We start from the raw sequence: 54834 nt of genomic DNA, 5'->3' as shown, positions 1-54834 counted from the left end.
CTTCACGATCTCGAAGATCTGCTCGACGAGCTGCGGCGCGAGGCCCATCGAGGGCTCGTCGAGCAGGATCGTCTCGGGCCGCGACATCAGCGCCCGGCCCATCGCCACCATCTGCTGCTCGCCGCCCGAGGTATAGCCGGCCTGAGACCGCCGCCGCTCCTTCAGCCGCGGGAAGTAATTGTAGACCATCTCGAGATCGCGCATCACCGCGGCGCGCCCGTCGCTGCGGGTATAGGCGCCGGTGAGCAGGTTCTCCTCGACGGTGAGATGCTCGAAGCAGTGGCGCCCCTCCATCACCTGGATCACGCCCTTCTTCACCAGATCGGCGGGGGACATGTCCTGCACCCGCTCGCCGCGGTAGAGGATCGAGCCCTTGGTGACCTCGCCGCGCTCGGAATGGAGCAGGTTCGAGATCGCCTTCAGCGTCGTCGTCTTGCCCGCGCCATTGCCGCCCAGAAGCGCGGTGATGCCGCCCTTCGGCACCGAAAGGCTGACGCCCTTCAGCACGAGAATGACGTGATTGTAGATCACCTCGATATTGTTGACCTCGAGCAGCGTCTCGGTCTGGCCAGCGTCGAGCATGGCGTCCTCCGTAGGGGTGGGCGTGGGGATCCCCGGCCCGAAGGCCGGGGAGATCGGATCAGTTGCAGCGTTCGGTGATGCCGGCTTCCTTGGCATAGGCCGCGGAATCCTCGGCGATCAGCGGATCGAGCACGTCCTTGTCGGGCATGATCCAGTCCGAAGCCGGGCTCCATTTCTTCGCCGCGGCATCCCATTGCAGGATCATCGCCGCACCGGAGCCACCGTGATCGGCACAGGTCGCGTGGATCTCCTGCGCGAAGTTCGGCAGGCCAAGCTCGCCCAGACGCGCCTCGGTCAGATTGAGGTTCTCGAAGCCGTTGCGCACCTCGTCGGGCGTCACCGCCGCATGGCCGGCCATCGCCTGCGCCTCGCGGATCGCCTCGGCGATGATCATCGCCGCATACATGCCGCGCGAGTAAAGCACCGAGCCCATCTGATCGCCCGCGCCCGCCGCCTTGCCGGCGTCGATCACGTATTTCTTCATGTCGGCATAGATCGGGTAATCCGAACCGACGCCGTGGAAGGTGATCGCCTTGTAGCCGTTCGCGCCATCGCCCGCGGGGCCGACGTCATTCTCCGAGCCCGACCACCAGATGCCGACGAAATGATCCATCGGGAAACGGATGTTCACCGCCTCCTGGATCGCGACCTGGTTCATCACGCCCCAGCCATACATCAGCACGTAATCGGGCTTGTCGCGGCGGATCTGCAGCCATTGCGACTTCTGCTCCTGCCCGGGCGGATCGACCGGCAGCAGGCTCAGCGTGAAGCCATGCTTCTTCGCCAGCTCCTCGAGCGTGCGGATCGGCTCCTTGCCATAGGCGGAGTTGTGATAGACCAGGGCGATCTTCTTGCCGTTCAGATCGCCGCCGTTCTGGTCGAGCATGTATTTGATCGCGACCGAGGCGCCGTCCCAGTAGTTCGCCGGGTAGTTGAAGACCCATTCGAACACCTTGCCATTCGCCGCCGAGGTGCGGCCATAGCCCGGGGTGTAGAGGACGTGGTGATCCGCCGACACTTTCGGGATCAGCTGATAGGTGATGCCGGTCGAAAGCGGGTTATAGGCGAGCGCCGCCTGCCCCTTGGTGCTCTCGTAGCATTCGACGCCCTTCTCGGTGTTATAGGCGGTCTCGCATTGCGGCACGGCGATCTTCTCGCCACCGATGCCGCCATCGCGCTCGTTCAGCAGCGTGAAGTAATCCTGGAACCCGTCCGAATAGGGGATGCCGTTCGCGGCATAGGAGCCGGTGCGGTAGCTCAGATCCGGCACCGTCAGATCGGCGAGCGCCGGGGCGGCGGAGGCGACGAGCGCCGCGACCGCAAGGAATGCAAAGGTCTTCTTCATACGTATTTCCTCCCAGAACGTATTTCGATCGCGGTGCCGGCCCCTCAATGCGGGAAGGGCCAGAGCCGCAGCTTTTCCTTGGTGATCCGCCAGATCTGCGCGAGGCCATGCGGCTCGACGATCAGGAAGACGATGATGAGCGCGCCGACGATCATCAGCTCGATATGCGCGGCGACATCGGTGGGCCAGTTCAGCCCGCCCACCAGCAGGTTCTTGAGCAGCACCGGCAGCAGCACGAGGAAGGCCGCCCCCGCGAAGGAGCCAAAGATCGAACCGAGCCCGCCGATGATGACCATGAAGAGCACGAGGAAGCTCTTGTTGATGCCGAAGGCCTCACCCACTTCCGCCGCGCCGAGATAGACGGAGAAAAGCAGCGCCCCGGCGATGCCGATGAAGAAGGAGCTGACCGCAAAGGCCGTGACCTTGGCCGTGAGCGGGTTCACCCCGATGATCTCGGCGGCGATGTCCATGTCGCGGATCGCCATCCATTTGCGCCCCACGGTGCCCCGCGTCAGGTTGCGCGCCAGCAGCGCGACGATCGTCAGCATGATCAGGCAGAACATGTATTTCGCAGTGGCCGAGGTCTGCGCGCCGGTGACGAAGACGCCGAAGATCGTGCGCTCGGGCGCGGTGATCTGACCCGAGGCCGAGTAGTTGTAGAACCACGGCACCTTGTTGAAGATCCAGACGAGGAAGAACTGCGCGGCAAGCGTCGCCACCGCCAGATAGAACCCCTTGATCCGCAACGAGGGCAGACCGAAGAGCACGCCGACCACCGCGGTGATCCCGCCCGCAAGCAGGACGTGGATGAAGATCGAGACCTCGGGGAAGGCGGTCATCAGCTTGTAGACGGCATAGGCGCCCACCGCCATGAACCCGCCGGTGCCGAGGCTGACCTGCCCGGCATAGCCCACGAGGATGTTCAGCCCGATCGCCGCGATCGCGTAGATCAGGAAGGGCACGAAGACCGCGCTCGCCCAGTAATCGTCGATGAAAAGCGGGATCACCCCATAGGCGATCGCCAGGATCGCATAAAAGCCCAGCCGGTCGACCCGGATCGGGAAGGTCTGGCTGTCCTCCCGGTAGCTCGTCTTGAAATCGCCTGCCTCGCGGTAGAACATCAGCCCTTCCCCCCAAAGATGCGGGGGAAGGTGCTGCCTGCCCCCCTCAGCAGCCGCGCCGGATCCGCAGCCAGGACATCAGCCCGGCGCCCGCTCCGGCGGCCGCGAGCAACATGTTGATCGTGCGCATCGCGTCCGGCTCGTCCGGCGGTGCGGCGAGCGCGATCCAGCCGAAGGCGAGCGCGGCGCCCAGCCCGATGGTGAAGATGGTGGCACAGGTCTTTTTCGTCATCGCAAAGAGGCCTCCCAACCCCCTGCGCGACCCCGAGAACGGGTCGCGCCAGCAACCCTTCCCTCCGACCGGGGCCTCCCAACCCCTGCGCGGTCAGATCTGCGACAGGATGTCGCAGCCCCGCCTTTCGATCAACCCGAATTCGTCGCTGCATCTGCATCGCTCACACCCGCTCGATGATGCGTTCGCCGAAGAGACCTTGCGGACGGAACACGAGGAAGAGGAGCGCGAGCACATAGGCGAACCAGTTCTCGGTCGCGCCGCCGATCATCGGGCCGACGTAGAACTCGAAGAGCTTCTCGCCCATGCCGATGATGAGACCGCCGACGATCGCCCCGGGGATCGAGGTGAAGCCGCCGAGCATCAGCACCGGCAATGCCTTGAGCGCGATCAGCGAAAGCGAGAACTGCACCCCCGATTTCGAGCCCCACATGATCCCGGCGACGAGCGCGACGAAGCCCGCGATCGACCAGACGAGGATCCAGATGAAGCGCAGCGAGATCCCGACCGAAAGCGCCGCCTGATGGTCGTCGGCGACGGCGCGCAGCGCGCGGCCCTGTTTCGAATACTGGCTGAAGAGGGTGAGCGCGGCGACCAGCGCCACGGCGACGATGGCGGCGACGATGTCGAGATTGTCGATGAAGAAACCATAGCCGAGCATACGATCGGTCACGCTTTCGATCGTGTCGTTGATCCCCTGCGGCAGGCCGACGTCGAGCTTCTTGATATCGGCGCCCCACATCACGTCGCCGAGCCCCTCGAGGAAATAGGCCAGACCGATCGTCGCCATGAAGAGGATGATCGGCGCCTGGTTCACCAGATGCTTGAGCACCAGCTTCTCGATCACGATCGCAAGCAGCACCATCACCCCCATCGTCAGCACGATGGCGACGAGTGCGGGCAACTCCCAACCGAAGGTCTCGAGATGGCCGCCGGTGACGGCGTTGATGAGATGGGCGAAGGGCACCTGCCCCTTCTGGATGCCGACGAGGGTGAGCGCGGCGAAAAGCGCAAGCACGCCCTGGGCATAGTTGAACACGCCCGAGGACTTGTAGATCAGCACGAAGCCCAGCGCGACGAGCGCATACATGACCCCGGTCATCAGGCCGTTCAGACCGGCCTCCATCGCGTAAAGCAGAGTGTCAGGCATGGCGCGGCCCCCCGAAATTGCGTTGCTCAGTCATGGGCCACCCCCAGATAGGCGTCGATCACGTCCTGATTGTTGCGGACCTCCTCGGGCGGGCCGTCGCCGATCTTGCGGCCGTAATCCATCACTACCACGCGGTCGGACAGATCCATCACCACGCCCATGTCGTGTTCGATCAGCACAATGGTGGTGCCGAATTCGTCGTTCACGTCGAGGATGAAGCGGCACATGTCCTCTTTCTCCTCGACGTTCATGCCGGCCATCGGCTCGTCGAGAAGCAGGATCTTCGGCTCCGCGGCCAGCGCCCGGGCGAGTTCGACGCGCTTCTTCAGACCATAGGGCAGACGCCCGACAGGCGTTTTCCGAATATCCTGAATTTCGAGAAAGTCGATGATCTTCTCGACCTTCTCGCGATGCGCATCCTCTTCGGCCGCGGCACCGCCCCACCACATCGCCTGGCTCAGCAGCCCCGATTTCATCAGCGTGAGCCGCCCGGTCATGATGTTGTCGAGCACCGACATGCCGTCGAAAAGCGCGATGTTCTGGAAGGTGCGCGCGATGCCGAGGCGGGCGACCTGATAGGGTTTCATCGGCCCGCGCTGATAGCCCTTGAACCACACGCCCCCTTCGGTCGGCGTGTAGAAGCCCGAGATCACGTTCAGCATCGAGCTTTTGCCCGCGCCGTTCGGCCCGATGATCGCGCGGATCTCGCCGTCGCGGATATCGAAGGAGATATCCTTGATCGCGGTGACGCCGCCGAATTTCAGGGTGATGTTGCGCAGCTCCATCAGCACGCCGCCGATCTTGCGGCCGTCCGCGGTGGTGTAGCCTTCGGTCATGTCCTTCATTCCGCAGCCTCCCGGTGCAGATGCGCCTCGGGCGCGACGGTGGCATCCTCGAGCCGCAGCGTGGCCTTGATCGCGCCCTTGCGGCCGTCCTCGTAGGTCACCTCGGTCTCGGTGTAGATCTCGCTCCGCCCGTCATAGAGCGCGGCAATCAGATCGGCGTATTTCGTCTCGACGACATTGCGGCGCACCTTGCGGGTGCGGGTCATCTCGCCGTCGTCGGCGTCGAGTTCCTTGTGCAGGATCAGGAAGCGGTGGATCTGGCAGCCCGAAAGCATCGGATCTTGCGCCACCGAGGCATTCACCGCGTCGATATGGCTGCGGATCATCTCGTAGACCTTCGGATGACCGGCGAGTTCCTGATAGCTCGCATAGGCGATGTTGTTGCGCTCCGCCCAGTTGCCGACCGCGGTGAGGTCGATGTTGATGAAGGCGGTGCAGCGATCCCGGCCCGCGCCAAAGACCACGGCTTCAAGGATGTTGGGGTAGAACTTCAGCTTGTTTTCGACGTATTTGGGCGCAAAAAGCCGGCCATCGGCCATCTTGCCCACGTCCTTGGCGCGGTCGATGATCCGCAGGTGCCCCGAGCCTTCCTCGAAGAAACCCGCATCCCCCGTGGCCACCCAGCCCTCGCCATCCTTGGTCGAGGCGGTGCTCTCCGGGTTCTTGAAATACTCGACGAAAGTGCCGGGCGAGCGATAGAACACCTCGCCATTCTCGGCGATCTTCACCTCGACGCCGGGGGAGGGCACGCCGACCGTGTCGGAGCGGACCTCGCCATCGGGCTGCTGGGTGATGAAGACCGAGGCCTCCGTCTGGCCGTAAAGCTGCTTCAGGTTGATGCCCAAAGAGCGATAGAAATCGAAGATCTCCGGCCCGATCGCCTCGCCCGCGGTATAGCCCACGCGGATGCGGGAAAAGCCGAGCGTGTTCTTCAGCGGCCCGAAGATGAAAAGCCCGCCGAGCGCATAGCGCAGCCGCGCGATCGCCCCCACCGGCTTGCCGTCAAGCACCCGCGGCCCGACGCGCCGCGCGAGCGCCATGTAATGATCGAAGAGCCATTTCTTCACGCGCCCCGCATCTTCCATGCGGATCATCACCTGCGTCAGCTGCCCCTCGAACACCCGCGGCGGCGCAAAGAAATAGGTCGGCCCGATCTCGCGCAGATCGCTCATCATCGTCGCGGCGTTTTCCGGGCAGTTCACGGTGAAACCCGCCCAATAGGCCTGCCCGACCGAGAAGATGAAATCGCCGACCCAGGCCATCGGCAGATAGGCGAGCACTTCCTCGTGCCGCGTGAGTCCGTCAAAGGCGCAGGAGTTCTTCGCCGTCTCGATGATGTTGCGGTTCGAAAGCACCACGCCCTTCGGCTTGCCGGTGGTGCCCGAGGTGTAAAGCATCACGCAGGTGCTGTCGTAGGTCAGCTCGGCGATGCGGGCGTCGAGCTCGTGTTCATAGCGGTAATGCCCCGCCTTGCCCTCGGCCACGACATCGGCGAGCGCATTCATCCGGGAATGGTCATATTTCCGCATGCCGCGCTTGTCGGTGTACATCACATGCTGGATGTGGTGGATCCGGTCCTCGACCTCGACGACCTTGTCGACCTGCTCCTGATCGCCGCAAACGACGAAGCGCGCGCCGCAATGGTCGAGCACATAGGCCATCTCCTCGGCGACGGCATCCTGGTAAAGCGGCACCGGCACCGCGCCGCACATCTGCACCGCGACCATCGCCCAATAGTGCATCGGACGGTTGCGGCCGATGATCGCGACGTGATCGCCGCGTTCGATGCCGAGGCTCAGGAAGCCCATCGCCATCGCGCGGATCTCGGCCTCGGCCTCCGCCCAGGTCCAGCTTTGCCAGATCCCGAATTCCTTTTCCCGATAGGCCGGGAACCCGCCAAAACGCGCCACGTTCCGCGCAAGCAGCGCGGGAATCGAATGCGCGGACGGCTCTGCCGCAATCGCGTCAGCCATGTATCCTCCCTCGCGCCCTTCCCCGGCGCCCTCGCCGCGGGGCTCCTCTTCCGCCGCGACAGGGGTCACCCTCGCGGTCAAAGTTTTCCTGACTTTTTCTCAATCCTTACGAATTCTTTCCGCGGCATCTGCGTGCTTTGCGGGCGCCCCCGCGAATGCTAGCGATGGGGCGGGAGGACCGGATGAATTCAGAGGAAACGCATGCGCGGCTCACGCAGGCCGGGCTCAACCTGATCGGGCAGGCGCTGTCGATCTTCGACAGCGATCTGCGGCTCGCGGTCTCGAACCGGCAATATCAGATCATGTTCGACCTGCCCGATGCGCTCACCCGCCCGGGCACCTCCTTCGACGACACGATCCGCTATCTCGTCACCCGCGGCGAATATGGCGAGGTCACCGATATCGAGGCCGCCGTGCGCTTCCGCGTCGAGCAGGCCCGCGCCTTCGAGCCGCATTACATGGAGCGGCTGCGCGCCAACGGCCGCACCGTCGCCGTCGAGGGCGCGCCGCTCGCGCAGGGCGGCTGGATCACCGTCTACACCGACATCACCTCGATCAAGGAGCAGGAGGCGCTGCTCCGCGCCCGTTCGGAGGAGCTGTCGAGCCAGGTTCTCGACCATGCCGAGCGGCTGGCCGCGGCGAACCGGGCGCTGGCCGCGACCAATGCCGCGCTTGAGGAAACGCAATACGAGCTGATCCGCACCGAGGCGCGCACGCGGCAGGTGACCGAGATGATGCCCGCCCATATCGCGCATATGGACGAGGCTTTCGTCTACACTTTCTCGAACCGCAAGGTGACGGCGGTGATGCCCGGCTCGCTCGAGGATCCGGTCGGGCGACGCGCGGAAGACGTTCTCGGCGCGGAAACCTTCGCGCGGATCCAGCCGGGGTTCGAGCGCGCCCTCGCCGGCGAGGCGAATGTGATCGAGATCACCCATGCCCCCTCCGGCCGGCGCATCCGCATCGCGCTCACCCCCGACCGCGAGGGCACGGGCCCGGTGCGCGGCGTCTATATCCTCTCGACCGACGTCACGCATGAAACGCAGACGCGCGCCGCGCTCGCGCAATCGGCGAAACGCGAACTGGCGGCGCAGCTGACCTCGGGCCTCGCGCATGATTTCGCCAATCTGCTCACCATCATCCTCGGGTTGCAGGGGCGGCTTGCGCGGCTCGAGGGGCTGCCGCGCGAGGCCCGCGAAATCGCGCGTTCGACGCTGTCGGCGGCGCGGCGCGGGGGCACGCTGCTCGACCGGATCGCCGCGATCTCGGGCAAGCGCGAGCTGCGCCCGCAGGCGGTGAACCTGCCCGCGCTGATTGCCGATCTCGCGCAGATGGCGGCGCCGACGCTCGGCGAGGCCGTCTTCGTGCTGAACGAGGTGGAGGATCTGGCGCAGCCGATCCTGCTCGACCCCGGGCCGTTGCAGGACAGCCTGCTGAACCTCCTGCTCAACGCGCGCGACGCGATGGGCAAGGCCGGCGGGCTGATCGAGATCACCGCCCATCCGGTGCGCGACACCTGGATCGAGATCTCGGTGCGCGACAGCGGCCCGGGCTTTTCGGCCGAGGCGCTCTCGCATGCGCTCGATCCGTTTTTCACCACGAAGGGCAGCGGCGGCTCGGGGCTTGGCCTCAGCATGGTCTACGATCAGACGAAGCTCGCCGGCGGCACCGTTCGGATCGAGAACCGCCCCGGGGGCGGCGCCTGCGTCACCCTGCGCCTGCCGCTGCGCCCGGCGAACGATGCGCTCACCCCGATGCTCGTGCTGCTCGTCGAGGATGACGACGACATCCGCGCCAATGTGCGCGAGATGCTGCGCGAGATCGGGCATACCGTGATCGAGGCCGCCACCGTCGCCGAGGCGGAGGCGCTCGCCGCATTGCCCGAGATCGGCATGGTGCTTTCCGACATCCAGCTTCCCGGCGGAGCGACGGGCGTCGACCTTGCCCGCCGTCTTGGCGGGCGGCTGCCGATCGCGCTGATGACCTCGCTGCCGCCGGGGGCCGGGCTGCGCGCCGAGGCGCCCTGCCCCGTTCTGCAAAAACCCTTCGTCGCGGCCGAGCTTGCCGCCATGATCGCCGGAGTCCGCCAATGAACGCCCCCGCCCCCCATGTCGCCATTCTCGACGACGAACCCGAGATCCGCCGCATGCTCTGCGACACGCTCGAGGAGGCGGGCTTTCGCACCACCTGCTACGCGCGCGCGACGGAATTCGAGGCCGGGCTGAAACGCGCCCAGCCCGATGTCTGCCTCGTCGATCTCGGCCTGCCCGACCGCGACGGGCTGGCATTGGTGCATCGGCTGGCCCTCGAATCCGGCGCCACGATCATCATCATCTCCGGCCGCGCCCAGGTGCAGGACCGGATCACCGGGCTCGAACTGGGCGCCGACGATTACATCATCAAGCCCTTCGATCCGAGCGAGGTGGTCGCCCGCATCCGCGCCCGCTTGCGCAAGCCGCGCGCCGATGCAGCGCCTGCCGCGCAGATCGCCCATTTCGCGGGCTGGCGCGCGCAGTTCGATCGTTATCTCCTCGTCGATGCCGAGGGGGTGGAGACCACCTTCTCCCATGCCGAGGGGGAGGTGCTGCGGCTCTTCCTCGAAAGCCCGAACCGGCTGATCTCGCGCGCGCAGATGCAGGAGGCGCTCGGCGGTGCGGCGGGCGAAAGTTTCGACCGCGCGATGGATGTGCGGATCTCGCGGCTGCGCACGAAACTTGGCGAAGATCCGAAAAATCCCCGCCTGATCAAGACGATCTACGGCGCGGGCTACATCTTCCTCGGCGAGGTGCGCTGGGAATGATTTCGCTGGCGCTCGGCCGCGGCATCTGATTCCTTCGCGCAAAACGACGGAAGGCACTGCCATGCTGACCCTGCTTCTGCACCGCGAGCGGAAACGCTCCTTCTATCGCGTCGAGGTCAGCTATAACCTCTTCGCGGAATATACCGTGATGCGTGAATGGGGCGCGCAGGGTCGCGCCCATGGCCAGCGCGTGAACTGGTTTTCGAACTTGCGCGAAGCGGTGCAGGCGGCGGATCATTGGCGCGGACGCGCGCTCACGCGCGGCTATCATCTGACCGAAAAGCACGCCGCGCGGGGCTGAGGGGGCGACATGGCACAGATCCACTGGTGCGGCACGGGGCTGAGCTCGGGGCCGGGGCTGCGGCGGCTGATCGACGCCGGCCGTGCCGTCACGATCTGGACGATCGAGCGCGCGCAGGCCGAGGCGATCCTCGCCGGCCGCCACGCGCATGTCGCCGATTACAGCGCCGAGGCGCTCGATGCGACGCTGCGCCCGGGCGATGTCGTGGTCTCGATGCTGCCGCCCGACCTGCACGCCACGGTCGCCCGCATCGCGCTGCGGCGGGGCGCGCATTTCGCCTGTTCCTCCTATCTCTCGCCCGAGCTGCGCGCGCTCGACCCGGTGGCGCGCAAGGCGGGCGTGGCGCTCGTGGGCGAGGTCGGCCTCGATCCGGGCATCGACCATCTGATGGCGCATGATCTGATTGCCGAGTATCGCGCGAGCGGCACGGTCGCGCCCGGCAATACGCTTTCCTTCACCAGCTATTGCGGCGGCATCCCCGCGCAGCCGAACGCCTTTCGCTACAAGTTCTCCTGGTCGCCGCTCGGCGTGCTGCGCGCGCTGAAATCGCCCTCGCATTCGATCCGGCATTTCTCCGAGCTGCGGGTGCAGCGCCCCTGGCGTGCCGTCAGCCGCTACGACATGCCGCTGCCGCAGCCCGAAACCTTCGAGGTCTATCCGAACCGCGACAGCCTGCCCTTCATCGCCGAATATCGCCTCGATCCCGAATGGCGGATCGAGGATTTCGTGCGCGGCACGATCCGGCTTCTGGGCTGGGCCGAGGCCTGGCAGCCGGTGTTCGACGCGCTCGAGGACGAGAGCGAGGGGGCCGAGCGCCGCCTCGCCCAGCTTGCCGAAAAGCTCTGGCGCGAGAATTCCTATGCGCCGGGCGAACCCGACCGCGTCGTGCTGGCGGTGACGCTGCAGGCGAAACGCGACGGGCGCGCGGTGTTCCACCGCTCCTGGCTGCTCGACGCAACGGGCGATGCGCGGGGGTCCGCAATGGCGCGGCTCGTCTCCGGCACGCTCTCGCTCGCGGTGGAGGCGATCCTCGCGCATGACGTCCCCGCCGGGGTGCATGCCGCGCCGCATGATCCCAAGCTCGTCAAGGGATGGCTCGCCGCGCTCGAGACGCAGGCGCAATATCTGGCGAAGGTGGATCACCTGCGCTGAGGCCGGAGGGGGGCGCCGCCCCCCGGCTTCGCCTCCCCCCGAGGTATTTTCGGCAAGATGAAGCCGATGCTCTTTCAGCTTGCCCGAAATACCTCGGGGTGAATTCGGCGTCAGCCGAAGAGGGGCAGCGCCCCTTTCCTCAGAACGGGCAGGGCGCGGTGAAGGTCATGTGAGCCCCGCCATCGGGGTGGCGCAGCCGCAGACTTTCGGCGTGCAGCATCAGCCGCGGATAGTCCCGCGCCTTCCCCTCGGCATAAAGCGGATCGCCAAGGATCGGATGGCCGAGGCTTTGCATATGCACGCGCAGCTGATGGCTCCGTCCGGTGTGGGGCATCAGCCGCACCCGTGTGGTGCCGTCGAGATCATGGCGCAGCACCTTCCAGTCGGTCTGCGCCGGGCGGCCGCGCTCATGGTTCACATGCTGGCGCGGCCGGTTCGGCCAGTCGACGCAAAGCGGCAGATCGACCCGCCCCTCGGCGGGCTCCAGATGCCCCCAGAGCCGCGCGATGTAATGCTTCTTCGTCTGCCGGTTCTCGAATTGCAGACCCAGATGGCGCTGCGCATGGGGCGTCAGCGCGAAGACCATCACCCCCGAAGTATCGGTATCGAGCCGATGCACCAGAAGCACCGTCGGATAGGCGCCCTTCAGTCGCTCGATCAGGCAATCGGCCTTCTCCGGCCCCTTGCCGGGGACGGAGAGCAGCCCGGCCTGCTTGTCGACGACGAGGATCTCGTGATCAGCATGCAGGATCCGCGGCGGATCGCTCGGAGGCGTATAGCTGTAATCGCTCATGCGCGGGGCATGGCGCGCGGGCGGCGCGCCGTCAAGTCAGTCGATCGCGAGGCGCAGCGCGAGCCCGCCGAAAAGCACCGCCGCGACGCGATTGAGCAGACCCATCCGCTTCGCCAGCCGCCCGCCAAGCCAACCCGCCGTCGCGCCATAGCCCATGGTGACGAGCGTGCCGAAGAAGAAGGTCATCGCGCCGAGGATCAGGATCTGCTGCCAGACCGGGCCGATCGCGGGATCGGTGAATTGCGGCAGATAGGCGAGCATGAAGAGCATCACCTTCGGGTTCAGCACATTGGTGATGACGCCGCGCCGGAAGGCCGCGCCCGGGCGGATCGCGCCCTGATCGGCGTCGATACGCACCGGCGGCGCGCGCCAGCTGCGCACCGCGATCCAGAGGAGATACCCCGCCCCCGCCCAGCGCACGACATCGAGCGTACCGGGATGCGCCGCGACCAGCGCGCCGAGGCCGAAGGCCGTCGCCAGCACATGGACGATGCCGCCGACACCCACGCCAAGCCCCGCTGCCGCCCCGGCCTTCGGCCCGCCCTGAATGCCGCTTGCCGTGGCGAAGAGCACATCGGCCCCGGGCGTGAAGTTCAGCACGAGCGAGCCGGCAAGAAAGCCGAGCAGCGTCGCCGGGGGAAAGGCGAGAAGCGTATCCCAGATCAATCGAGATCTCCGAAGGTGGTGGCGAGGATCGCCTCGAGCGCGCTGGCGTCCTCTTGCGTGAAGGCGTCTTCCTGATCGCTGTCGATGTCAAGCACGCCGATCAGCCGCTCGCCCCGCGCGAAGACCGGGATCACCAGTTCCGAACGGGTCGAGGAAGCGCAGGCGATATGGCCGGGGAAGGCCTCGACATCGGGGACGAGCTGCGTTGCCCGCTCGCGCGCGGCGGCCCCGCAGACGCCGCGCGCGAAGGGGATCGTCAGGCAGCCATGGCCGCCCTGATAGGGCCCGATCTTGAGCAGATCGGGCGCCACCACGCGATAAAACCCTGTCCAGTCAAAGCGATCATCGGCGTGATGGATCTCGCAGGCGAGCGTCGCCATCAGCGCGACGGCATCCGTCTCGCCCTCCGCCAGCGCCGCGATTCGCGCAGCGAGATCGGCGTAATCGACCCTCATGGCAACTCGATCGCGATGGCCGTGCCCTCGCCGCCACCGATGCAGATCGCCGCGATGCCGCGCTTCAGCCCCCGCGCCTCGAGCGCATGGAGCAGAGTCACGATGATCCGCGCGCCCGAGGCCCCGATCGGATGGCCCAGCGCACAGGCGCCACCATTCACGTTGACCTTTTCATGCGGGATGCCGAGGCGGCGCATGAAGGCCATCGGCACCACGGCAAAGGCCTCGTTCACCTCCCAGAGATCGACGTCCTCGACCGTCCAGCCAAGTTTGGCCATCAGCGTCTCGGCCGCCGGCACCGGCGCGGTCGGGAAATCGGCCGGCGCCTGCGCATGGCTCGCATGGCCAAGGATGCGCGCGCGAACCGGCAGCCCCTCGGCAACGGCGAACCCTTCGGAAGCGATCACCAGCGCCGCGGCCCCGTCCGAGATCGAGGAGGAATTGGCCGCCGTCACCGTGCCGTCACGGCGAAAGGCGGGCTTCAGCGTCGGGATCTTCTCGGGCCGGGCATTGCCGGGCTGCTCGTCGCGCGCGACCTCGACCTCACCGCCCTTCACCGGCACGGGGACCGGAACGATCTCCGCATCGAAGCCGCCTGAGACCTGCGCCTCGAGCGCACGCGAAAGCGAGATCAGAGCGTATTCGTCCTGCGCCTCGCGCGAAAACCGGAAGGCCTCGGCACATTCCTCGGCGAAAGTGCCCATCAGCCGGCCGCGATCATAGGCGTCCTCGAGCCCGTCGAGGAACATGTGGTCGATCACCTCGCCATGGCCGAGCCGCGCCCCGCCGCGCATCTTCGGCAGCAGATAGGGGGCGTTGGTCATGCTTTCCATGCCGCCCGCCACGATCGGCCCGGCGGATCCCGCGCGGATCTGGTCGCTCGCGGCCATCACCGCCTTCATCCCCGAACCGCACATCTTGTTGAGCGTCGTCGCCGGGACCGATTCGGGTAGCCCCGCGGCAAAGCCCGCCTGACGTGCCGGAGCCTGCCCCTGACCCGCCGGCAGCACGCATCCCATCAAAAGTTCCTCGACCTGCGCCGGTGCCACGCCGGACCGCGCAAGCGCCGCCGCGATCGCCGCACCGCCCAGAACCGGGGCTGCAAGCGCAGAAAACGCCCCCTGCATGCCCCCCATCGGGGTGCGCGCAGCCCCCAGGATCACCACCTCTTCCATTTGTTCCTCCCCAGGAATCTGTCCCGCGGATACCGATTGGTAAGTATTCGCGTCTAGCTTGAGACAAACTTCTGGAGGCCGGAGTGGCAAGATGAATCTTTACGCCGAAGCCCGCGGTGGAGCGCTCGTTGTCCATGTCGACGAGGAACGTCTCGATGCCGCGATTGCGATCCGCTTCAAGGATCTGATGCGCGAGGTGACGGCGCAACCGTCGACGCGCGTCGTGCTGGATCTTTCCGAGGTCGAATTCCTCGACAGTTCCGGCCTCGGCGCCGTGGTGGCGGTGATGAAGTCGCTCGCCCCCGGGCGGCGGCTCGAACTCGCGGGGCTGCGGCCCAATGTCGAAAAGGTTTTCCGGCTGACACGGATGGATTCGGTGTTCCGGATCCACGCCGGCGTCGAGGAGGCACTTGTCGAGGGCATCAGAAATGCTGGCTAACCGTCCGGAGCGCGCAGGGGCGCACCGGGCCGGGGGCTCGGACCGCCCGGATACGAAGATCTTTCACCACTCCTTCGAGGCCGATCCGCTCGCGGTGCGCACCGCATTGCGGGCGGCACTCGCGCGGTTCATGCGGCAGATGACGCGGGAGGAGGCGGGAACGCTGGAGCTCGTTCTGGCCGAGGTTCTCAACAATATCGTCGAGCACAGTTACGCCGGCGGGGCCGCCGGCACGATCACGCTGTCGATGGTGCGCGACCGGCGCGGGCTGAGCTGTTCGGTCAGCGACGACGGGGTCGAGCTGCCCGACGAATGCCTGTTTCCGCTCGGGGCGGAGGAGGCGCGGCCCCGGCCCGATGCGCTGCCCGAAGGGGGATTCGGCTGGTTCCTGATCCGCGACCTGGTCGAGGATCTCGGCTACAACCGGGAAAACGGGCGCAACCTGCTCGCCTTCCGCCTGCCGCTGCAACCGCTCGACACCGCGGCCTGAAGACGCGCGAGGTGCAGGCAAGCGAGATTTCACGCGGACAGGGCGACGCGACGCTGCCGCTTGCGTTCAGTTGAGCTGGAATTGCAGCGGATAGCGACCGTCTTCGAAATCCCCGAAGAGATCGGTCAGGTCCGGGTGTTCCACCGGCTCGCCGGTATCGTCCTCGACGAGGTTCTGCTCGGAGACATAGGCGACGTAGTAGTTGTTATCGTTCTCGGCGAGCAGGTGGTAGAAGGGCTGATCCTTCGCCGGCCTGCTCTCTTCCGGGATCGCCTCGTACCATGCCTCGGTATTGGAGAAGATCGCATCGACGTCGAAAACGACGCCCCGGAAAGGATGCTTCCGGTGCCTCACGATCTGACCGATATGATACTTCGCTATCGTCGTATGCATATTGTCCCCCATCCAAGGTTACTAATCCCTCAACGTCGCACCTGTCCACAACGGAGCCCGAGAATCGGGGAAACAATCTGTGGACTCTCGCCCAACAGTTCGGCGCCGGATCGCCCGTGATCGCGGCGCTGCGTCGCTTTATCGTTTTCCCCGGGGCAATTTTCGCCTAAAATGCCGGAAAACAAAGCCGATCGGGCAGAGCAGTCATGAACAAGTTCCTGAAGCTGGCGATCCTGCTGATGGTCGCCTCCTGTGGTGGCGGCAGTTCGCAGGCCCCGCGCAACCTCGATAACGCCTGCCTTCTCGCCCGCGAGAAGCCGGCCTATTACAATGCGATGCGCAGAACCGAGGCGCGCTGGGGCATTCCGATCAACGTCCAGATGGCGACGATCCACCAGGAAAGCAAATTCGTCGGCAATGCGAAGACGCCGTTCCGTTTCGCGCTTGGCGTGATCCCGCTCGGGCGGCAAAGCTCGGCCTATGGCTATAGCCAGGCGCTCGATTCCACCTGGGACGACTACCGCAAGGACACCCGGCGCTACGGCGCGAAGCGCAACCGGATCCAGGACGCGACCGATTTCATGGGCTGGTACATGGACGGGTCCGCGAAGAAGCTCGGCATCTCGAAATACGACGCGCGCAGCCAGTATCTCGCCTATCACGAGGGGCGCTCGGGTTTTGCGAACGGGTCGCACAATTCGAAGGGCTGGCTGCTCGCGGTGGCCGACCGGGTCCAGTCGCGCGCCGACATGTATCAGCAGCAGCTGCGCGCCTGCGGCAAGTGATCACTTCCGCGCGGCGATCTCGGCATTGATGCTGAAGAGCCGCGCGCCGAGGTCACCGCCCGTCTTCAGATCCCCGAGGATCACCGTCGTCTTCGCGCCGCTGTCGTCGGTGATCACCCATTGCCGCAGCTCGACCGGGCTGTCGGAAAACACCATCCGGATCGTGCCGTACTCCGGATGCTCCGGATCCTGCGCGACGACGGTCGTCGTCTTGCCGTCGCTCGTGTGCCCCACCACCATCTTCGCGCGGCCAAGATCGACCTTCTCGGCGAGGATCAGGCTGAGCGGCGTGCGCGCGAGCGGATATTGCTCGGCCGGCTGGTTCGACTTCGGATCGAAGATCGCCACCTGCCCGCCCGAGGCCATCACCAGCGTCTTGTCGGAGCTGTATTCGAACCGCGCCCGGCCGGGGCGCTTGATATAGACCTTGCCGGTCGAGATCGAGCCATCGGCGTTCACCTGGGTGAAATCGGCCTGCGCCGTCTGCAACCCGTTGAGATAGGCCGAGATCTGGTTCAGCGGGATCTTCTCGGCAAAGGCCGGAACGGCCAGGGCGAGGGCGAAGACGGGGGCGAGGGCAAGGCGAAGCAGTTTCATGCCCCGAATGTAGTCGAACGCCGCAAAAGAAAAAGCCCCGCGCGATCACGTCGCACGGGGCTCCGTTCACTTTCGTGCCGAGTTATTGTTCGGGCACGAGGATCTCGCGCTTGCCGACGTGGTTCGCGGCGCTCACGACGCCCTGATCCTCCATCTGCTCGACGAGGCGGGCGGCCTTGTTGTAGCCGATGCCAAGCTTGCGCTGGATATAGGAGGTCGAGCATTTGCGATCCTTGATCACGATCGCGACCGCGGTGTCGTAAAGCGCGTTTTCCACATCGTCGCTGCCCGAGCCGAGGCCGAGAACCTGGTCGATGTCGCTCGCCACTTCCTCATCGGGCCCGTCGACCACGCCCGACATATATTCCGGCGGCCCGAAGCTCTTGAGATGGTTGACGATTTCCTCGACTTCCTCGTCGGAAACGAAGGGCCCGTGAATACGGGTGATGCGCGAGCCGGCACCCATGTAGAGCATGTCGCCCATGCCCAGAAGCTGCTCCGCCCCCTGTTCGCCCAGAATGGTGCGGCTGTCGATCTTTGACGTCACCTGGAACGAGATCCGGGTCGGGAAGTTCGCCTTGATCGTGCCGGTGATGACGTCGACCGAGGGGCGCTGCGTCGCCATGATCAGGTGGATGCCCGAGGCGCGCGCCATCTGCGCGAGGCGCTGGATGCAGGCCTCGATCTCCTTGCCGGCGACCATCATCAGGTCGGCCATCTCGTCGACGATGACGACGATATAGGGGAAGGGCTGCGGCTGGAATTCCTCGGTCTCGAAGATCGGCTCGCCGGTCTCCTCGTCGAAGCCGGTCTGCACCGTGCGCTTGAACATCTCGCCGCGGTCCATCGCCTCGCGGACGCGGCCGTTGTAGCCCTCGATGTTGCGCACGCCCATCTTCGACATGCGGCGATAGCGCTCCTCCATCTCGCCCACGACCCATTTCAGCGCGACGACGGCCTTCTTCGGGTCGGTCACCACCGGGGAGAGCAGATGCGGAATGCCGTCGTAGACGCTGAGTTCGAGCATCTTCGGGTCGATCATGATCAGCCGGCATTCGTCCGGCGACAGCTTGTAAAGCAGCGACAGGATCATCGTGTTGATCGCCACCGACTTGCCCGAGCCGGTGGTCCCGGCGATCAGCAGGTGGGGCATCTTCGCGAGGTTGGCGATCACCGGCTCACCGCCGATGTCCTTGCCGAGCGCGAGCGGCAGCCGCATGTTGCTGTCGCCGAAATCGCGCGCCGCGAGGATCTCGCGCAGCACGACCTTCTCGCGATGGGCATTGGGCAGTTCGATGCCGATCACCGAGCGCCCCGGCACGGTCGAGACGCGCGCCGAAAGCGCCGACATCGAGCGCGCGATGTCGTCGGCCAGCCCGATCACGCGCGAGGCCTTCAGACCCGGCGCGGGTTCGAGCTCGTACATCGTGACCACGGGGCCGGGGCGGACCGAAACGATCTCCCCCTTCACACCGTAATCGTCGAGCACGTTTTCCAGCATCCGCGCGTTTTCCTCAAGCGCCTCGTCCGAAAGACTGTGGCGCTGGATCGTGGTCGGATTGGTCAGCAGGTTAAGCGGCGGCGGCTCGTAGGCGGGATGTTCCGGCGCTTCGAAGCTGAGCCGCGGCTGCGCCTCGGCGATCGCCTGTTTCGAAGGGGCGACCGGCTTGCGCACCGGCGCGACGACGCGGCGCTCGGGCGCGGGCGGGATCACCTGACGATCGAGCGTGATGCGCGGCGCCGAAACCGGGATCGCGGGGATCTCGTCATCGAGTTCGCTGAAAGCGTTGCGGTCGAAATCGCTCTCGGCGAAATCCTCGCCGATCTCCGGCATCGCGATCTCGAAAGGCTCAAAAGCCGGGGCCGCGGCTTCCTCGGCGGCGTAGCTCTGCGCCTGCCAGTCGGGTTCCGGCGCCCAGGTTTCCTCTGCCATGACCTCCGGCGCGGCGGGGGCCCTCAGCACCGGCTCCGGCGCGGCGGGCGCCGCGGGGGCGGCGAAGCCGGGCATGAACCGCGGGCGCGCTTGCAGCGGCGGCTCGGAGCGCAGCGCCGGTTGCGGCGCGGGCGCCACCGGCGGTTTCGGCCCGCGCGCGAGGCGCGAGGCAACCGCCGCCAGCACCGAGGCGGGCGCCGCCGGAGCCGGGGGCGCCACCGGGGCGGGGGCCATCGCCGGCTCGGCGCGCAGGGCGACGCCGCGCGGCGCCGGCGGCAGGTCGAAGTCGTCCTCCGGCTCGGCATGGATCATCGGCGCGACGGCGCGGGTCTTCACCGCCTGCGCGATGCGCGCCTTGATCCGATCTTCCGAGGGGGCCTCGGTCACCGGCATCTGCCAGCCGCGCGGGGCCGGCTCGATCAGCTCGGGTTCGGGCGCGTAATCGGCATAATCGGCTTCCGGTTCCGCGCGGCGGATGCGCGAGAACATCGAGGGCCGCTGCGAGACAGGCGCCGGCTGCGCCGCGGGTTGTGCCGCATAGCTCTGCTCCTGCGCCCAGGCCTGCTGCGCCTCCCAGGCCGCGAGATCGGCGGCGCGTTCGGCCGCCGCGGCGCGACGCTGGCGGGCACGTTCGGCCGCGTGATGCGCGGCCTGCACCGAGGCAGAAGCCCCCTTGCCCAGCGCATTCATCATCGCCGCATAGGTGGCGACCGAGCCGAGGATCAGGAAGCGCAGGATCGTCTGCACCTCGACGCGATCGAAGCCGAGCACGAAGCCGCTGATCCCCAGCGTGACGAAGGCCATCACCACGGTGAGCAGCTTGAGCCCGATCGAGCCCGAAACCGGCGAGATGCCCAGCAGCGAACCGGCGATCATGTCGCCGAAATTGCCACCAAGCCCATAGGCCTGGCCCCAGTCGGCGCCCGGCACCAGAAGCGCGGCATAGACGGAGGCGACGGCGATCGCGATCGGCAGGAAGAGCGCACGCGCGGAGGCGCGCTCCTCGCCGCGATGCAGGATGTGGCGCAGGCCCCAGACGACGAGGCCGGCCGGCAGAAGCCAGGCGCCACGCCCGACGATCACGATCAGCGGCGAGGCGATGCCCGCGCCGATCCGGCCAAGCCAGTTCTGCACCGGCGCATCGGAGGCCGCCATCCAGCTCGGATCCTCGGGCGCGTAGGAGGCGAGCATCATCGCCACCAGCACGCCCAGGATCACGAGGCCGAGGCCAAGCAGTTCCTTGCCGCGTCGTTCAAGCACAGCCTGGGTGTTCTGATCCAGAAGCGGGTCACGCTGTCTTGCCTGATAGGATGCCATGCTCAACCGTCCTCACTTGCTCAAACAGTCGCGAAGCTGGATCAGCCCGCGCCGCGTTTCTTCTCTTGGGGCGACCAGGGCCACCCGGATATATTTTCGACCGGGGTTTTCCCCGTTCACTTCCCGCGCGAGATAGGCCCCGGGCAAGACCCGCACCCCGGTCTCGCGCCAAAGCTTCAGCGCCGCCGCCTCGCCATCCTCGACCGGCAGCCAGAGGAAGAAGCCGCCCTCCGGCATGCGGAAGCTGTTCATGCCCGCGAAGATCTCCTCCGCATCGGCGAATTTCTCGGCGTAAAGTGCGCGGTTCGCGATCACATGCGCCTCGTCGCTCCAGGCGCGTTCGGAGACGCGCTGGATCGGCAGCGGCAGCGGCGCCCCGGCATAGGCGCGCAGCTGGCGAATCCGGCGCATGTTCTCCGGCCCCGAGGCGCAGAAACCCGAACGCAGCCCCGGCAGGTTCGACCGCTTCGAAAGCGAATGGAAGATCACCACGCGCTCGGGGCTGAGCCCCAGATCCTGCGCCACCTCCATCGCCCCGGGCGGCGGCGCGAGGCGCCAGAGCTCGGAATAGCATTCGTCCGCAAAGACGTAGAAATCATGTTTCTCCGCCAGTTGCAGAAGCCGCGTGAGATAGTCTCGCGAGGCGACCGCCCCCTGCGGATTGGCCGGCGAGCAAAGATAGGCGATCGCGGTGCGGTCGAGCACCTCAGGGGACAGGCTCGCGTAATCGGGCAGGAAGCCGGTCTCCTCCGTCGCGGGAACGAAGACGGCCTCTGCGCCCACCGTCGCCGCGGCTACGGCATAGACCTGATAGAACGGGTTCGGGATCAGCACGACGGGCTGCTTGCCGGCCTTGCGCTCGGGGCAGAGCGCGACGGCCGCGTTGAACAGCCCCTCGCGCGTGCCATTGAGCGCCATGATCTGATTGGCCGCCGCATCGACACCAAAGCGCCGCTTCAGCCAGCCGGAAATCGCCGCGAGCAGCTCGGGCGTACCCTCGTTCGGCGGGTATTTCGCGAATTCAGGAACATGCGCGGCCAGCACCGGCGCAACGAAATCGGGCATCGGGTGACGCGGCTCGCCGATGGTCATGGCAATGGGCTCACCGCCGGGCTGGTGGTGATCGAGCAGCGCCCGCAAACGCGGAAACGCATATTCGGGCAGGTTCGCAAACCGCTCGGGAGTGTCCATCGGTGCCTCGTCTCCGGGGTCGTTTCGCCCCGTTTGCGACAAACCTACCGAAGCGCGGGCCGCTCGTCCAGAAAAAGCGCGCCTTGCCCGGGCCTTGGCAGCGGGGCTTGTGGCTTTTCAGCCAAGCGCCGCTTCTGCAGCCATGCCAAGACGCAGCAGCGCATCCTCGCCCATCGGCTTGCCCATCAGCGAGAGGCCGCACATCGGCTCGCCCGTCGGCAGGGTCAGCACAGAAAGACCGAAGATATTGCCGATGCGGGTGTTGCGCAGGGCAAGCAGGTTCTCCGCCTCGAAATAGGCGCTGTCGGTGAGCAGCCGCTGCGCATCGGGCGGCAGGATCGGCGCGGTCGGCACCAGCACCGCGTCATAGCCCGCGGTGGCACGCTGCCAGTGCGCGCGGAAGCGGGCGAGATCGTCCCAGGCCTTGACGTAATCGGCGGCCGCGGCCCCCGCCCCGCCACGGAAGCGCTGCAGGATCACCGGATACATCCGCTCCGGCGCCGCCTCGATCACGTCTTTCCAGAGGCCGTAAGCCTCTGGCGCAAAAAGGATGCCCGAAAGCGCCATCGCCGGGGTAACCATCGGCAGCGCACGGCGGTCGATCCTTGCTCCCGCCTGTTCGAGGCGTTTCACCACCGCCTCGAAGCCGCGCACTGGTTCGGTGCGGGCGCCCTCGAAGGGGAGCCCGTCCAGCACCAGAAGCCGCGCGCCGGAAAGCGTCGCGCCGCGCAGATCGGGCGCGCGCCGCCCCTCGAGCGCGGCGAGCAGCAGCGCGCAATCCTCGACCGTGCGGGCAAGCGGCCCGACCGTGTCGAAGCGCTTGCAGAGCGGCACCACCCCGGCGGTCGACACCCTGCCATGTGTCGTTTTCAGCCCGACGATATCGTTCCAGGCCGAAGGGATGCGCACCGAACCGCCGGTATCCGAACCGATCGCCCCCGCAGCCAGACCGAGCTTCACCGAAACCGCCGCGCCCGAGCTCGACCCCCCGGGCGCGAGATGCGGTGTGACCGCATTCGGCGGCGTCGCGGTCATCGGGTTGATGCCGAGCCCGGAAAAGGCGAGCTCGGTCATATGTGTCTTGCCAAGGCAGACGGTGCCGCCGAGCGTTGCCGTGGCCAGCACCGCGGCATCCTCCTCCGGCACGCGGCCCTCGAGCAGGCGCGATCCGGCCTCGGTCACGATCCCGGCGCTGTCGAAGAGATCCTTCCAGCTCAGCGCGACGCCATCGAGCGGCCCGCGCGACAGCCCCGCCCGGGCCCGCGTGCGCGCGGCCATCGCCTCCTCGCGGGCGCGTTCGGGGGTGAGGCGCGCATAGACATCGGGCACAGCCTCCGCCGCTTCGAGATAGGCCTCGACCTGCTCCACCGGATCGAGCCTGCCCGCGGCGATCGCCCGCCCCTGCTCCGCCGCCGACCAAAACCGCGCGTCCATGCCGCCCTCCTGCATTTTGCGCCACGCTAGCGACACGGGCGCGCATGGACAATCCCGATCCGCCGCGCATACTGCGCGCCATGAAACACGATTCAGACGTCCTCGTTGCCGGCGGCGGGCTCAACGGCCCCGCGCTCGCGCTCGCGCTCGCTCAGGCGGGTCTTACCGTCACCGTGGTCGATGCCGCCCCCGAACGGCAGCGCGCCGAGGATGCCTTCGACGGGCGCGCCTATGCGCTCGCCATCGCCTCGCAGAAGCTGCTCGCGGCGATCGGGCTCTGGCCGGCGCTGGCCACACAGGCGCAGCCGATGAACGAGGTGAAGGCCTTCGACGGCCGCCCGGGCGAGGGCGCCGCCCCGTTCTTTTTGCATTTCGACAGCTCCGAGCTCGACCAGCGCCCGGTGGGCTACATGCTCGAAGACCGCTTCCTCTATCGCGCCTTCCTCGACGCGATGCGGGCCGAGCCGCGGATCACGCTGATCCCCGCGACCTCGGTCACCGCGCAGGAGGGGGTGCCCGGAGGCATCGTCGCCACGCTTTCCGACGGGCGGCAGATGACGGTGAAACTCCTCGTCGGCGCCGATGGCCGCCGCTCGGGCGTCGCCGAACGCGCCGGCATCACGCGCGAGGGCTGGGGCTATGGCCAGACCGCGCTCGTCGCCGCGATCGCACATGAGAAACCGCATGACGGCATCGCCTATCAGTTCTTCATGCCGAACGGGCCGCTCGCGATCCTGCCGCTCACCGGCAATCGCTCCTCGATCGTCTGGAGCGAGACCGACGCGAACGCGGAGGTGATCGCCGCGCTCGACGACGAAGATTTCCTCGCGCTGCTGCGGCCGCGTTTCGGCGATTTCCTCGGGCAGATTTCCCTCGCCGGTCCGCGTTTCAGCTATCCGCTGAACCTCACGCTGGCTCGGGCCTATGCCGCGCCGCGCGTCGCGCTGATCGGCGATGCCGCGCATGGCGTGCATCCGATCGCGGGTCAGGGGCTGAACCTCGGGCTGCGCGATGTGGCCGCGCTTGCCGAGGTGGTGGTGGAGGCCGCCCGGCGTGGCGAGGATATCGGCGCGCTGGATGTGCTTACCCGCTATCAGGGCTGGCGGCGGTTCGATTCGACCTCGCTCGCGCTTGGCATGGATACGGTCAACAAGCTGTTTTCGAACGACAATCCGATCCTGCGCGCGGGGCGTGACCTCGGCATGGGGCTGGTGCAGTCGATCGGCCCGCTGCGGCGCGGCTTCATGCGGCAGGCGGCGGGCCTCAGCGGCCCCCTGCCCCGGCTGATGCAGGGGCGCGCGATCTGATCAGTCGAGGCGACGCGCCTCGTCCTCGAGCATGATCGGAATGCCGCCGCGGATCGGAAAGGCAAGCCCCGCCGCCTTCGACACCAGTTCCTGACGCTCGGCGTCGTAAAGCAGCGTGGTCTGCGTCAGCGGGCAGACCAGCGCCTCGAGCATGCGCCGGTCGAACAGGCTGCGTTCCGCTTCGCGGGCGATCGGGGGCAGATCGGCGCTCATTGCTTGCAATCCTTGCAGCGGCCATGAAGGTGGAATTCGAGCAGCGTGACCAGCGTCTCGCGCCGCGTCGTCAGGCAGGGCGCCTCGAGCAGCGCCTGTTTCTCCTCGGTCTCGAGCGGCAGGAGCATCGCGAGCGAATTGATCAGGAGCTCATCCTCGGCATCCTTCAGGCTGTCCCAGTCGGTATCGAGCCCCTGCGCCTGGAAATAGCGCGCGAGCAGATCGAGGAAGGCATCGCGATCGAATGCCGCATCATGCTCCGCCGGCCCCAGATCGCGCGGGAAATCGGCCCAGGAGACCGCGGCGCGGATATAGGGGCAGAACCCCTCCTCTTCATGCCCGAACCGGAAGCGCGAGATCCCCGAAAGGGTGATCATGTAGCGCCCGTCCTCGGTTTCCGAAAACCCCGTGAGCCGCCCGGCGCAGCCGATCGCGGAGAGCGTGGGCGCCCCCTCGCGGGTCTTGCAGGGCTGGATCATGCCGATCAGCCGATGCCGCGTCTTCAGGCAATCCTCGATCATCTGAAGGTAACGCGGCTCGAAGATATGGAGCGGCAGGCGCCCCCGGGGCAGCAAAAGCGCCCCGGGCAGCGGGAACAGCGGGATCTGTTCGGGAAGATCGCAGGCCTTGATCATCATGCGCCTCAGCTAGCGCGCCGATCCGATCCGGCAATCCGCTCAGGCGAAGATCATCGAGGAAAGCCGGCGGCGCCCCTTCACAGCGATGGGATCGGTCGGCTTGAGCGCGTCGAAGATGGTGAAGAGCTGGGTCTTCGCCGCACCCTCGTTCCACTCGCGATCGCGGCGGAAAAGTTCGAGCAGCTGATCGACCGCCTCCTCGACCTGACCGCCGGCATGGAGCGCGGTGGCATAGTCGAACCGCGCCTGATGATCGGCGGGATCGGCCTCGACCTTTGCCTTGAGCCCGTCGAGCGGACCGGCCTTCGCCGCCTGTTTCGCAAGCGCGATCTGCGCGCGCGCGGCCTCGACCGGGGCAGCCGTGGCGATCTTCGCGGGCACCGCGGCAAGGAACTGCTCCGCTTGTTCGAGATTGCCGAGCGCCAGATGCGCGCGGATCAGCCCGCCATAGGCCTCGGCATTCTCGGCATCCTCGCCGAGGATCGCGGCGAAGGTTTCGGCGGCATCGACCGCGGCGCCTTCGGCGAGCATTTCCTCGGCTGCCTTCACCGCATCGGCAAGACCTCCGTCACCGGCGAGTGCGGTGAGCTTCTCGACGAATTTCTTGATCTCCGATCCTGGCAGCGCGCCCTGGAACCCGTCGACCGGCTGACCCTGCCAGAAGGCATAGACGGTGGGGATCGACTGCACGCGCATCTGCCCGGCGATCATCTGGTTCTCGTCGACATTGACCTTGGCCATCACGACCTTGCCCTTGGCGGCAGTCACCTCGGCCTCGAGCGCCGGGCCGAGCTGGCGGCAGGGGCCGCACCAGGGCGCCCAGAAATCGACGATCACCGGAACGGTCATCGACTTGTCGACGACCTCGGCCATGAAGTTCGCCTCGGTGACGTCCTTCACGAATTCGGAATGGGTGGTTTTCGCTTCGCTGCCGATCATGGCTGTCACTCCCAAATCTGTTGCCCCCTATATGCGCGCGGGCAGGCCGCTCGCCAAGGGGCGGATCGTCTCAGAGGTCGAAAGTCGCGAAGACCGGCGCGTGGTCGGAGGGCTGCTCCCAGCCCCGCGCGGCGCGCAGCACGCGGCTGCCATGCGCGGCGTTCGAAATGTCGGGCGTCGCCCAGACATGATCAAGCCGCCGCCCCTTATCCGCCGCATCCCAGTCAGCCGCGCGATAGGACCACCAGGAATAAAGCCGCCCCTCGGGGATGTCCTGCCGGGTGACGTCGACCCAGCCGCCCGCGTCCTGCGTCGCGCCGAGGTGCTCGACCTCGATCGGCGTGTGGCTGACGATCTTCAGGAGGCTCTTGTGGTTCCAGACGTCATCCTCGCGCGGCGCGATGTTGAGATCGCCCACGAGGATCGCCTTCTCCGGCCGGTTGGCAAAGAAATCGTCGCGCATATGGGTGAGGAAATCGAGCTTCTGCCCGAATTTCTCGTTCTGCTCCCGGTCGGGGATGTCGCCCCCCGCCGGAACGTAGAAATTGTGGATGGTGACGCCGTTTTCCAGCCGCCCGGCGATGTGGCGCGCATGGCCGAGGCCCGCGTAATCCTCCGCCGCGACCTCCTCGATCGGCAGTTTCGAGAGGATCGCGACGCCATTGTACCCCTTCTGCCCGCGCGCCACCATGTGGCGATAGCCCAGCGCATCGAAGGCCTCGCGCGGGATCTTCTCGACCGGGCTCTTGCATTCCTGCAGGCAGAGCACATCGGGCGCCTCCTCCTGCATCAGCTTTGCGACCAGCGCCTCGCGCAGGCGGACCGAGTTGATGTTCCATGTGGCGAGGGTGAAGGTCATCGGCGTCTCCTTTGGGGCCGCGATACTGGCGCGGACGGCACGAAAGGGCAAGCGCCCCGCCCCCTGCCCGCCGCGGAATGAGTATTTTTGCCAAGAAAATACAGCTGCTTTTTCTTGGTTCAAATACTCATCCGAGGTCGCAACCAGTGACTGGCCGGGCTTACTCCGACCAGCCGCCGATCGACTTCACGTCGCAGAATTCCTCGATGCCCCAGCGCCCGCCCTCGCGCGCGCGGCCAGAGGATTTCACACCACCGAAGGGCGCGCCGGCACCACGGCTCTTGCCATTGGCGACGACCATGCCCGCATCGAGCTTGCGCAGCAGCCGGTTGGTGCGCGCCGGATCCTGCGTCTGCAGGTAGTTGGTCAGGCCATAGGGCGTGTCATTGGCAAGCGCGACGGCCTCTTCCTCGCTGTCGAAGGGCATGATCGAGAGCACGGGGCCGAAGATCTCCTCGCGCACGATCGTCATCTCCGGCGTGCAATCGGCAAAGATCGTCGGGCGCACGTAATAGCCCTTGTTCAGCCCCTCGGGGCGGCCAAGCCCGCCGGCGATCAGCCGCGCGCCTTCCTTGATGCCGCTTTCGATCAGGCCCTGGATCTTGTCGAATTGCGACTGGTTGATCACCGGGCCGATGTGGCGGCCTTCCTCGCGCGGGTTGCCGACGCGGGTTTCCGCGGCAGTCTGCGCCGCGATCTCGAGCGCAGTCTCGTAATAGCTGCGTTCGACCAACATCCGGCTCGGCGCGTTGCAGGACTGGCCCGAGTTCTCGAACAGGTGGCGCACGCCGCGTTTCACCGCCTTCTCGTCGCAATCGGCGAAGACGAGGTTGGCGCCCTTGCCGCCAAGCTCCAGCACGACGCGCTTGAGCGTTTCGGCCGCCGCGATGGAGATCGCCTTGCCGGCGCGGGTCGAACCGGTGAAGGAGATCATCTGGATGTCGGGATGGGTCGAGAGCTGCGAACCGACCCCCATGCCGTCGCCGTTCACGAGGTTGAAGACACCCGCGGGAACGCCCGCGTCATGGATCATCTCGGCGAAGAGCAGCGAGGAGAGCGGCGCCTCTTCCGAGGGCTTCAGCACCATGGTGCAGCCCGCGATCAGCGCCGGGATCACCTTCAGCGTGACCTGGTTCATCGGCCAGTTCCAGGGCGTGATGAGACCCACGACGCCGATCGGCTCATAGGCGATCATCGCGCCGGGGGTGCCGTCGCCGAGCGGGTGGATCCACTGGAAATCCTTCGCCGCCTTGATGAAATTCTCGATATGCCAGGTGCCGGCCCCCGCCTGCTCGCTGCGCGCAAGGTCGATCGGCGCGCCCATCTCGAGGCTCATCGCCTGCGCCATTTCCTCATAGCGCGCCTGGTAATTCGCCAGGATCCGCTCGACGCAGGCGATCCGCTCCTCGGGGGCGGTCGCGGCCCAGGCGGGGCCTGCGGCCTTCGCCGCCGCCACCGCGGCCTCGGTATCGGCGGCATCGCCGAGCGAGATCACCGCGCAGGGCTCCTCGGTCGCAGGGTCGATCACGGCGTAATCGCGTGCGCGCGCCGGTGCCACCCATTTCCCGTCGATGTAGAAGTCGCGTTTCTCGATCATGGTATCCTCCTGTTCGCGCCAAAATCGCATCCCGCCCCGGCGGCCTCAACCCCCCGCTTTGGCACCCGATCGCGCAGATCGGCGGAGAAATGTGCATGCGAGGGGGGTGAAATCGGCGCGAAGGCATTATATCCGCAGGGGAACATCTGACAGGAGGAAAGCAATGAGCCTGCGCATCAACGACATCGCCCCCGATTTCACCGCCGACACCACCGAGGGCAAGATCAGTTTCCACGACTGGATCGGCGACAGCTACGCGATCCTGTTCTCGCATCCGAAGGATTTCACCCCGGTCTGCACCACCGAATTCGGCGCCGTCGCGCAGCTCGCCGATGAATGGGCGAAGCGCAACACCAAGGTGATGGGCGTCTCCGTCGACACCGTCGAGGAGCACAAGAAATGGAAGGCGGACATCTCCGCCTATGCCGGCGCCCCGGCGACCTTCCCGATCATCGACGACACCTCGCTTGCCGTCTCGAAGCTCTATGACATGCTTCCGGCCGAAGCCTATATGCCCGAGGGCCGCACCGCCGCGAACTCGGCCACGGTGCGCACCGTCTTCATCATCGGCCCGGACAAGAAGATCCGCCTGATGATGATCTACCCGATGTCGGTCGGCCGCAACTTCGCCGAGGTGCTGCGCGCGCTCGACGCGATCCAGGTGACCGACGGCGCCCCCTTCGCCACCCCCGCGAACTGGGTGCCGGGGCAGGACGTGATCGTCGGGCTTTCGGTGAGCACCGAGGACGCGAAGGCGAAATTCGGCGATGTCGACGTGAAGCTGCCCTATCTGCGCTTCGTCAAGAAGCCCGAGTGATCGCAACCGGAAACGGTACGGATGAGAGGGGGCCTTCGGGCCCCCTCATTCATATCCGAAGGCCGCGCAATCCTCGGCATAAAGCGCGCGGACACGGGCGGCCTGCTCGGGCGAGGGCACGAATTTCTTCGCGCGCGAGGCATTGTCGCGCCGGCTGAGCAGCGCGGCCAGATCCTCGCGCCAGGCGCCCGAGGCGCGCAGGACATGTTCCATGTCCTCCGCATAGCGTTCGAGCCGGCCGATATGGTCGTAATCCACTTGGCCCAGCGCGATATTGATGGTCTGCAGCCGGAAATGCGGATCGGTCCAGACCCGGTCGGCGGCAAAGCTCGCCTCGACATAGCTCAGAAAGGCGTCGAACTGATCCGCCTCGGGCGCATCGGGGCGCCAGCCGAAGGCGGGCAGCCGCGGCAGGTGATGCCGAACCCCCGGATTGGTGCGGTCGAGCACGAAATCCTGGAAAGCCGAGACGCAACGCGAGAGCGGATTGCGCACGAAGGTGAACTTGTAGACCGAAGGATCGGCAAGCGCGTCGAGGCCGGCACGCACATGGAGCGGCCCGGCGATCTGATCCTCGGCGCGGTGGATGCGGCCGTCGAAGACCGCGCCGGTGTCATAGGCGTAAAGCAGCTGCGCCGCCGAGGTGCAGCCCGCCTTCGAGTTCTTCACCAGCGCAAGGCGGCGGTCGCGCGTCACCACCACATGGTTCGCCACGACGAGCAGCGCTTCGGGCTCCCCCGCGAGGGTCAGCCGGGCGCGGTAACGCGCGGAGAAAGGCGCGAGCAGGCGCGCTTTCAGGAAATTCGGGCGATGGGCAAGGGCGACCCTGCGGCTCATGTGACCTCCTCAGCCGCGGCGCAGCCAGCCGAGCGCCGCGCGCGCGAGGGTGCTCGCCTGACGGCGCAGGCGCAAGGCGGTGTAACCGCGCGCCCGGTCGAGCTTGCGCCCGGAGCCAGTGCCGATCTCGCTTGCCGCACCGCTCAGGCCGAAAAGCGCCGGCGCGCAGGCAAGGCCGCGGCCGGTGCCGCTCAGCCAGCTCTGCAGGAAGACATCGACCGGCGCGGCGATCCGATGCTCGGCAAGAAAGCGGCGCGCGCCGGCCTGCGACCAGAAAAGCGCGCTGGTGGTGACCGGGAAATACCAGGCGCGACCGAGTGCGCGGCCCGAGGGCAGAGCAGCCTCGGCGCGGAAGAATTTCGACGGCGCACGGCCGAGATTGACGAGATCGAAATCGCGGGTGCCAACAAGGTCGAGCAGCGCGACGAGATCGGCCCCGGTGTCGGGGGCGAGCGCCACGTCATCCTCGAGCACGAGGGCAAAGGGCAGATCGCGCGCGACGATGATCTGCGCACAGGCAACATGGCTGAGGAAGCAGCCGACCTCGCCCGGGCTCAGCCGCCGCCCGATGGTGGCGAGCGCCGCCGCATCATGGGCGCGCAACGCGGCCTCGCCCAGCGCACGGCCTTCGACGGCCGGTACGCGCTCGGGCACGAGGCCGATCTGCGCCAGCGCCGTGGTCGCGGCGCGCAGACGTTCGGGATTGCGATCGAGATTGATCAGAAAACAGGGAGGCTGATGCATCTTTGTCCGCCTCGAAGCGAACCGGCGCCCCGAAGGGCGCCGGAGCTGGCCTCATTCGGCCGAGTCTTCCTTGGCCTTCTCGGGAGCGACTTCAGCGCCGGTCTCCTGATCGACCATCTTCATGCCAAGGCGCACCTTGCCGCGGTCGTCGAAGCCGAGCAGCTTGACCCAGACTTCCTGACCTTCCTTCAGCGCCTCGTTCGGGTGGTTCAGGCGCTTGTTGGCGATCTGGCTGACATGGACGAGCCCGTCACGCTTGCCGAAGAAGTTCACGAAGGCGCCGAAATCGACGAGCTTCACGACCTTGCCGCGGTAGATCTTGCCCTCTTCGGGCTCGGCCACGATCGAATAGATCATGTCATGGGCGCGCTTGATCGCCTCGGCATCGCTCGAGGCGATCTTGATCACGCCGTCGTCGTTGATGTCGACCTTGGCGCCCGAGGTTTCCACGATCTCGCGGATGACCTTGCCGCCCGAACCGATCACTTCGCGGATCTTGTCGGTCGGGATCGTCATCGTCTCGATCTTCGGCGCGTATTCGGAGAAGCCCTGCGGCGCCGAAAGCGCCTTGGCCATCTCGCCGAGGATGTGCATCCGGCCGTCCTTCGCCTGGGCGAGGGCCTGCTCCATGATCGCCGGGGTGATGCCCGCGACCTTGATGTCCATCTGCAGCGAGGTGATGCCGTTCGCCGTGCCCGCGACCTTGAAGTCCATGTCGCCGAGGTGGTCTTCGTCACCGAGGATATCGGTGAGCACCGCCCAGCGGCCGTCGTCCTCGAGGATCAGGCCCATGGCCACACCCGCGACCGGCGCCTTCAGCGGCACGCCCGCATCCATCATCGAGAGCGACGAACCGCAAACGGTGGCCATCGAGGACGAGCCGTTCGATTCGGTGATCTCCGACACGATGCGGATCGTGTAGGGGAAGTCGGTCGCCGCCGGCAGCACCGCCTGCAGCGCGCGCCAGGCAAGCTTGCCGTGGCCGATCTCGCGGCGGCCGGGCGAGCCCACGCGACCCACTTCGCCGACCGAATAGGGCGGGAAGTTGTAGTGCAGCAGGAAGTTCGAGCGGAAGTTGCCGTTCAGCGCGTCGATGATCTGTTCGTCATCGCCGGTGCCGAGCGTGGTGACGACGAGGCCCTGGGTCTCGCCGCGGGTGAAGAGCGCCGAACCATGGGTGCGCGGCAGCAGACCGACTTCCGACACGATCGGACGCACGGTCTTGTTGTCGCGGCCGTCGATGCGGGCGCCGCCATTGATGATGTCGCCGCGCAGGATGCCCGATTCGAGCTTCTTGATCGCCGAACCGAAGTTGATGTCGGCGAGATCTTCCTCGCTCAGACGCGACTTGATCGTGTCGACCGCGGCGGAGATCGCGTTGGTGCGCTCCTGCTTGTCCTTGAGCGCGAAGGCGGCGCGCATCTCGGTCTCGCCGGCGGCTTTCACCTTGGCGTAGAGATCGGCGTAATCCGGCGGCACGAAGTTGAAGGGCTCCTTCGCGGCGGATTCGGCGAGCGAGATGATCAGGTCGATGACCGGCTGCATCTGCTCATGGCCGAACTTGACCGCGCCGAGCATCTCGGCTTCCGAAAGCTCGTAGGCTTCGGATTCGACCATCATCACCGCGTCCTTGGTGCCGGCGATGACGAGATCGAGGCGCTGCTCGGGGTTCTCGCGCAGCTTGGTCATCTCGTCCATCGACGGGTTCAGGAGGTATTCGCCATCCTTGAAGCCCACGCGCGCGGCACCGATCGGGCCCATGAAGGGCACGCCCGAGATCGTCAGCGCGGCCGAGGCGGCGATCATCGCGACGATGTCGGGGTCATTCTCGAGGTCGCACGACAGCACCGTCGCCATCACCAGCACTTCGTGCTTGAAGCCCGGGACGAAGAGCGGACGGCAGGGGCGGTCGATCAGGCGCGAGACCAGCGTTTCCTTCTCGGAGGGACGGGCTTCGCGCTTGAAGAACCCGCCGGGGATCTTGCCGGCGGCGTAGTATTTTTCCTGGTAGTGCACGGTGAGCGGGAAGAAGTCCTGCCCCGGCTTCGGCTCCTTGGCGAAGGTCACGTTGGCCATGACCGAGGTCTCGCCCAGCGTGGCGATGACCGAGCCGTCGGCCTGACGGGCGACCTTGCCGGTTTCGAGCGTGAGCGTCTCGCCGCCCCACTCGATCGATTTTTTCGTAACGTTGAACATTCAGCGTATCCTGTCTGGGAGCACTCCGGACCCTCCGGTCTCCCGTTTGCGTGGCGGCCCCATTGCCGCCGCCCCTATCCTGTGCATGTGCCCGGGGCTGGCCTCACGTCGCAGATGGGTCGGCGCATACAGGAAAACGGGGGTTTTGGGAAGCGGGGAGTTGGAGGGGGGCGATGGCGGGCGCCACGGCCCAAGGGCCCCGCGGCCTCCCTGCACGGTCGTGCTGCTCAGCCCCAGATCGCGGACAGAACGAGATCCGGCGCTTGCCGCGCAAGCGCGCGCCGGTTCCGGGCTTCGGACTACCCCCAAAGCGACGTGCCCCGAAGGGCCCGCCACCTGGCAGAAGATGGGGTCACTTCTGCAGGTCGATCAGGATCTTCACATGCTCGCCCGAGGGCGAGAGAAGCGCGTCGAACCCTTCGGTCACGGCATCGTCGAGGGCGATCTTCTTGGTCACCACCTTCAGCGCCGGCAGCGCACCCGAGGCGATCAGGTCGACGACCTTCGGCCAGTAATGGGTCGGATAGGCCCAGGCCCCGCGCACATCGACGTCCTTGAAGGTGACGTCATGCCAGTGCAGGCGGCTGTCTTTGGTATGCAACCCGACCTGCACGATCACGCCTTGCTTGCGCACCGCCTGCAGCCCGGTGTTCAGCGCCGCCTCGTTGCCCGAGGCCTCGATCACCTTGTCGACGCCGACGCCGCCCTCGGTCTCGGCCCGGATCCGGGCGACGACATCGTCCTTCATCGGGTTCAGCGTGACGACGCCGGGCAGGATGTCACGCGCGAGCGCGAGCCGGGTCTCGTTCACATCCGACAGGAAGATCTTCGTCGCGCCATAGGCCTTCGACGCCAGCATCGCCAGCATGCCGATCGGGCCGGCGCCGGTGACCAGCACGCTGTCGCCCGCGGTCACACCGCCACGCTCGGCCGCATAGACGGCAACCGCGGTCGGCTCGACCAGCGCCGCTTCCTCCCAGCTCATCGAGTCGGGGATCTTGACCGCGTTGTAATCGTTGACGATCGCCGCCTCGGCCATGCCGCCCCATTCCCAGCTCAGACCGACAAGCGCGAGGTCTTCGCTGAGGTGGAACAGGCCACGATCCGCGTAATAGTCGCCCGAGCGCGGCATCACCAGCGGCTGGATCGAGACCCGGTCGCCGACCTTGACGTTGGTGACGCCCTCGCCGACCGCGGTGACCTCGCCCGAGAACTCGTGGCCCAGCACCTGCGGCGCCTGCGCTCCGGTGAAGGGATGCGGCTCGCTCGGCACGAAGATCGGGCCGGCGACATATTCATGCAGGTCGGTGCCGCAGATGCCGACGAACCGGTTCTTCACCGCTACCTGGCCCGGGCCGGGCTTCGGCAGGTCGGCGACCTCCTCGATGCGCAGATCCTTGGCGGCGTGGAAACGAAGGGCTTTCATGGTCTTCTCCTTTCCGCTTGCGCAGTGGCGCACGCGGGGGCGCGGGCATCGGGGAAACGCATCCGGGAAGCAGGCCACCCCTCGCGCCACTTCAGCGCAAGGTCTTGTTGTTCAAGGTCTTTCGACCCTGTCCGAGAGATAGACCTGTGCGGCGTAGTGTCGAGATGGAAGCGCTGTATACCACCGCACACCGGATGTGCAGCGCGGCCCGGAACCGCGGGCAAAAGCAAAACGCCCGCCTCTTGCGAGACGGGCGCTTGCAATCCGGTCAGGACAGGATCAGCGACGCAGGCCGAGACGCGCGATCAGCGCGGCGTAGCGGCTTTCGTCCTTCTTCTTCAGATAGTCGAGGAGCTTGCGGCGCTGGGCCACCATCATCAGAAGGCCACGACGCGAGTGGTTGTCCTTCTTGTGCTCCTTGAAGTGCTCGGTGAGGTTGGCGATGCGCTTCGAAAGCAGCGCGACCTGAACCTCGGGCGAACCGGTGTCACCTTCCTTGGTGGCGTAATCCTTGAGGATCTGGTTCTTGTCTTCAACGGTGATCGACATCGGGGTCTCCTGTGTCAAAGGGTGATGGCGCAAGCCGGGATGTCGTCCAGCAGGGCCCGTGGAGGTCCGCAAAGGCGGATGCGCGCGTATAGGGGAGAATCGCGCGAAAGGGAAGCGTTTTCACGCCCCTTCCGCGCCGCGCTCAGAGATTGGCGAATTCCGCCGGGGTGACGAGAAGCACGTCGGAGGGGCTCAGATCGCCGGCATCCTCGACCTCGGCGAGCCGCGTGCCGTTGAGCGTGATCCAGGCGTTGCCCTCGGTGTCCGAGGGTTCGATCGTCACATGCGGATCGACATCGGTGTCGGGGTCGTAGACCACGGCGATCTGGTCCTGCGTCGCGTCATAGTCGCAGATCGTGGCAGGTTCGGCCGGGTCGATCCATTCGCCCACCGCGAAGAGATCGCCATCCTCACCGCCCGAGGCCCAGTCATCGGTCCCGATCATCAGCGTATCCGCCCCCGCCCCGCCGTTCAGGAAGTCGCCCGTGTCGGTATCAGTCTCACCCGTTTGCGGATCCGGCACAACCCCGACGAGAACGTCATCGCCATTGCCGCCGAAAAGCTCGTCATGGCCGGCACCGCCCACGAGGATGTCGTTGCCGTCATTGCCCTCGAGCGCATCGTCGCCCTCACCGCCATCAAGGCTGTCATCACCGGCGCCACCGATCAGCGAATCCGACCCGTCGCCCCCGGCGAGCGTGTCGTCGCCCATGCCACCGGCGAGCGTATCGTCGCCATCGTCACCCGACAGCGTGTCCTCGCCATCGTCGCCATGCAGGCAATCGTCCCCCTCTCCGCCGAGGAGTTCGTCATCGCCGCTACCGCCCATGACCATGTCGCAGCCGTCGTCGCCCGCCAGCGTGTCATCGCCGTCATAGCCGTTGATCTGGTCGTTGCCGCCGGCACCGTCGATCGTATCCGCCGCCGCACCACCCCAGAGGATGTCGGCGCCCTCGGTCGCATCGGGCGAGGCCGGGTCTTCGGTGTCGTCATCGTTGCCGAGCGAGGTTTCGGTGCCGGTATCATCACCGCTGCTGTCCGGGTCATCGGTGACCGGATCGTCGCCGCTGGCGTCATCCGTGACCGCGCCGCTGTCGGTGACGTCATCCGTGACCGGATCGACGGTCACGTCATCGGTGCCCTCCGTGCCATCGCTGGTCACCGTACCGGTATCGTCGCCCGTATCGCCACTGCCATCCACGCCCGAGCCATCCGCCGAGCCGTCGTCCACAGTGTCGCCGCCGCTGGTGCCGTCACCGATTTCATCAAGCAGATCGCCGGTGCCGCCCGAGGTGCCGTCGTCCTGCGCCAGCTCGTCCTGTGACGTTTCGTCCTCGGCGCTATCGGCATGGTTGTCGTCAGCGACGCCGGGCATCATCCCGACAGCCATTCCGGCCACCAGAAGCCCCAGAAGTCCGGACAAAAAGAACATGATACTACCCCACTCCAACCGCAGGGATCATAGCAGAAAACGCCCTTTGACCCAAAGGGAAAGCGCCCATTTTCCAGCCGCTGCGCCAATTTTCCGCACAAATGGTTAACACCCCGCGCCCGGGACTCAGAGGGTCTCCCAGAGCTCCGGCTGGCGATCGTAGCCGATGTAAAGCGGATGTTTCGGGGCTCCGGCCTTCGTCAACCCCAGATTGTGGAGCTCGCGCCCGCTCTGGCGAAGCAGCCGCTCCACCGCCGCCCCCCGGTCGAGATGTTTACCATGCGCCCCCCAGGCGCAGATGATCCGGTCCTCCGGGCCCGAAGCCCAGTCGAGACTGTCGCGAATCGCCTCGTCATTCCCGGGGCCGACAGGGTCGGGCTGCGCCTGCATCTCCTTCGGATCGGTGGCGCGCCAGGCGAAGATATTGGTCACCCGAAAGGCGCCGAAGCCAAGCGTCCGCGCCCGCCGCTCGCAGCGCTCGACGGTCGGATCGTTCTGCACCTCGGTCGCGGTCGAGGGGTTGAGCATCACGAAAAGCGCGCGCGGGCGCGTCTCGTCCCAGACCCGGGTCAGCAGGTAGCGATAGCGCTCGCAATCGGAATAGACGGCGACCGAGGGGGCATCACCCTTCACATGGGTTCTGGTGATCACGGCTCACCCCGGTTGAAGACGCGGTCGGGATGCACCTCGCCGCCCATGTAGCGGCCGACCGCGATCGCGCGCCCCTCGTGACTGACCCAGACCTCGGTGCCGAAGTCGATGCCGGAGGTCAGCACCTGCCCCGGATTGCCGTGGCCAAGCCGCACCGCGCCCTCGGCCGTCGCGCGCACCTCGGGCAGATCGGCGAGGCCGAGTTCGAGCGGGAAGAGTTTCTCCTCGAGTTCCGGCCGGCGGGCGAGCGCGTCGAGATCCTCGAGGCTGATCCCCTCGGCGGCATGAAACGGGCCGGACCAGAGCCGGCGCAGCCAGAGCACATGACCGAGGCAACCAAGCGCGCGCCCAAGATCGCGCGCGATCGAGCGGACGTAACCGCCCTTGCCGCAGACCATCTCGAGCTCGACCGTGTCCGCGTCGGGGCGCGCCACCATCTCCAGCTTCTCGACCCAGAGCGGGCGCGCGGCGAGGTCGAGCGTCTCGCCCTCGCGCGCGAGGTCATAGGCGCGCTCGCCATCGACCTTCACCGCGGAAAACTGCGGCGGCACCTGCTGGATATTGCCGCGAAAGGCACCGAGCGCCGCCTCGATCTCCTCATCCGAGGGACGCAGGGCCGAGGTCTCGATCACGTCGCCCTCGGCGTCGTCGGTCGTCGTCGCGGCGCCGAAACGCACCTGGAACCGATAGCATTTCAGCGCATCGGTGATATAGGGCACGGTTTTCGTCGCCTCGCCCAAGGCCACCGCCAGAACCCCGGTCGCGGCGGGGTCGAGCGTGCCGGCATGGCCCGCCTTCTTCGCGTCGAGCGCCCAGCGGACCTTGCCCACGACCCCGGTCGAGGTCACCCCCGCCGGCTTGTCGACGACGATCCAGCCGGAAATGTCGCGACCCTTCTTGCGTGCCATGTCGTTCTCCTTCGAAGGCCCGCCTGCTAGCGCGACGGGGCCTGCGGGTCAATCATGCGCGACGAGGCCGACGATCGGCCCCATCGGCAGGCCGAGATCGGCGCGCCCCTCACCCGGCACGATCAGCCGCGAGATCGAGCCGTCGAGATAAAGCGCGTTCGGCGCGCCGAGTTCGTCGCGGAAGAAGCGTGCGAAACGGTGGAAGGTGACCGGCCTGTCGGAGATCACGAACCAGGCGGTAAGCCCATCGGCGGAGACGCCGACACCGTTGCGGATATTGGTGCTGTCGCTGTCGGGCAGGAACTTCGGATGCAGCGCGCCGTCGATCACCAGCATCGGCCCCGATTGCGTGGCGAAGCGGCAGGTGGGGCGCTCGGCGGCGAAGGCGTGGGTCTCGATCACACGGAAGGTGTCGGCGACGCAAAAGACGCCATTCGGTGTGAGGCCGAAATTCCCCGGCCCCTCGGCGGTGACCAGCGGGCGGATCTCGCTGCCGTTCTCGACATAAAGCCCGACCGGGTGGCGGTCGGGCGCATACATGCCGGCATTCATCGCGAAGACCAGCCGCTCGCCCTGCGCGATCTGCGCCTGCAACCGCTCCGGCGTGCCGATCAGCGCCCCGGTGGGATCCTTGAGCCAGAGCCGCAGATCCTCCCCCGCCTTGGCCTCGCAGACGGTAAAGGGCACGCCCTCGAAATCGGTGGTGCGGCAGGGGTCTTCGGCCAGCGCGACGCGCGGCACGATCAGCGCGAGCGCCGCGAAGAGGCTATTCCAGATCGTCTTCGTCTTCATCGTCGTGAGGTGCGATGTCGCGTTGCACCGTCTCGTCCGAGAACATCCGCCGCGTCTCGTCGAGCCGGTCGAAGGTCTCGTCGAGCCGGAACCGCAGGTCGGGCGCATATTTCAGCGTCATCGCCTTGGCGACGTGGTGGCGCAGCTCGCCCGTATGGCGGCGCAGCGCGGCCAGCATCGCCTCGGCCGTCTCCCCGCCGAGCGTGCCGCCGAGCGGCGCGACATAGACGGTCGCGACCTTGAGATCGGGCGAGGGGCGCACCTCGCCCACCGTGATCGAGATCTTGTTGAGATCGGGGTCATGCACCTCGCCACGGATGAGCACATCCGAAAGCGTGCGCCGGATGAGCTCGCCCACGCGGAGCTGCCGTTGCGAGGGGCCATCGCCCGAGGAGAAGCGGTTCTTTGCCATACCCCGCACATAGTGCTTTGCGCGGATGCAGGCAACGGGGCTTTGCCAAGAGGCCCCGCGCGGGCTAAAAGGCGCCCAAACAGAGGAGCGAAAGATGAGCGACTTGCCGGGTATCACGATCACCGGGGTTTCGGGGCGGATGGGGCGGATGCTGGTGCAGACCGTCGCCGCCTCGGGCAAGGCGCGGATCGCCGGCGCGGTCGAGCGTGCAGGCCATGACTGGATCGGCCGCGATCTGGGCGAGGCGCTGGGCGGCGCGCCGATGGGGGTGATCGTCACCGCCGATCCGCTCGAGGCCTTCGCCGTCTCGCAGGCGGTGATCGACTTCACCGCGCCGGTCGCGACGCTCGGTTTTGCCAAGCTCGCGGCACAGGCGCGGGCGGTGCATGTGATCGGCACCACCGGGTTTGAGGCCGAAGAGATCGCCGCGCTCGAACCGGCCTCGCGGCATTCGGTGCAGATCCGCGCGGGGAACATGAGCCTTGGTGTCAACCTGCTCACGCTGCTCACGAAAAAGGTCGCGCAGGCGCTTGATGCCGACTGGGATGTCGAGATCGTCGAGGCGCATCACAACCGCAAGGTCGATGCCCCCTCGGGCACGGCGCTGATGCTGGGCGAGGCCGCGGCCGAGGGGCGTGGCATCTCCCTTTCGGAAAACCGCGAGTCGGGGCGTGACGGCATCACCGGCGCGCGCAAGCACGGCGCGATCGGGTTTTCCTCGATCCGCGGCGGCGACATCGTGGGCGAGCATGACGTGATCTTTGCCGGCATGGGCGAGCGGATCGTGCTGCGCCATGTCGCGACCGATCGCGCGATCTTCGCGCGCGGCGCGCTCAAGGCCGCGCTCTGGGGGCTCGACCAGAAACCCGGGCAATATGACATGATCGACGTGCTCGGGCTGTAACCGCCCGGGCCGCGGCGCGGGGCCTAGCCGCGCACCGCATAATCCCGCGCGCCGAAGATCGCAGAGCCGACGCGCACATGAGTCGCCCCCGCGGCGATCGCCGCCTCGAAATCGGCGCTCATCCCCATCGAGAGCGAAACCAACCCGTTGCGCGCGGCCATCTCGGCCAGCATCGCGAAATGCGGCGCGGCATCCTCGCCCTCGGGCGGAATGCACATCAGCCCGATCACCGGCAGATCCATCCGCCGCGCCTCGGCGACGAATGCGTCGAGATCGGCAGGCAGCACGCCCGCCTTCTGCGGCTCCTCCCCGGTATTCACCTGCACGAAGAGATCGGGGCTTGCCCCGCGCGCCTGCGCGAGGCTTGCGAGCTTCGTCGCGAGCGAGGGGCGATCGAGCGTATGGATCGCCTCGAACAGCTCGACGGCGAGTTTCGCCTTGTTCGTCTGCAAGGGGCCGATCATATGCACCGCGACACCGGGGAAATCCGCGCGCCAGGCGGGCCATTTGCCAGCCGCCTCCTGCACGTAATTCTCGCCGAACAGCCGGTGGCCCGCGCGCAGCACCGCCTCGACCCGCTCGGCCGGCTGCACCTTCGACACCGCGATCAGCTGCACGGAACCGGGGGCACGCCCCGCCGCAGATTCGGCCGCGGCCACACGCCGGGTGATTTCATCAAGTCCCATCGCATCCTCCATCGCCGGCAAAAGATCACGCGAAGGCACAAAAGAAAAGAGCGGGCACAAGGCCCGCTCTTTCCAAGTCATGCTCTGAAAAATCAGAACTTGAACTTCACGCCGAGGTCGGCGGTGACGTTCGAGCCGTCCAGATCCGAGTCCGAGATGCCGCCGGCAACCGAGGCGCCGCCGCCCAGATCGTAGGAAGCACCGAGGCCCCACCAGGTCGCGCCGTCGAGGCCGAGCGCAGTGGTCGCAGCGTCAGTGAACTCGACCTTCTGGACGTAACCCATAACGGTGGTCGCGCCGAAGACCGACGACACGCCGAGGCCATAGGCCTGGTCAACCGGGTTGCCGTCGTCGCCAGCCGCGTAATAGGCCTTGACCGAGGTATTCCCGAAGTTGGCAACACCAGCCAGTTCAACCTGCGACAGCTTGTCGTCACCGAAGAGGGTCGTACCCGTCGGCAGATCAACAACTTCGTAGCCCAGACCAACGGTGTAGTTCTGGAAGGTGTAGGCGGCAGCGATCGCGTATTCCTGCGCGTCGTCAACCGTCGCGCTGTAGGCGTTGTCACCCATCGCCCACTTGCCGTCCGACAGCGACGCGGCAACCGAGAAGGCGCCGGCCGAGTAGGTGTACAGCAGAAGCGGGTTGTTCGGGCCGGTGGTGGCGCCCGAGTCGCCGGTCAGGTAGGGGATGTCGTTTTCGAGCAGGCCCTGGCCGTTCAGGCCAGCGAAGCCAACGTAATCGCCTTCACCAGCGGTCAGATCTTCGTAGCCGACTTCCGGCAGGTCGCCGAACAGGGCTTCCGGAGCCGAAACGGTGTCGCCCATTTCGATCTTGCCGAAGGCGCCCGAGATGTAGACCGAGCCCTCGGAACCGTAGGCAGCGCCGTTGTTCGAGACCGAGTCACCAGCCTGGTCGGCACGGAACGAACCGCCGAACTCGAGGCCGCCATCGGTCTGACCCGAAAGCGTGAACGTCACACGAGCGCGGCTCGAGAAGTTCCAGTCATCACCGTTGTAGACAACGCCCATACGGCCGTCGCCCGAGAGCGACACTTCAGCGGAGGCGAAGCCAGCCGAGAGGACCAGGGCGGTCGTCGCGAAGAGAACCTTTTTCATCGTTTTCCCTCATTTTCTCAAAAGGACCCCCAACTCAGGGGAATCCGAGTTGGGTATGGAGGCTTTTTCCCTCCGCAGACCTCGCAATGCAATGAAAACGACCGGGTATCAGGCAAAGGCATGGCGCCTGGTGCAGTCTTGCCACAGTGCCGAAAGGCGCCCGCCATCCTTTCGCGGGCGCTCACGCGCGCAATCTGCTGTTTCCGTGTCGCCGCAGCCCGCAGACGCACGGCATGGGGAAAAACCTTGTCGCTGCGCAGGCCATCCGCTAGAGACAATTTTGAACCGAAGCTTGGAGCCTGCGGGGGCAGTCAACGAATGAAGTCCAGTCACATTCTTCGCGTGGCATCGGCCCTTGGCCTGAGCCTTGCCCTGGCGGGCTGCGGCGGGATCTCGAGCGGCAAGCTGTTCGGCGGCTCGTCCCGGCAGGTCGCGCAGACCGATGCGAACGGCAAGCCCTACCCGAATGCGGCGGCGCAGTCGCATCTGAGCGGCTACAACCAGAGCATCATGGATGCCAACAATCCCGCGGCGAAGAAGCAATCGTCGGTCTGGGACCTGTTCTCGAACAAGGACGATCCGAATATCACCGTCGAGGTGAACAAGTATCTCTGGAACGCCTCGCTCGAAGTGCTCGATTTCTTGCCGATCCAGTCGGTTGACCCGTTCTCGGGCCTGATCGTCACCGGTTACGGCACCCCGCCCGGCGGTGGGCGCGCCTACAAGGCGACGATCCACATCACCGATCCGGCGCTCGACGCGCGCTCGCTCAAGGTCTCGCTCGAGAGCCGCGGCGGCAGCGTCTCGCCCGACACGGTGCGCGCGGTCGAGGATGCGATCCTGACCCGGGCACGGCAGCTGCGGATCCGCGATTCGGGTCTCTGAGCCGCCCCCTTCCGAAACGATGCGAAATCCCCGCCCGAGCCAGCCTCCGGCGGGGATATTTCGTCACTTTGGACGCTGATCTCTGGACCTCCGGGGCAGCGCCGGTGTAGCAGGGCGCGTCAGATTTCCGCACGAGGGGCCGAGATGTCGCGCTACGAGCCGAGCCAGACCGAGACGAAATGGCAAGACGCCTGGAACGAGGCGCAGGTCTTTGCCGCCAAACGCGATCCGGCCAAGCCGAAATATTATGTGCTCGAGATGTTCCCCTACCCCTCGGGGCGCATCCACATGGGCCATGTGCGCAACTACACGATGGGCGACGTCGTGGCGCGCTACAAGATGAGCTGTGGCTTTTCGGTGCTGCATCCGATGGGCTGGGACGCCTTCGGCATGCCCGCGGAAAACGCGGCGATCGAGCGCGGCGGCCATCCGAAGGACTGGACCTACGGTAATATCGCCGACATGCGCGGGCAGATGAAGCCGCTGGGCCTGTCGATCGACTGGAGCCGCGAATTCGCCACCTGCGACCCGGAATATTACGGCCAGCAGCAGGCGATGTTCATCGACATGCTCGAGGCCGGGCTCGTCTATCGCAAGAATGCGGTGGTGAACTGGGATCCGGTCGACATGACCGTGCTCGCGAATGAGCAGGTGATCGACGGCTGCGGCTGGCGCTCGGGCGCGCCGGTCGAGCGCAAGGAACTCACGCAGTGGTTCTTCAAGATCTCCGATTACGCGGGTGAGCTGCTTGCCGCACTCGACGGGCTGAAGGACTGGCCCGAGAAGGTGCGGCTGATGCAGGCGAACTGGATCGGCAAGTCGCAGGGCCTGCAGTTCCGCTTCGACACGGTGAACGCACCCCAGGGCTTCCCGCAGATCGAATGCTACACCACGCGCCCCGACACGCTGATGGGCGCAAGCTTCGTCGGCATCTCGCCCGACCATCCGCTGGCCAAGGCGCTCGAGGCGAATGACCCGGAGATGGCCGCCTTCATCGCCGAATGCCGCAAGGGCGGCACCACCGAGGAGGCGATCGAGACCGGAGAGAAACTGGGCCGCGACACCGGCATCCGCGTGCGCCATCCGCTCGACCCGGCCTGGGAACTGCCCGTCTGGATCGCGAATTTCATCCTGATGGATTACGGCACCGGCGCGATCTTCGGCTGCCCGGCGCATGATGCGCGCGACTTCGAATTCGCGACGAAATACGAACTGCCGATCCATTCGGTGTTCCGCCCGGTGACGGATGAGACCGCCGCCGCCGACCTGCCGCCGAGCGCGGAATTCGTTCCGCTGAAATCGGAAAAGGTGCGCTATATCCGCGGCTTCGCCGGGGAAGAGGTGCAAACCGGCGAGGAGGGCGTCGCCGCCGCCATCGCCTTTGCCGAGGCGCAGGGCTTCGGTGAGGGCGTCACCAAATACCGGCTGCGCGACTGGGGGCTGAGCCGCCAGCGCTACTGGGGCTGCCCGATTCCGGTGGTGCATTGCGCCGCCTGCGGCGTGGTGCCCGAGCGCAAGGAAAACCTTCCCGTCCGCCTGCCCGACGACGTCACCTTCGACAAGCCGGGCAATCCGCTCGACCGTCACCCGACCTGGCGCGACTGCACCTGCCCGAGCTGCGGGGCGCCTGCGCGGCGCGAGACCGACACGATGGACACGTTCGTCGATTCGTCCTGGTATTACGCGCGCTTCACCGCGCCCCATGCGACCACGCCCACGGTCCCGGAAGAGGCCGAATACTGGATGAACGTCGATCAGTACATCGGCGGCATCGAGCATGCGATTCTGCACCTGCTCTATTCGCGTTTCTTCGCCCGCGCGATGCACAAGACCGGCCACCTCCCCGCGAAGGCGATCGAACCTTTCGACGCGCTCTTCACCCAGGGCATGGTCACGCATGAGATCTACAAGACGACCGACACCAATGGCCGCCCGGTCTATCACCTCCCCGAGGAGGTCGACCGCGAGAGCGCGACGCTGAAGGCGACGGGCGAAAAGCTCGAGATCATCCCCTCGGCCAAGATGTCGAAATCGAAGAAGAACGTCGTCGATCCGATGAACATCATCCGCGATTTCGGCGCCGATACCGCGCGCTTCTTCGTGATGTCGGACAGCCCGCCCGAACGCGACGTGGAATGGACGGCGGCGGGCGCCGAGGCGACGGCGAAATTCCTCGCCCGCGTCTGGCGCATCGCCGAGGAGATCGCCGAGGGTGCCGGTGGCACGGGCGGGGCCGAGGATACGGCCCTGATGAAGGCCGTGCACAAGGCGATCGACGAGATCACCCGCTCGATCGACGGCTTCGCCTTCAACAAGGCGGTGGCGGCGATCTATGGCCTCACCAACACGCTTTCGAAATCGGACGCCTCGAACGCCGCGAAACGTGACGCGATGAAGCTGATGGCGCAGCTGATGGGGCCGATGGTGCCGCATCTGGCCGAGGACATCTGGGCCGTGCTCGGCGGAGAGGGATTCGTCGTCAAGGCGCCCTGGCCGAAGGCCGACCCCGCGCTTCTGGCCGAGGACGAGGTCACGCTGCCCATTCAGATCAACGGCAAGCGGCGTGGCGAAGTGACCGTGCCGAAGGACATGCCCGCGGCAGAGGTTGAAAAGATCGTCCTGGCGGAGGAAGCTGTGGTCAAGGCGCTGAACGGCGCCGCACCGAAAAAGCTCATCGTCGTGCCGGGGCGGATCGTCAATGTGGTCATCTGACCGTCGTAACTTCATCGCGCTGGCGGGGGCCGTGGCCCTTGCCGGCTGTGGCTTCACCCCGGCCTACGGGCCGGCGGGGGGCGGCGCGAAGCTCTTGGGCTCCGTGCAGCCCGACGCCCCGAAGACGCGCGACGATTTCGCGCTGACCCAACAATTGTCCGCCCGCATCGGCCCGGTGCAGGCGCCGCGCTATCGCCTCGCCTATACCGTCACCACCGACCAGCTCGGCCAGGCGATCACGCCGCAGGGCGCCACCACGCGCTATTCGCTGACCGGTTCGGTCGATTACACGCTTTACGGGATCGGCTCCGATGCGGTGCTGCTCGCCGGCAAGGTGAGCTCCTTCACCTCCTGGTCGGCGACCGGCACCGTCGTCGCCTCCGCCGCGGCCGAGGAAGACGCGCATCGCCGCCTGATGCGGATGCTCGCCGATCAGATCGTCACGCGACTGCTCGCGCAGGCGAGCACCCTGCCGCAATGAAGCTCTCGGGCGCTGCGGCGAGCCGCTATTTCGGCAAGCCCGAGGCGGGGCGCACGGGCCTTCTGATCTTCGGTGCCGATGCGATGCGCGTGGCGCTGCGCCGGCAGGAGGTGATCGCCGCGTTGATCGGGCCGCAGGGCGAGGAGGAGATGCGTCTCACCCGGATCCCCGCCGGCGATCTGCGCAAGGATGGCGCGGCGCTGCTTGACGCGGTGAAGGCCGTGGGCTTCTTCCCCGGCCCCCGCGTCGCCTTCGTCGAGGACGCCACCGACACGCTGGCGCCGACGATTAAATCCGCACTGGAGGACTGGCGCGAGGGCGATGCGCAGATCGTCGTCACCGCCGGATCGCTCACCGCGAAATCGGCGCTGCGCAAGCTGTTCGAGGGGCATTCCAACGCCTATGCCATTGGGATCTATGACGATCCGCCCAGCCGCGAGGAGATCGAGGATATCCTCCGCCGCGCCGGTCTGCGCGACATCGCGCCCGAGGCGATGACCGATCTGATGGCCCTTTCGCGTGCGCTCGACCCCGGCGATTTCCGCCAAACGGTCGAGAAGATCGGGCTTTACAAGTATCAGGACACGGCACCCCTCACCCCCGCCGAGGTCGCCGCCTGCGCCCCCTCGACGATCGAGGCGGAGGTCGACGACGTGCTCGCGATCGTGGCCGAGGGGCGCGCGCGCGAGCTTGGCCCCACGATGCGGCGGCTCGAGGGGCAGGGCGTGCTGCCGGTGACGCTCGCGATCATGGCGCTGCGCCATTTCCGCGCGCTGCATTTCGCGGCTTCCGACCCGGGCGGGCCGGCGAACGGGCTGACGCGGATGCGCCCGCCGGTCTTCGGGCCGCGGCGCGATGCGATGCAGCGGCAGGCCTCGGGCTGGGGGATGTATCGGCTGGAGGAGGCGCTGAAGGCGCTGATCGAGGCGGATCTGACGCTGCGCTCGGCCTCGAAAGCGCCGCAGATGGCGGTGATCGAGCGGGTGCTGATGCGGCTTGCGATGATGGCACCGCGATGACCGCATTGGTGATCGGTGGCGGCCCGGCGGGGCTGATGGCGGCCGAGGCGCTCGCACGCGCGGGCCATGCCGTCACGCTTTGCGAGGCGAAACCGACGCTTGCGCGCAAGTTCCTGATGGCCGGCAAATCCGGGCTGAACCTGACGAAGGACGAGCCGCGCGAGCGTTTCCTGGATGCCTATCGCGGCGAGCTGCTGCGCCCCTCGGTCGAGGCCTTCGGCCCCGAGGAGATGATCGCCTTCGCCCGCGGCCTCGGCGTCGAGCTCTTCACCGGCTCGACCGGCCGGGTGTTTCCGGTCGAGATGAAGGCCTCGCCGATGCTGCGCGCCTGGGTGCGGCGCCTCGCCGATCTGGGCGTCGAGATTCGCACGCGCTGGCGCTGGACGGGGTTTTCGGGCGAGGCCTTCGCCTTCGACACGCCCGGCGGGCCGGTCGCGATCACGCCCGAGGTCACCGTTCTGGCGCTGGGCGGCGCAAGCTGGCCGCGGCTTGGCTCCGATGCGGCCTGGGTGCCCTGGCTTGCCGCGCGCGGCGTCGAGATCGCCCCGTTCCGCCCCGCGAACATGGGCTTTCTGATCGACTGGTCGGCGCATATGACCCCGCATCTCGGCCAGCCGGTGAAGGGCTGTGCGCTGATCGCCGGGGATCGCATCTCGCGCGGGGAATTCGTGATTTCCGCGCGCGGGATCGAAGGCGGCGGCATCTATGCGATCGCCGCCGATCTGCGCGAGGGGGCGCCGCTCGCGCTCGACCTCGCGCCCGGTCTCGACCTAGAGGCGCTGGCGCATCGGCTGGCGAAAGCGGGCGCGAAGGAAAGCGCCGCGAACCGGCTGCGCAAGGCGCTGCGGCTCGACCCGGTGAAACTTGCGCTTGCGATGGAATGGGGCCGCCCCCTGCCCGCCGATCCGCATGCCCTGGCCAGGCGGCTCAAGGCGCTGCCGGTGCGCCATGGCGGACCGCGCCCGCTGGCCGAGGCGATCTCGTCGGCCGGCGGCATCACCGCCGCGGCGCTGACGCAAGAGCTCGAGCTGCGCGCCCTACCCGGCGTCTTTGCCGCGGGCGAGATGCTCGACTGGGAGGCGCCGACCGGGGGCTATCTGCTCACCGGCTGTTTCGCGAGCGGTCTCACCGCCGGGCGCGCGGCGGCGGCGCGGCTCGCCCGCTGATCTTGTTCCCCGCACAATCGCCCCGTTGACGGCACCCGCGCGCCGTGGCGAACTGGCCGCTCGCGCCCGGGAGAGGCGCGGGGAGAGACCGATGACCCAGAACCGCCTCATCACCCCCGTCCTCGTCGGTGGTGCGATCATCCTGATGCTGAGCTTCGCCGTGCGCGCCTCCTTCGGCGTGTTCCAGATCCCGATCGCGGCGGAGTTCCACTGGCCACGTTCGGAATTCAGCCTCGCGATCGCGATCCAGAACCTCGCCTGGGGCATCGGGCAGCCGATCTTCGGCGCGCTGGCCGAGCGTTTCGGCGACCGCCGCGCGATCGTCGTGGGGGCGGTGATGTATGCGGCGGGCCTCGTGTTCTCGGCCTTCGCGACCCAGCCTTGGCAGCACGACCTGCTCGAGATTTTCGTCGGTTTCGGCATCGCCGGCACAGGCTTCGGCGTGATCCTCGCCGTGGTCGGCCGCGCCACCTCGGACGAGAACCGCTCGCTCGCGCTTGGCATCGCCACCGCCGCGGGGTCGGCAGGCCAGGTCTTCGGCGCGCCCGTGGCGCAGGTGCTCTTGGGCCATTTCGCCTGGCCGACGGTGTTCATCCTCTTCGCCGCGGTGATCGTGGTGAGCCTTCTCGCCCTGCCGATGCTGCGCAGCGAACCGCGCGCCAGCCGTGCCGAGCTTGAGGAAAGCATGGGCACGGTGCTGCTGCGAGCCTTCCGAGATCCCTCCTACACGCTGATTTTCCTCGGCTTTTTCTCCTGTGGCTATCAGCTTGCCTTCATCACCGCGCATTTCCCGGCGATGGTGACGGAGATGTGCGGCGCAGTGCCGCCCGGCTCGATGCTCGCCGGCCTCGGGATCCAGACGCAATCGGCGCTTGGCGCCGCGGCGATCTCGCTCATCGGGCTCGCGAATATCGTCGGCACGATCTACGCCGGCTGGGCGGGCAAGCGCTGGAGCAAGAAATATCTCCTCGCCGGGATCTATGTCGCGCGCACCATCGCCGCGGCGGTGTTCATCCTGGTGCCGATGACGCCCGCCTCCGTCCTGATCTTCTCGCTGGTGATGGGGGCGCTCTGGCTTGCCACGGTGCCGCTGACCTCGGGGCTCGTCGCCTATATCTACGGGCTGCGCTACATGGGCACGCTTTACGGATTTGTCTTCCTCAGCCATCAGCTCGGCGCCTTCCTCGGCGTCTGGCTGGGGGGCAAGCTTTACGACATCTACGGCAATTACACGATGGTCTGGTGGGTCGGCGTGGGCGTCGGCGCCTTCTCGGCGCTCGTGCATCTGCCGGTGCGCGAGCGCCCGATGCAGGCTCAGCCGGCCTGAAGCAGCGCGGCGAGCCCCGCGCGGTAATCGGGGTAGCGCAGCGTCACGCCCAGTTCGCGCTTGATGCGGTCGTTCCGCACCCGCTTGTTCTCGGCGTAGAAGCTGCGCGCCATCGGGCTCAGATCGGCTTCGTCGAAGGGCACGCCGGGCGGCTCGGGCAGGCCGAGCAGCGCCGCGGCATGGCTCAGCACGTCCTCCGGCGGGGCGGGATCGTCGTCGCAGACATTGTAGATGCGCCCCGGATTCGGCTGCGCGATCGAGGCGGCAAGCACCTGCGCGATATCCTCGACATGGATGCGGGAGAACACCTGCCCGGGCTTGAGGATGCGCCGCGCGCTGCCCTCGCGGACCTTTTCGAACGGGCCGCGCCCGGGGCCGTAGATCCCGGCGAGGCGGAAGATGTGGAGGCGCAGCCCGGGGATCGCCTGCCAGGCCTGCTCGGCGGAGACACGCATCGCGCCGCGCCTCGTCGCCGGGGTGAGCGGCGTGTCCTCATCGACCCAGCCGCCACCGTGATCGCCATAGACGCCCACGGTGGAAAGATAGCCGACCCAGTCGAGATGCGGCGCGGCCTCGGCGATCCGAGTGCCCAGCGCGTTCAGCACCGGATCGCCCGAAGCATCGGGCGCGACCGAGGTCAGAAGATGCGTCGCGCGACCGAAGGGCAGATCGGCGCCCGGCCAGACCAACGCCTCGACCCCGGTCTTTTCCAGTGTCCTCGCCTGCGCGGCATCGCGCGTCGTCGCGATGATCTGCCAGCCCTCGGGCAGGAGCAGCTGCGCGAGGGCCTGCGCGGAATAGCCGTGGCCGATCGACAGCAAAACCTTCATGCGCCGCTCCGGTCGATATGGCCGAGGTCGCGACCCGGCTCGATGATGTCGCGGATGCGGGCCTTGAGCTCCTTCGCCTCGGGGAAACCGCCGTCGCGCTTGCGCTCCCAGACGAGTTCCCCGTTCACCCGCACCTCATAAACGCCGCCATAACCCGGGATCAGCGCCACCTCGCCAAGGCTCTCGCCAAAGGTCTGCAACAGCTCCTGCGCCATCCAGCCGGCGCGCAGCAACCAGTTGCAGCCGGTGCAATAGGTGATCGTGATGCGGGGTTTTTGCGCCTGTTCCATACGCAAGATGTAGCGCGCCCCCCCTGTCACCACAACATCACTTGCAGCGCGGGCAAGCCGGTGGCACCCTGAGCCATGGAACAGCAGAACAGAATGAAATCATGGCCCGAGGCCGCGCCGCGTCTGATCGCCGTCGCTGCGGGCCGGGCGCCGGCCGATCTGGTGATCCGGCAGGGCAAATGGGTCAACGTGCAGTCGCGCGAGGTGCTCGAGGGCTACGACGTCGCCGTGGCCGAAGGGCGTTTCGCCGCCATCGCGCCGGATCTGAGCGGTGCGATCGGCCCCGAAACGCAGGTGATCGAGGCGGCGGGGCGCTACATGATCCCGGGCCTGATCGACGGACATATGCATATCGAAAGCGGCATGCTCACGCCCGCGGAATTCGCCGCCGCGGTCATTCCGCATGGCACCACGACGATGTTCACCGACCCGCACGAAATCGCCAATGTCCTTGGCCTTGCCGGCGTGCGGATGATGCACGACGAGGCATTGATGCAGCCCGTCAACATCTTCACCCAGATGCCGAGCTGCGCCCCCTCGGCGCCGGGGCTGGAGACCACGGGCTACGAGATCTCGGCCGAGGATGTGGCCGAGGCGATGACCTGGCCGGGGATCATCGGGCTCGGCGAGATGATGAACTTCCCGGGCGTGATCAACGGCGATCCGAAGATGCTCGCCGAGATCGCGGCGACGCAAGCCGCCGGCAAGACGGTCGGCGGCCATTACGCGAGCCCGGACAAGGGCGCGCCCTTCCGCGCCTATCTCGCCGGCGGGCCCGCCGACGATCACGAGGGCACGCGCGAGGAGGATGCGATCGCGCGGGTGCGCAATGGCATGCGCTCGATGATGCGGCTGGGCTCGGCGTGGTATGACGTCGAGACGCAGATCACCGCGGTGACCGAAAGGGGTCTCGATCCACGGAATTTCATCCTCTGCACCGATGATTGCCACTCCGGCACGCTGGTGAACGAGGGGCATATGAACCGCGTCTACCGCCATGCGGTGGCCTGCGGCTGCGACCCGCTCATTGCGCTGCAGATGTGCACGGTGAACACGGCGACGCATTTCGGGCTTGAGCGCGAGCTCGGTTCGATCGCGCCCGGGCGGCGCGCCGATCTGATCCTGACCTCCGATCTGACGACGTTGCCGGTCGAGGTGGTGATCGCGCGGGGCAAGGTGGTGGCGGAGGGCGGCACGCTTCTCGCCGACTGCCCGCATTACGACTGGCCCGAGGCGGCGCGGAAGACCGTGAACCTCGGCAAGCGCCTCACCGCGGCGGATTTCGCGATCGCCGCGCCGGAGGGGGCGAATACCGTCACCGCGAAGGTGATCGGCGTCGTCGAGAACCAGGCGCCGACGAAGGCGCTGATCGCCGAGCTCGACGTGGTCGATGGCCTCGCCCAGCCCGACGAGGGCAAGGACATCGCGCAGATCGCGCTGGTCGAGCGCCATCGCGCGACGGGCGGCGTGGTGAACGGCTTCGTCTCGGGCTTCGGTTACAAGGGCAAAATGGCGATCGGCTCCACCGTCGCGCATGACAGCCACCACATGATCGTCGTCGGCACCGACCGCGAAAGCATGGCGGCGGTCGCCAATCGCCTGGGGGAGCTTGGCGGCGGCATCACCGTCTGGAAGGACGGGGCGGAAATCGCCTGCGTGCCGCTGCCGATCGCGGGGCTGATGTCGAATGACCCCGCCGCCGAGGTCGCCGCGCGCGCCAGCCGCATGGTCGAAGCGATGGCGGAGTGCGGCTGCACCCTCAACAACGCCTATATGCAGCATTCGCTGCTCGCCCTCGTCGTGATCCCCGAGATCCGGATCTCCGATCTCGGCCTTGTCGATGTGACGAAATTCGAAATCACGGATCTTTTTGAATGAACGACCCTTTGACGATCCTCACGCCGCATCCTTCCGCGCCCGAGCTTTTCACCGATGCCGCCGCCGCCGTCGCCCGGCTCGAGGAGCTTTATGCCGAGGCGACCGGCTTCCTGCTGACGAAGTTCAATGAGGTGCTGGCCTCGGGCCGGGCGATGGCGCGGTTTCGCGCCTTCTACCCGGAGGTGCGGATCACCGTGACCTCGCATCTCAAGGCCGACAGCCGGCTGAGCTTCGGCCATGTGCCGTTGCCGGGCACCTATGTCGCCACGATCACGCGGCCTGATCTTTTCCGCAACTACCTCACGCAGCAGATCGGCCTTTTGATCCGCAACCATGGCGTGCCGGTGACGATCGGCCCCTCCGCGACACCGATCCCGGTGCATTTCGCGGTCGCCGCCCATCCCGACGTGACCGTGCCGCAGGAGGGGGTGCTCGCCTTCTCGCTGCGCGACGTCTTCGACGTGCCGGATCTGGCCACGATGAACGACGATATCGTCAACGGGCTCGCCGGGCTGAACCCGGATGGCTCGGGGCATCTGGCCCCCTTCACCGCGCAGCGCGTCGACTATTCGCTCGCACGGCTGAGCCATTACACCGCGACCCAGGCCGAGCATTTCCAGAACCACGTTCTCTTCACGAATTACCAGTTCTATGTCGACGAGTTCGAGAAGGTCGCGCGCGAGAAACTGGCCGATCCCGCCTCGGGCTACGAGAGCTTCGTCGCGCCGGGCAATGCCGAGATCACCGCGGCGGACGGCGTGATCCCGCCGCTTTCGAAGCTGCCGCAGATGCCGACCTATCACCTCAAGCGCGCCGACGGGAACGGGGTGACGCTGGTCAATATCGGCGTCGGCCCCTCGAACGCGAAGACGGCGACCGACCATATCGCCGTGCTGCGCCCGCACACCTGGCTGATGGTGGGTCACTGCGCCGGGCTGCGCAATTCGCAATCCTTGGGCGATTTCGTCCTCGCCCATGCCTATCTGCGCGAGGATCACGTGCTCGACGACGATCTGCCGATCTGGGTGCCGATCCCGGCGCTGGCCGAGGTGCAGGTCGCGCTGCAGGAGGCGGTGGCCGAGGTCACCCGGCTCGAGGGATACGAGCTCAAGCGGATCATGCGCACCGGCACCGTGGCGACGATCGACAACCGCAACTGGGAGTTGCGCGATCAGTCCGGCCCGGTGAAGCGGCTGAGCCAGTCGCGCGCCGTCGCGCTCGATATGGAAAGCGCCACGATCGCGGCCAATGGCTTCCGCTTCCGGGTGCCCTACGGCACGCTTCTTTGCGTTTCCGACAAGCCGCTGCATGGCGAGCTGAAGCTGCCCGGCATGGCGACGGAATTCTACCGCACCCAGGTCGCGAACCATCTGCGCATCGGCGTGCTGGCGATGGAAAAGCTGAGCGCGATGCCGCTCGAGCGCATCCATAGCCGCAAGCTGCGCAGCTTCGAGGAGACCGCCTTCCTCTGAACCGGCTTAAAACCGCTTTGGCTGGCGAAAAACTCTTGCCAGTCTGAAAAAAACCGTGTGTTACAGGGCGCACAAACCGTGTGAAGCGGATCGGACCGACCCCGAAAAGGGGCGATTGAGAGGAATGACAATGTCGAAACCGATGACCAAGACCCAGCTCGTGGCAGCGCTCGCGGAAGAGATGGGCTCGGACAAGAAGACCGCTTCGGCCGCGCTCGACGCGATTGCCGCCGTCGTGACCAAGGAAGTCGCCGCGGGTGGCGCCGTGACGCTGCCGGGCATCGGCAAGGTCTCGTGCAAGGCGCGCCCGGAGCGCATGGTCCGCAACCCCGCCACCGGCGAGCAGATGCCCAAACCGGCCGACAAGCAGGTGAAGGTCACCGTCGCCAAGGCGCTGAAGGACAGCGTGAACGTCTGATAGGCACGCCGCCCCTTGCGGGCAGCGTTGCATCCGATAGGGTCGCCCTGCGAACGGCAGGGCGGCCTTTTCTTTGGCCGGGAAAGGGTGTGATGGATCTGCGTGCAATCGGCATGGGGCTGGCTTTTGCCCTGATGTGGTCTTCGGCCTTCACCTCGGCGC

General features: G+C 66.8%; 55 protein-coding genes (2 of these 55 only partly in view). 20 read left to right on the top strand and 35 right to left on the bottom strand.

What is annotated here, in order from left to right:
- The 7 genes from AB7U46_RS02585 to AB7U46_RS02555 form a co-directional block, all read right to left on the bottom strand.
- Positions 1-582, bottom strand: partial view of an ABC transporter ATP-binding protein gene (locus AB7U46_RS02585; protein WP_428335367.1) — the 5' portion only. Its footprint begins 240 nt before the window's first position; the window shows 582 of its 822 coding nt (coding positions 1-582); its start codon is at positions 580-582; its stop codon lies beyond the left edge, outside the window.
- A gap of 58 nt (positions 583-640) precedes the next feature.
- Positions 641-1927, bottom strand: a complete 1287-nt coding sequence (locus AB7U46_RS02580; protein ID WP_428335366.1) for an ABC transporter substrate-binding protein — start codon at positions 1925-1927, stop codon at positions 641-643.
- A gap of 44 nt (positions 1928-1971) precedes the next feature.
- Positions 1972-3048: a branched-chain amino acid ABC transporter permease gene (locus AB7U46_RS02575; protein WP_428335365.1), complete on the bottom strand. Its 1077-nt coding sequence runs from the start codon at positions 3046-3048 to the stop codon at positions 1972-1974.
- A gap of 46 nt (positions 3049-3094) precedes the next feature.
- Positions 3095-3280: a hypothetical protein gene (locus AB7U46_RS02570; RefSeq protein WP_428335364.1), complete on the bottom strand. Its 186-nt coding sequence runs from the start codon at positions 3278-3280 to the stop codon at positions 3095-3097.
- 163 nt (positions 3281-3443) lie between these two features.
- The gene (locus AB7U46_RS02565) at positions 3444-4430 is read right to left on the bottom strand and encodes a branched-chain amino acid ABC transporter permease (RefSeq protein WP_428335363.1); all 987 of its coding nucleotides are present in this window, start codon (positions 4428-4430) and stop codon (positions 3444-3446) included.
- Positions 4431-4456: 26 nt separating this feature from the next.
- Positions 4457-5275 carry an ABC transporter ATP-binding protein gene (locus tag AB7U46_RS02560; RefSeq protein ID WP_428335362.1) on the bottom strand — a complete coding sequence of 273 codons (819 nt, stop codon included), beginning with the start codon at positions 5273-5275 and terminating at the stop codon, positions 4457-4459.
- On the bottom strand, positions 5272-7248 hold the full coding sequence (locus tag AB7U46_RS02555) for a long-chain fatty acid--CoA ligase (protein WP_428335361.1): 1977 nt from the start codon (positions 7246-7248) through the stop codon (positions 5272-5274). Before AB7U46_RS02555 ends, AB7U46_RS02560 begins: the two co-directional genes overlap by 4 nt.
- Positions 7249-7430: 182 nt before the next feature.
- Between AB7U46_RS02555 and AB7U46_RS02550 the strand changes: the two genes are divergently transcribed.
- From AB7U46_RS02550 to AB7U46_RS02535, 4 genes are all read left to right on the top strand, one after another.
- Entirely contained in the window at positions 7431-9341 is a 1911-nt protein-coding gene (locus tag AB7U46_RS02550) for a PAS-domain containing protein (protein ID WP_428335360.1), read from the top strand.
- Complete coding sequence (locus tag AB7U46_RS02545) at positions 9338-10048, top strand: response regulator transcription factor (RefSeq protein ID WP_428335359.1); 711 nt, start codon at positions 9338-9340, stop codon at positions 10046-10048. The genes AB7U46_RS02550 and AB7U46_RS02545 overlap by 4 nt, the downstream gene beginning before the upstream one ends.
- A 61-nt stretch (positions 10049-10109) precedes the next feature.
- A complete protein-coding gene (locus AB7U46_RS02540; RefSeq protein WP_428335358.1) occupies positions 10110-10349 on the top strand; it encodes a WGR domain-containing protein in 240 nt (79 codons plus the stop codon).
- A 9-nt stretch (positions 10350-10358) separates the two neighbouring features.
- A complete protein-coding gene (locus AB7U46_RS02535; protein ID WP_428335357.1) occupies positions 10359-11501 on the top strand; it encodes a saccharopine dehydrogenase family protein in 1143 nt (380 codons plus the stop codon).
- A gap of 139 nt (positions 11502-11640) precedes the next feature.
- Here AB7U46_RS02535 and AB7U46_RS02530 read toward each other — a convergent pair whose 3' ends face one another.
- Genes AB7U46_RS02530 through AB7U46_RS02515 form a run of 4 tightly spaced genes read right to left on the bottom strand, consistent with a single transcriptional unit; the run spans position 11641 to position 14590 of the window.
- Positions 11641-12294, bottom strand: a complete 654-nt coding sequence (locus AB7U46_RS02530; protein ID WP_428335356.1) for a pseudouridine synthase — start codon at positions 12292-12294, stop codon at positions 11641-11643.
- A gap of 36 nt (positions 12295-12330) precedes the next feature.
- Positions 12331-12960, bottom strand: a complete 630-nt coding sequence (locus AB7U46_RS02525) for a LysE family translocator (RefSeq protein WP_428335355.1) — start codon at positions 12958-12960, stop codon at positions 12331-12333.
- Positions 12957-13415 (bottom strand): GAF domain-containing protein, encoded by a 459-nt coding sequence (locus tag AB7U46_RS02520; RefSeq protein WP_428335354.1) that lies wholly within the window; start codon positions 13413-13415, stop codon positions 12957-12959. Before AB7U46_RS02520 ends, AB7U46_RS02525 begins: the two co-directional genes overlap by 4 nt.
- Positions 13412-14590: a thiolase family protein gene (locus tag AB7U46_RS02515; RefSeq protein ID WP_428335353.1), complete on the bottom strand. Its 1179-nt coding sequence runs from the start codon at positions 14588-14590 to the stop codon at positions 13412-13414. The genes AB7U46_RS02520 and AB7U46_RS02515 overlap by 4 nt, the downstream gene beginning before the upstream one ends.
- Positions 14591-14681: 91 nt before the next feature.
- Between AB7U46_RS02515 and AB7U46_RS02510 the strand changes: the two genes are divergently transcribed.
- Positions 14682-15029, top strand: coding sequence for an STAS domain-containing protein (locus tag AB7U46_RS02510; RefSeq protein ID WP_428335352.1), 348 nt, complete (start codon positions 14682-14684; stop codon positions 15027-15029).
- The gene (locus AB7U46_RS02505) at positions 15019-15519 is read left to right on the top strand and encodes an ATP-binding protein (protein WP_428335351.1); all 501 of its coding nucleotides are present in this window, start codon (positions 15019-15021) and stop codon (positions 15517-15519) included. The genes AB7U46_RS02510 and AB7U46_RS02505 overlap by 11 nt, the downstream gene beginning before the upstream one ends.
- A gap of 66 nt (positions 15520-15585) precedes the next feature.
- Here AB7U46_RS02505 and hspQ read toward each other — a convergent pair whose 3' ends face one another.
- Positions 15586-15912 carry a heat shock protein HspQ gene (hspQ, locus tag AB7U46_RS02500; RefSeq protein ID WP_428335350.1) on the bottom strand — a complete coding sequence of 109 codons (327 nt, stop codon included), beginning with the start codon at positions 15910-15912 and terminating at the stop codon, positions 15586-15588.
- Positions 15913-16118: 206 nt separating this feature from the next.
- Here hspQ and AB7U46_RS02495 point away from each other — a divergent pair, with 206 nt between their 5' ends.
- A complete protein-coding gene (locus AB7U46_RS02495) occupies positions 16119-16697 on the top strand; it encodes a lytic transglycosylase (RefSeq protein WP_428335349.1) in 579 nt (192 codons plus the stop codon).
- On the opposite strand, the gene AB7U46_RS02490 is transcribed toward AB7U46_RS02495, so the two are convergent.
- From AB7U46_RS02490 to AB7U46_RS02475, 4 genes are all read right to left on the bottom strand, one after another.
- A complete protein-coding gene (locus tag AB7U46_RS02490) occupies positions 16698-17294 on the bottom strand; it encodes a LolA family protein (protein WP_428335348.1) in 597 nt (198 codons plus the stop codon).
- 82 nt (positions 17295-17376) lie between these two features.
- Positions 17377-20544, bottom strand: a complete 3168-nt coding sequence (locus tag AB7U46_RS02485) for a DNA translocase FtsK (RefSeq protein ID WP_428335347.1) — start codon at positions 20542-20544, stop codon at positions 17377-17379.
- A gap of 12 nt (positions 20545-20556) precedes the next feature.
- Positions 20557-21735, bottom strand: coding sequence for an aminotransferase class I/II-fold pyridoxal phosphate-dependent enzyme (locus tag AB7U46_RS02480; protein WP_428335346.1), 1179 nt, complete (start codon positions 21733-21735; stop codon positions 20557-20559).
- 117 nt (positions 21736-21852) lie between these two features.
- Positions 21853-23169, bottom strand: coding sequence for an amidase (locus AB7U46_RS02475; RefSeq protein WP_428335345.1), 1317 nt, complete (start codon positions 23167-23169; stop codon positions 21853-21855).
- 80 nt (positions 23170-23249) lie between these two features.
- Here AB7U46_RS02475 and AB7U46_RS02470 point away from each other — a divergent pair, with 80 nt between their 5' ends.
- Positions 23250-24476 carry an FAD-dependent monooxygenase gene (locus AB7U46_RS02470; protein ID WP_428335344.1) on the top strand — a complete coding sequence of 409 codons (1227 nt, stop codon included), beginning with the start codon at positions 23250-23252 and terminating at the stop codon, positions 24474-24476.
- Here the strand turns inward: AB7U46_RS02470 and AB7U46_RS02465 are convergent, their stop codons facing one another.
- The 5 genes from AB7U46_RS02465 to AB7U46_RS02445 form a co-directional block, all read right to left on the bottom strand.
- Positions 24477-24689 carry a Trm112 family protein gene (locus tag AB7U46_RS02465; RefSeq protein WP_428335343.1) on the bottom strand — a complete coding sequence of 71 codons (213 nt, stop codon included), beginning with the start codon at positions 24687-24689 and terminating at the stop codon, positions 24477-24479.
- Positions 24686-25324 carry an LON peptidase substrate-binding domain-containing protein gene (locus tag AB7U46_RS02460; protein WP_428335342.1) on the bottom strand — a complete coding sequence of 213 codons (639 nt, stop codon included), beginning with the start codon at positions 25322-25324 and terminating at the stop codon, positions 24686-24688. Before AB7U46_RS02460 ends, AB7U46_RS02465 begins: the two co-directional genes overlap by 4 nt.
- A 42-nt stretch (positions 25325-25366) precedes the next feature.
- On the bottom strand, positions 25367-26266 hold the full coding sequence (locus tag AB7U46_RS02455; protein WP_428335341.1) for a tetratricopeptide repeat protein: 900 nt from the start codon (positions 26264-26266) through the stop codon (positions 25367-25369).
- Between the two features lie 70 nt (positions 26267-26336).
- Entirely contained in the window at positions 26337-27125 is a 789-nt protein-coding gene (locus AB7U46_RS02450) for an exodeoxyribonuclease III (protein ID WP_428335340.1), read from the bottom strand.
- Positions 27126-27285: 160 nt separating this feature from the next.
- Positions 27286-28722 (bottom strand): aldehyde dehydrogenase family protein, encoded by a 1437-nt coding sequence (locus AB7U46_RS02445; protein WP_428335339.1) that lies wholly within the window; start codon positions 28720-28722, stop codon positions 27286-27288.
- A 163-nt stretch (positions 28723-28885) separates the two neighbouring features.
- On the opposite strand from AB7U46_RS02445, the gene AB7U46_RS02440 reads away from it, so the two are divergent.
- The gene (locus AB7U46_RS02440) at positions 28886-29539 is read left to right on the top strand and encodes a peroxiredoxin (RefSeq protein WP_428335338.1); all 654 of its coding nucleotides are present in this window, start codon (positions 28886-28888) and stop codon (positions 29537-29539) included.
- Between the two features lie 45 nt (positions 29540-29584).
- On the opposite strand, the gene AB7U46_RS02435 is transcribed toward AB7U46_RS02440, so the two are convergent.
- The 10 genes from AB7U46_RS02435 to rbfA all read right to left on the bottom strand — a co-directional run bounded on the left by AB7U46_RS02435 (position 29585) and on the right by rbfA (position 39486).
- Positions 29585-30376, bottom strand: coding sequence for a sulfotransferase family 2 domain-containing protein (locus tag AB7U46_RS02435; protein ID WP_428335337.1), 792 nt, complete (start codon positions 30374-30376; stop codon positions 29585-29587).
- 9 nt (positions 30377-30385) lie between these two features.
- Positions 30386-31120, bottom strand: coding sequence for a glycosyltransferase family 25 protein (locus tag AB7U46_RS02430; protein ID WP_428335336.1), 735 nt, complete (start codon positions 31118-31120; stop codon positions 30386-30388).
- 51 nt (positions 31121-31171) lie between these two features.
- Positions 31172-33316 (bottom strand): polyribonucleotide nucleotidyltransferase, encoded by a 2145-nt coding sequence (gene pnp, locus AB7U46_RS02425; protein WP_428335335.1) that lies wholly within the window; start codon positions 33314-33316, stop codon positions 31172-31174.
- Positions 33317-33668: 352 nt separating this feature from the next.
- Complete coding sequence (locus AB7U46_RS02420) at positions 33669-34742, bottom strand: 2,3-butanediol dehydrogenase (RefSeq protein ID WP_428335334.1); 1074 nt, start codon at positions 34740-34742, stop codon at positions 33669-33671.
- 279 nt (positions 34743-35021) lie between these two features.
- Entirely contained in the window at positions 35022-35291 is a 270-nt protein-coding gene (rpsO, locus tag AB7U46_RS02415) for a 30S ribosomal protein S15 (RefSeq protein WP_428335333.1), read from the bottom strand.
- Between the two features lie 142 nt (positions 35292-35433).
- Complete coding sequence (locus AB7U46_RS02410) at positions 35434-36723, bottom strand: calcium-binding protein (RefSeq protein ID WP_428335332.1); 1290 nt, start codon at positions 36721-36723, stop codon at positions 35434-35436.
- A gap of 126 nt (positions 36724-36849) precedes the next feature.
- The gene (locus AB7U46_RS02405; RefSeq protein WP_428335331.1) at positions 36850-37374 is read right to left on the bottom strand and encodes a DUF1643 domain-containing protein; all 525 of its coding nucleotides are present in this window, start codon (positions 37372-37374) and stop codon (positions 36850-36852) included.
- Complete coding sequence (gene truB, locus AB7U46_RS02400) at positions 37371-38282, bottom strand: tRNA pseudouridine(55) synthase TruB (protein ID WP_428335330.1); 912 nt, start codon at positions 38280-38282, stop codon at positions 37371-37373. Before truB ends, AB7U46_RS02405 begins: the two co-directional genes overlap by 4 nt.
- Positions 38283-38330: 48 nt before the next feature.
- Positions 38331-39074, bottom strand: a complete 744-nt coding sequence (locus tag AB7U46_RS02395) for a phosphodiester glycosidase family protein (RefSeq protein WP_428335329.1) — start codon at positions 39072-39074, stop codon at positions 38331-38333.
- The gene (rbfA, locus tag AB7U46_RS02390; protein WP_428335328.1) at positions 39049-39486 is read right to left on the bottom strand and encodes a 30S ribosome-binding factor RbfA; all 438 of its coding nucleotides are present in this window, start codon (positions 39484-39486) and stop codon (positions 39049-39051) included. Before rbfA ends, AB7U46_RS02395 begins: the two co-directional genes overlap by 26 nt.
- 94 nt (positions 39487-39580) lie before the next feature.
- On the opposite strand from rbfA, the gene dapB reads away from it, so the two are divergent.
- On the top strand, positions 39581-40390 hold the full coding sequence (gene dapB, locus AB7U46_RS02385; RefSeq protein WP_428335327.1) for a 4-hydroxy-tetrahydrodipicolinate reductase: 810 nt from the start codon (positions 39581-39583) through the stop codon (positions 40388-40390).
- Between the two features lie 23 nt (positions 40391-40413).
- Here dapB and AB7U46_RS02380 read toward each other — a convergent pair whose 3' ends face one another.
- Positions 40414-41076: a YggS family pyridoxal phosphate-dependent enzyme gene (locus AB7U46_RS02380; protein ID WP_428335326.1), complete on the bottom strand. Its 663-nt coding sequence runs from the start codon at positions 41074-41076 to the stop codon at positions 40414-40416.
- Between the two features lie 92 nt (positions 41077-41168).
- Positions 41169-42194, bottom strand: coding sequence for a porin (locus AB7U46_RS02375; protein WP_428335325.1), 1026 nt, complete (start codon positions 42192-42194; stop codon positions 41169-41171).
- Positions 42195-42512: 318 nt separating this feature from the next.
- Here AB7U46_RS02375 and AB7U46_RS02370 point away from each other — a divergent pair, with 318 nt between their 5' ends.
- The 6 genes from AB7U46_RS02370 to AB7U46_RS02345 all read left to right on the top strand — a co-directional run bounded on the left by AB7U46_RS02370 (position 42513) and on the right by AB7U46_RS02345 (position 49784).
- Positions 42513-43079, top strand: a complete 567-nt coding sequence (locus tag AB7U46_RS02370; protein WP_428335324.1) for a DUF3576 domain-containing protein — start codon at positions 42513-42515, stop codon at positions 43077-43079.
- Between the two features lie 144 nt (positions 43080-43223).
- Entirely contained in the window at positions 43224-45791 is a 2568-nt protein-coding gene (gene leuS / locus AB7U46_RS02365; RefSeq protein WP_428335323.1) for a leucine--tRNA ligase, read from the top strand.
- Positions 45778-46272: an LPS assembly lipoprotein LptE gene (gene lptE, locus AB7U46_RS02360; protein WP_428335322.1), complete on the top strand. Its 495-nt coding sequence runs from the start codon at positions 45778-45780 to the stop codon at positions 46270-46272. Before leuS ends, lptE begins: the two co-directional genes overlap by 14 nt.
- Entirely contained in the window at positions 46269-47291 is a 1023-nt protein-coding gene (holA, locus tag AB7U46_RS02355; RefSeq protein WP_428335321.1) for a DNA polymerase III subunit delta, read from the top strand. Before lptE ends, holA begins: the two co-directional genes overlap by 4 nt.
- Positions 47288-48457, top strand: a complete 1170-nt coding sequence (locus AB7U46_RS02350; RefSeq protein WP_428335320.1) for a TIGR03862 family flavoprotein — start codon at positions 47288-47290, stop codon at positions 48455-48457. Before holA ends, AB7U46_RS02350 begins: the two co-directional genes overlap by 4 nt.
- Positions 48458-48548: 91 nt before the next feature.
- The gene (locus tag AB7U46_RS02345; RefSeq protein ID WP_428335319.1) at positions 48549-49784 is read left to right on the top strand and encodes an MFS transporter; all 1236 of its coding nucleotides are present in this window, start codon (positions 48549-48551) and stop codon (positions 49782-49784) included.
- On the opposite strand, the gene AB7U46_RS02340 is transcribed toward AB7U46_RS02345, so the two are convergent.
- Complete coding sequence (locus AB7U46_RS02340) at positions 49772-50614, bottom strand: SDR family oxidoreductase (RefSeq protein WP_428335318.1); 843 nt, start codon at positions 50612-50614, stop codon at positions 49772-49774. The two genes, AB7U46_RS02345 and AB7U46_RS02340, sit on opposite strands and share 13 nt — an antisense overlap.
- On the bottom strand, positions 50611-50904 hold the full coding sequence (locus tag AB7U46_RS02335) for a SelT/SelW/SelH family protein (RefSeq protein WP_428335403.1): 294 nt from the start codon (positions 50902-50904) through the stop codon (positions 50611-50613). The genes AB7U46_RS02340 and AB7U46_RS02335 overlap by 4 nt, the downstream gene beginning before the upstream one ends.
- A 93-nt stretch (positions 50905-50997) precedes the next feature.
- Between AB7U46_RS02335 and ade the strand changes: the two genes are divergently transcribed.
- The 4 genes from ade to AB7U46_RS02315 form a co-directional block, all read left to right on the top strand.
- Positions 50998-52782: an adenine deaminase gene (gene ade / locus AB7U46_RS02330; RefSeq protein ID WP_428335317.1), complete on the top strand. Its 1785-nt coding sequence runs from the start codon at positions 50998-51000 to the stop codon at positions 52780-52782.
- Positions 52779-54254, top strand: coding sequence for an AMP nucleosidase (locus tag AB7U46_RS02325; protein ID WP_428335316.1), 1476 nt, complete (start codon positions 52779-52781; stop codon positions 54252-54254). The genes ade and AB7U46_RS02325 overlap by 4 nt, the downstream gene beginning before the upstream one ends.
- A 130-nt stretch (positions 54255-54384) precedes the next feature.
- Positions 54385-54672, top strand: a complete 288-nt coding sequence (locus AB7U46_RS02320) for an HU family DNA-binding protein (protein ID WP_428335315.1) — start codon at positions 54385-54387, stop codon at positions 54670-54672.
- A gap of 92 nt (positions 54673-54764) precedes the next feature.
- Positions 54765-54834, top strand: partial view of a DMT family transporter gene (locus AB7U46_RS02315; RefSeq protein WP_428335314.1) — the 5' end (the start) only. 797 nt of this gene lie beyond the right edge of the window; only the first 70 of its 867 coding nucleotides appear in the window; its start codon is at positions 54765-54767; its stop codon lies beyond the right edge, outside the window.

Origin of the sequence: Paenirhodobacter sp. (assembly GCF_050177655.1) — a bacterium.
Lineage (GTDB): Bacteria > Pseudomonadota > Alphaproteobacteria > Rhodobacterales > Rhodobacteraceae > Rhodobacter.
The sequence above is the reverse complement of the archived record's forward strand: the minus strand, read 5'-3'. Positions and strand labels throughout refer to the sequence as shown.

Excerpts from the sequence above, each read along its gene's own strand:
- AB7U46_RS02535 (WP_428335357.1), top strand. The coding sequence starts at position 10,359 with ATGGCACAGATCCACTGGTGCGGCACGGGGCTGAGCTCGGGGCCGGGG.
- AB7U46_RS02440 (WP_428335338.1), top strand. The coding sequence starts at position 28,886 with ATGAGCCTGCGCATCAACGACATCGCCCCCGATTTCACCGCCGACACC.
- AB7U46_RS02340 (WP_428335318.1), bottom strand. The coding sequence starts at position 50,614 with ATGAAGGTTTTGCTGTCGATCGGCCACGGCTATTCCGCGCAGGCCCTC.
- AB7U46_RS02560 (WP_428335362.1), bottom strand. The coding sequence starts at position 5,275 with ATGAAGGACATGACCGAAGGCTACACCACCGCGGACGGCCGCAAGATC.
- AB7U46_RS02570 (WP_428335364.1), bottom strand. The coding sequence starts at position 3,280 with ATGACGAAAAAGACCTGTGCCACCATCTTCACCATCGGGCTGGGCGCC.
- AB7U46_RS02580 (WP_428335366.1), bottom strand. The coding sequence starts at position 1,927 with ATGAAGAAGACCTTTGCATTCCTTGCGGTCGCGGCGCTCGTCGCCTCC.
- AB7U46_RS02555 (WP_428335361.1), bottom strand. The coding sequence starts at position 7,248 with ATGGCTGACGCGATTGCGGCAGAGCCGTCCGCGCATTCGATTCCCGCG.
- AB7U46_RS02420 (WP_428335334.1), bottom strand. The coding sequence starts at position 34,742 with ATGAAAGCCCTTCGTTTCCACGCCGCCAAGGATCTGCGCATCGAGGAG.
- AB7U46_RS02510 (WP_428335352.1), top strand. The coding sequence starts at position 14,682 with ATGAATCTTTACGCCGAAGCCCGCGGTGGAGCGCTCGTTGTCCATGTC.
- AB7U46_RS02480 (WP_428335346.1), bottom strand. The coding sequence starts at position 21,735 with ATGGACACTCCCGAGCGGTTTGCGAACCTGCCCGAATATGCGTTTCCG.
- dapB (WP_428335327.1), top strand. The coding sequence starts at position 39,581 with ATGAGCGACTTGCCGGGTATCACGATCACCGGGGTTTCGGGGCGGATG.
- AB7U46_RS02410 (WP_428335332.1), bottom strand. The coding sequence starts at position 36,723 with ATGTTCTTTTTGTCCGGACTTCTGGGGCTTCTGGTGGCCGGAATGGCT.
- leuS (WP_428335323.1), top strand. The coding sequence starts at position 43,224 with ATGTCGCGCTACGAGCCGAGCCAGACCGAGACGAAATGGCAAGACGCC.
- AB7U46_RS02350 (WP_428335320.1), top strand. The coding sequence starts at position 47,288 with ATGACCGCATTGGTGATCGGTGGCGGCCCGGCGGGGCTGATGGCGGCC.
- AB7U46_RS02455 (WP_428335341.1), bottom strand. The coding sequence starts at position 26,266 with ATGATCGGCAGCGAAGCGAAAACCACCCATTCCGAATTCGTGAAGGAC.
- AB7U46_RS02320 (WP_428335315.1), top strand. The coding sequence starts at position 54,385 with ATGTCGAAACCGATGACCAAGACCCAGCTCGTGGCAGCGCTCGCGGAA.
- AB7U46_RS02450 (WP_428335340.1), bottom strand. The coding sequence starts at position 27,125 with ATGACCTTCACCCTCGCCACATGGAACATCAACTCGGTCCGCCTGCGC.
- AB7U46_RS02515 (WP_428335353.1), bottom strand. The coding sequence starts at position 14,590 with ATGGAAGAGGTGGTGATCCTGGGGGCTGCGCGCACCCCGATGGGGGGC.
- AB7U46_RS02505 (WP_428335351.1), top strand. The coding sequence starts at position 15,019 with ATGCTGGCTAACCGTCCGGAGCGCGCAGGGGCGCACCGGGCCGGGGGC.
- AB7U46_RS02370 (WP_428335324.1), top strand. The coding sequence starts at position 42,513 with ATGAAGTCCAGTCACATTCTTCGCGTGGCATCGGCCCTTGGCCTGAGC.
- AB7U46_RS02485 (WP_428335347.1), bottom strand. The coding sequence starts at position 20,544 with ATGGCATCCTATCAGGCAAGACAGCGTGACCCGCTTCTGGATCAGAAC.
- rpsO (WP_428335333.1), bottom strand. The coding sequence starts at position 35,291 with ATGTCGATCACCGTTGAAGACAAGAACCAGATCCTCAAGGATTACGCC.
- AB7U46_RS02465 (WP_428335343.1), bottom strand. The coding sequence starts at position 24,689 with ATGAGCGCCGATCTGCCCCCGATCGCCCGCGAAGCGGAACGCAGCCTG.
- AB7U46_RS02325 (WP_428335316.1), top strand. The coding sequence starts at position 52,779 with ATGAACGACCCTTTGACGATCCTCACGCCGCATCCTTCCGCGCCCGAG.
- AB7U46_RS02530 (WP_428335356.1), bottom strand. The coding sequence starts at position 12,294 with ATGAGCGATTACAGCTATACGCCTCCGAGCGATCCGCCGCGGATCCTG.
- AB7U46_RS02470 (WP_428335344.1), top strand. The coding sequence starts at position 23,250 with ATGAAACACGATTCAGACGTCCTCGTTGCCGGCGGCGGGCTCAACGGC.
- lptE (WP_428335322.1), top strand. The coding sequence starts at position 45,778 with ATGTGGTCATCTGACCGTCGTAACTTCATCGCGCTGGCGGGGGCCGTG.
- AB7U46_RS02490 (WP_428335348.1), bottom strand. The coding sequence starts at position 17,294 with ATGAAACTGCTTCGCCTTGCCCTCGCCCCCGTCTTCGCCCTCGCCCTG.
- AB7U46_RS02435 (WP_428335337.1), bottom strand. The coding sequence starts at position 30,376 with ATGAGCCGCAGGGTCGCCCTTGCCCATCGCCCGAATTTCCTGAAAGCG.
- AB7U46_RS02545 (WP_428335359.1), top strand. The coding sequence starts at position 9,338 with ATGAACGCCCCCGCCCCCCATGTCGCCATTCTCGACGACGAACCCGAG.
- AB7U46_RS02540 (WP_428335358.1), top strand. The coding sequence starts at position 10,110 with ATGCTGACCCTGCTTCTGCACCGCGAGCGGAAACGCTCCTTCTATCGC.
- AB7U46_RS02575 (WP_428335365.1), bottom strand. The coding sequence starts at position 3,048 with ATGTTCTACCGCGAGGCAGGCGATTTCAAGACGAGCTACCGGGAGGAC.
- AB7U46_RS02495 (WP_428335349.1), top strand. The coding sequence starts at position 16,119 with ATGAACAAGTTCCTGAAGCTGGCGATCCTGCTGATGGTCGCCTCCTGT.
- AB7U46_RS02550 (WP_428335360.1), top strand. The coding sequence starts at position 7,431 with ATGAATTCAGAGGAAACGCATGCGCGGCTCACGCAGGCCGGGCTCAAC.
- AB7U46_RS02345 (WP_428335319.1), top strand. The coding sequence starts at position 48,549 with ATGACCCAGAACCGCCTCATCACCCCCGTCCTCGTCGGTGGTGCGATC.
- AB7U46_RS02460 (WP_428335342.1), bottom strand. The coding sequence starts at position 25,324 with ATGATCAAGGCCTGCGATCTTCCCGAACAGATCCCGCTGTTCCCGCTG.
- AB7U46_RS02380 (WP_428335326.1), bottom strand. The coding sequence starts at position 41,076 with ATGGGACTTGATGAAATCACCCGGCGTGTGGCCGCGGCCGAATCTGCG.
- AB7U46_RS02430 (WP_428335336.1), bottom strand. The coding sequence starts at position 31,120 with ATGCATCAGCCTCCCTGTTTTCTGATCAATCTCGATCGCAATCCCGAA.
- AB7U46_RS02335 (WP_428335403.1), bottom strand. The coding sequence starts at position 50,904 with ATGGAACAGGCGCAAAAACCCCGCATCACGATCACCTATTGCACCGGC.
- AB7U46_RS02395 (WP_428335329.1), bottom strand. The coding sequence starts at position 39,074 with ATGAAGACGAAGACGATCTGGAATAGCCTCTTCGCGGCGCTCGCGCTG.
- AB7U46_RS02520 (WP_428335354.1), bottom strand. The coding sequence starts at position 13,415 with ATGAGGGTCGATTACGCCGATCTCGCTGCGCGAATCGCGGCGCTGGCG.
- truB (WP_428335330.1), bottom strand. The coding sequence starts at position 38,282 with ATGGCACGCAAGAAGGGTCGCGACATTTCCGGCTGGATCGTCGTCGAC.
- AB7U46_RS02475 (WP_428335345.1), bottom strand. The coding sequence starts at position 23,169 with ATGGACGCGCGGTTTTGGTCGGCGGCGGAGCAGGGGCGGGCGATCGCC.
- hspQ (WP_428335350.1), bottom strand. The coding sequence starts at position 15,912 with ATGCATACGACGATAGCGAAGTATCATATCGGTCAGATCGTGAGGCAC.
- AB7U46_RS02375 (WP_428335325.1), bottom strand. The coding sequence starts at position 42,194 with ATGAAAAAGGTTCTCTTCGCGACGACCGCCCTGGTCCTCTCGGCTGGC.
- holA (WP_428335321.1), top strand. The coding sequence starts at position 46,269 with ATGAAGCTCTCGGGCGCTGCGGCGAGCCGCTATTTCGGCAAGCCCGAG.
- rbfA (WP_428335328.1), bottom strand. The coding sequence starts at position 39,486 with ATGGCAAAGAACCGCTTCTCCTCGGGCGATGGCCCCTCGCAACGGCAG.
- pnp (WP_428335335.1), bottom strand. The coding sequence starts at position 33,316 with ATGTTCAACGTTACGAAAAAATCGATCGAGTGGGGCGGCGAGACGCTC.
- AB7U46_RS02565 (WP_428335363.1), bottom strand. The coding sequence starts at position 4,430 with ATGCCTGACACTCTGCTTTACGCGATGGAGGCCGGTCTGAACGGCCTG.
- ade (WP_428335317.1), top strand. The coding sequence starts at position 50,998 with ATGAAATCATGGCCCGAGGCCGCGCCGCGTCTGATCGCCGTCGCTGCG.
- AB7U46_RS02445 (WP_428335339.1), bottom strand. The coding sequence starts at position 28,722 with ATGATCGAGAAACGCGACTTCTACATCGACGGGAAATGGGTGGCACCG.